The following is a 57189-nucleotide window of genomic DNA, read 5'->3' on the forward strand; positions in this document are numbered from 1 at the left end:
CGGCGTAATCCTGATAGCGCCAATAGGCGAGGTTATGGAGGCTCTGTTCACCTATGCGGGCATGGTTGCTGGTCTCGTATGCGGGCAGCCCTGCAGCATCGGTAAGTGCCTGCGTGATGTCGAACAGTTCGGCAGCTTCGTCATCATCCAACGGCACCAACCGCCCGCGCCGGACATCGCTGGCGAACCGCGTGCCGGGTTCAATCGTCAGCTGGTAGAGCGACAGGTGCCCCGTGCCGAAACCCAGCGCGCGGGTCAGGCGGTCGTGCCACAATTCAGGCGTATGGCCGGGCAAGGCGTAGATCAGATCGAAACTCACGCGCTTGAAGTGGGCTTGCGCAGTTTCGAGGGCATCCAGTGCCTCAGAGGCCCCATGGAGCCGCCCGAGAAACTTGAGCTCGGCATCATCCAGCGACTGCACACCCAGCGACACACGGTTGATCCCGGCTGCGGCCAGCGCGGCAAAATTGGCGGTCTCCACCGAGGAGGGATTAGCTTCGAGCGTGATCTCGATGCCGTCAGCAAAGCCCCACAGCCGCTCGGCTTCCGCCAGCAGCGCGGCGACAAGCGCAGGCGGCATCAGCGAAGGCGTGCCGCCGCCGAAGAAGATCGACGTCAGCGCCTCTCCGCCGGCCAGCTCTGCCTCGGCGCGCATATCGGCCAGCAAAGCCGACTGCCACGCTGCCACATCCACACTTTCGCGGACATGCGAGTTGAAGTCGCAATAGGGGCATTTCTTGGCGCAGAACGGCCAGTGAATATAAAGCGCGCGGGCCACGGGTGGAATTTTCAGCCCCGCTTAATTGTTGGCGGATAGATCGAAGTCATGCGGAGTTCCTGTATCGTGTCCATCATTGCCCGGACCCTTGGTCTTGCGCTGGTTATGACAGCCGCGCCAGTGCAGCCGCAAGCCTTTCGCTATCCTTCGCCCGACGAGCGCGATTTTTTGACCGCACATAACCTAGCCCGCGTGGAAGCTGGCGCTACGCCCTTGGTGTGGAGCGAGCAACTCGAACGTGACGCGCTGGATTGGGCCGAGCATCTTGCCGCCAGTGATCGCTACGACCACGCCCCGCCCGCAAGGCGCAAAGGGCAGGGGGAGAACCTGTGGCGCGGGCCACGCGATCGTTGGTCGCCGTGGGAAATGGTGGGGTTCTTCGTCGAAGAGAAGCGCCATTTCCGCGATGGTGACTTTCCTGACGTTTCACGCACCGGCCAATGGAGCGATGTCGGGCATTACACGCAGGTGATCTGGCCGCAGACCCGCGAGGTGGGCTGTGCCATTGCCCGCACCAGATCGGACGAAGTGCTGGTGTGCCGCTATTGGCCTGCGGGGAATATCTGGGGGGCTCGGGTGGAAACCAGTAAACAGGTGTCGCGGCGTTGACGCTCTATCCGAATTGTTCGGCGACCAGCTTGGCAAAGGCGTCCGCGCGGTGGCTGACCGCGTGCTTTTCCTCCGGCGCGATCTCTGCGAAGGTCTGATCGCTGCCCGCCGGCACGAACACCGGATCGTAGCCAAAGCCGAGCAGCCCCCGCGGCGGCCATGTCAGTGAACCATCGCAGCGCCCTTCGTAGATCGCATATTCGCCATCCGGCCATGCCAGCGCGAGCACACAGTGGAACGCGGCCGAGCGGTCCACGTCGGCGCCCTTTTCCGCCAGCATGCCCTCGACCTTACCCATCGCCATGTACCAATCGCGGCCCGGAGCGCCCTCGAACCATTGCCGTGCGGCCCAGTCGGCGGTGTAGACGCCGGGGCGGCCATCGAGCGCGGAGACGCTGAGACCACTATCGTCGGCCAGCGCCGCCAAACCCGATGCCTCCGCCGCAGCGCGCGCCTTGAGTAGCGCGTTCTGGGCAAAGGTGGTGCCGGTCTCGTCCGGCTCGGGCAGACCGAGCGACCCAGCAGACAGGCACTTGACCCCATAGGGATCGAGCAGCGCCGAAATCTCCTTGAGCTTGCCCGCATTATGCGTGGCAATCACCAGAGATCCGGAGCCTAGGCGGCGTGTCATTTCACCGCGTCCAGTTGCGCCGCGAAGATCCGGTCGCAGCCGATGCGGGCGAGGCGCAGGAGGCGCAGGAGCGCTTCCTCGTCATAGGTCGCACCTTCGGCAGTAGCTTGCACTTCGGCGATCTTGCCGCCCGACAGCAGCACGAAATTGCCGTCAGCCTCGGCGTTTGAATCCTCGTCGTAATCGAGGTCGAGCACCGGGGTGCCCTTGAAGATGCCACAGGAAATCCCGGCGACCTGCGCCGAGATCGGATCGTGCTTGATATCGCCCGATGCCATCAGCCCGTTGATGGCGAGGCGAAGTGCGATCCACGCGCCGGAAATCGCGGCGGTACGGGTGCCGCCATCGGCCTGGATCACGTCGCAATCCAAGGTGATCTGGCGCTCTCCCAGCTTCTGGAGATCGACCACTGCGCGCAAGCTGCGCCCGATCAACCGCTGGATTTCCTGCGTGCGGCCCGATTGCTTGCCCTTGGCCGCTTCACGCGCGCCGCGGGTGTGGGTGGCGCGGGGGAGCATCGAGTACTCGCCCGTCACCCAGCCTTCGCCCTTGCCGCGCAGCCACGGCGGCACGCCGCGCTCGACGCTCGCGGTGCACAGCACCTTGGTATCGCCGAAGCCGATCAGCACCGATCCTTCCGCGTGGCGGGTGTACCCGGTTTCAATCGTGATGGCGCGCATTTCATCGGGCGCGCGTCCTGAAGGGCGCATGGGTGTTCCTTTGCTGTTTCGCGGGCCATTAAGCGGCGCGCACTTGCCGCCGCAAGCGCAAAGACTAAACATTGCGCGTATGACCTCGCTCCCCGTCACCGAACTGACCCACCGCGCCCGCGAAATTTTTCGCCGGGTGGTGGAGGGGTATATCGATAGTGGGCAGCCGGTCGGCTCCAAGACTCTGGCTGCGGATGGCACCTTGAACCTTTCGCCCGCTTCGATCCGCAGCGTGCTGGCCGATCTGGAGACGGCGGGCCTGCTCGCCGCGCCGCATACCAGCGCAGGGCGGATGCCGACCGATGCGGGCCTCAGGATTTTTGTCGACGGGATGATGCGCGTGGCCGAACCCACGGCGCAGGAACAGGCGGCGATCGAGGCGCGCCTCGCCGAAGCCGGGCCGGTCGAGGCTGCGATCAAGCAGGCGAGCGCGATTCTGTCCGACCTGTCGGGTGCGGCAGGAATGGTGCTGGTCGCGCCGCGCGAACAGAAGCTGGCGCAGTTCAGCTTGGTCGATCTGGGGCAGGGCCGCGCGCTCGCGGTGCTCGTGGGGGAGGATGGCGGTGTCGAAAACCGCGTCGTCAACATCGGCGGCGCGCTCAATCCGGGGGCGCTCGACCGGGCGAGCAATTACGTCACCGCCCGGCTCGCGGGCCGGACGCTGGCCGAAGCCGCGCAGGCGATGCGCACCGAAATCAATGCCGGCAAATCGCAGCTCGATGATGCCTCCCGCGATCTGGTCGAGCGCGGGCTGGCCGTCTGGAGCGAGGATGCTGCCGCGCGCCCGGTGTTGATCGTGCGCGGCGCGGCGAACCTGCTTGATGAGAGCGCCTTGGGTGATATCGAACGGGTGCGCAGCCTGCTGGAAGACCTCGAAAACAAGCAATCGGTTGCCGAACTGCTCGATTCCGCACGCGAGGCCGAGGCGACCCGGATTTTCATCGGCTCAGAGAACCGATTGTTCGCACTTTCGGGGTCCTCCGTCATCGCCTCACCCTATCGTGATCGCGAGGGCCGGGTGGTCGGCGTGTTGGGCGTCATTGGCCCCACGCGGTTGAATTACGCGCGGGTAGTCCCCATGGTGGATTTGACCGCCCGTTCGCTGGGCAAGCTCATCGCTTGAATGGAAAGCCGTAGGAAATGACCAACAATGAAAAGCCGCTGGATCAAGCGGTTGAAGACGAATTGAAGGGCGTGCCCGAACATCTTCGCGAAGGCGGGGACGCTGATGACCAGATGGCCGAAGCGCTCGAATCGCTGCGCCGCGATCTGGAAGGTGCCAAGCAGGAAGTGCTCTATGCTCAGGCCGAGACGCAGAACGTGCGCCGCCGGTTGGAACGCGAAAAGGACGAAGCGCGCGCCTATGCCGCGACCGGTTTTGCCCGCGATATCCTGAGTGTTGCCGACAATCTCGCCCGTGCGGTGCAGGCGATCCCGGAATCCTTGCGCGCTGATGACAGCATGAAGGGCCTGGTGATTGGCATCGAAGCAACCCAGCGCGAGCTCGAGAAGGTGTTCGCCAGCCACGGCATCACCCGCATCGCTGCAGTTGGCCTGCCGCTCGACCCGAACCAGCATCAAGCGATGCTCGAAGTGCCGACTACTGATCATGAGCCCGGCACTGTCGTGTCGGAAATGCAGGCCGGGTGGATGATCAAGGACCGCTTGCTGCGCGCCGCGATGGTGGCGGTGGCGAAGGCTCCGGATTAGGCGGCGAAGGGCAGAATGCTCTCGTAAGCGACAAGTGCTGGGGCGCCCGGCACTTGCCCGCCACTGCGCAGCAAGAACGCGTGGCGCACGATTTCGGCCTGCTGCTCGATCCCGTAGCGCCCCAGCGTCCAGCCCGGTCGCAGAGCATAGTCATAGCGGCACCACGGGTGGCGGCGTAGAACGAGATACCAGCGGCCAAGCGTCTGCGCCTGCCACACGTGCACCATTTCGTGGATGAAGTGGGCCTGACGCTCCACCGAAGCGGCGGCGAAATCGTCGCAATAATGCGCCGCGCCGGGGTGAAAGTGTAGGTGCCCCATTGGCGCCATTGTCACGCCTCTGGGATGCAGCGGGAAGAACTTGCGGCGGCGGATGGTCACACGAGCATAATCGATCGCCTCGCCGAACATCGAGCGGGCGAGGGCGACCTCTCCAGTGGTCAGCGAACGTGCGCCGCCGACCGGGCAACCGGCATCTGGATAAAGCGGCGGCGCGTTGGCCACCCCTTTAGCCAGCCTCCCGGTCAGCGCCTTTTTCAGCGCTCTTCCCCGGCCGCGCGTACAGGCGCGTCGACAGTGGCGCTGGTGCCGTCCGACAAGGTCAACGTCACCTTGGCGATGCCGCCTGCTGCTAGCGCGGCCGAAGGCTCCATCGCCATCACATGCAGGCCGCCCGGCGCAAATGTCACCGGCGCATCCGCGGATAGCGGGACCGCATCGGTCATCGTCATCTGCATTTTTCCAGCGCTTTCGGCATAATCATGGATCATCGTCATCCCCGCGCCCTCAACCGCAACGCTGGTGAGAGTTACGGGCGCTGTGCCGCTGTAGGAAAGGTCGAAATAGACCGCCGCCGGATTGCCCGCGACCGGGGCGAGCACCACGCGCGCATTGCTCACTGTGAGGCTGGTGGCGCCTTTGGCCTCACCCGCAGGCGCGTCAGCCGCGCCTGAGCAGGCGGCAAGACCGGCGAGGCTTGCGCCAAGGGCAATTGCCAGTGCGGTGCGTCGGATGGTGTTCACCTTGCATGTCTCCCTTGTGGAATGGCGGCAAAACTAGGGGCGCCGGTCTCTTGTGCCAAGCAAAACCACACCTATATCGCCCTCACAAACGAGCCGCCAAAGCGCTTTGCCCATATCGGGGAAGCCTACCGGCGCGGTGTCCAACAATTGTCCTATGGATGGGGTAAAAATGGCTAAAGTTATCGGTATCGACCTCGGCACCACCAATTCCTGCGTTGCTGTCATGGATGGCGGCAAGCCCAAGGTTATCGAAAATTCCGAAGGCGCGCGCACCACGCCGTCGATCGTCGCTTTCACCAAGGATGGCCAGCGCCTGATCGGGCAGCCGGCCAAGCGTCAGGCGGTCACGAACCCCGACAACACCCTCTTCGCGATCAAGCGCCTGATCGGCCGCCGCTTTGAAGACCCGCTGACCAAGAAGGACATGGGCCTGGTTCCCTATTCCATCGTGAAGGGCAAGAACGGCGATGCCTGGGTCAAGGCCGGTGAAGAAGAATACAGCCCGTCGCAGGTCTCGGCCTTCATTCTCCAGAAGATGAAGGAAACCGCCGAAAGCTATCTCGGCGAGACCGTAACGCAGGCGGTTATCACCGTGCCCGCCTATTTCAACGACGCCCAGCGTCAGGCGACCAAGGACGCCGGCATGATCGCCGGCCTTGAAGTGCTGCGTATCATCAACGAGCCGACCGCGGCTGCCCTCGCCTACGGAATGGACAAGGAAGATGGCAAGACCATCGCCGTCTATGACCTTGGTGGCGGCACCTTTGACGTCTCGATCCTTGAAATCGGGGACGGCGTGTTCGAAGTGAAGTCGACCAACGGGGACACCTTCCTCGGCGGTGAAGACTTCGACAATGCGATCGTGGAATTCCTCGCCGATGCCTTCAAGAAGAAGGAAGGTATGGACCTCAAGACCGACAAGCTCGCGCTTCAGCGGCTGAAGGAAGCTGCCGAAAAGGCCAAGATCGAGCTGTCGAGCGCGGCCTCGACCGAAATCAACCTGCCCTTCATCACCGCGCGCATGGAAGGTGGCACCACCACCCCGCTGCACCTGGTGGAGACGATCACTCGCGCTGACCTCGAAAAGATGGTCGACACGCTGATCCAGCGCACGCTAGATCCGTGCAAGAAGGCGCTGGCAGATGCCGGTGTTACAAAAGACCAGATCGACGAAGTGATCCTCGTCGGCGGCATGACCCGTATGCCTCGCGTGCGCGAAGTGGTGGAGCAGTTCTTCGGCGCCAAGCCCCACACCGGCGTGAACCCGGATGAAGTCGTCGCCATGGGCGCGGCCATTCAGGCAGGCGTGTTGCAGGGCGACGTCAAGGACGTGTTGCTGCTCGACGTGACCCCGCTTTCGCTCGGTATCGAGACGCTGGGCGGCGTGTTCACCCGCATGATCGACCGCAACACCACCATCCCGACCAAGAAGACCCAGACCTACTCGACCGCCGAAGACAATCAGAACGCGGTGACGATCAAGGTCTATCAGGGCGAACGCGAGATGGCGGCGGACAACAAGATCCTCGGCAATTTCGACCTGATCGGCATCCCGCCTGCTCCGCGCGGCGTGCCGCAGATCGAAGTGACCTTCGACATCGACGCCAACGGCATTGTGTCGGTGGCGGCGAAGGATAAGGGCACCGGTAAGGAGCAGACGATCAAGATCCAGGCTTCGGGTGGCTTGTCGGATTCCGACATCGACCAGATGGTCAAGGACGCCGAAAAGTTCGCCGAAGAAGACAAGAAGCGCCGGGCAGCTGCCGAAGCGCGCAACCAGGCCGACAGTCTGGTGCACGCGACGGAAAAGCAGCTCGAAGAGCACGGCGCGAAGATCGACGCTGCGACCAAGACGGAAGTCGAGGAAGCCATCGCGGCGGTGAAGACTGCGCTCGAAGGCGGCGATGCCGATGACATCAACGCCAAGGCACAGGCCTTGACCCAATCGGCGATGAAGATGGGCCAGCAGATCTACGAACAGCAGCAGGCCGCAGGGCCGGACGCCGCTGCCGAGACGGCTGGCGAAACGGCCGCCGACGAAGAAGTCGTCGATGCCGAGTTCTCCGAGGTCGACGAAGACAAGAAGGGCTAAGGCCCCGATGCAACCCAGTGCGCAGCAGATGCAGCCGGTTCCTGATTCCGGCGCATCGGCTGCGGCTGGTCACGGGGAATAGGTCAAAGACATGTCCACCGCCCAGACAGATTACTACGCCACGCTTGAATGTGCCCGCGACGCTGACGGCGCGGCGCTCAAGAGCGCCTATCGCAAGCTCGCCATGAAATTTCACCCGGATCGCAATCCGGGCGATGCCAGCGCGGAAGCCAAGTTCAAGGCGATCAGCGAGGCCTATGATTGCCTCAAGGACCCGCAAAAGCGCGCGGCCTATGACCGCTATGGCCATGAGGCCTTCACGCAAGGCATGAATGGCGGCGGCGGCGGCCCGTTTGGCGGCCGGGGCGGCGGCGACTTCGCCGATATTGGCGACATCTTCGAAACCATCTTCGGCAGCGCCTTTGGCGGCGGCGGCGCGCAGCGCCAGCAGAAGCGGCGCGGCGCAGACCTGCGCTACGACATGCAGGTCACGCTCGAAGAGGCCTTTCACGGCAAATCGACCGAGATCGAGATCGAAGTCAGCCAGGCCTGCGACACCTGCGATGGCAGCGGCGCAACCCCCGGCACCAGCGAACGCCAATGCAATCTGTGCAACGGCATGGGCAGCGTGCGCGCCAAGCAGGGCCTGTTCGTGATCGAGCGTCCATGCCCCACCTGCAACGGCCGCGGCAAGGTGATTGAAAACCCGTGCCGGGTCTGCGGCGGGGAAGGGCGGGTGGACAAGGCCCAGACCCTCAAGATCGATATTCCCGCAGGCGTCGACACCGGCACCCGCATCCGCCTCGGCGGCAAAGGCGAAGCCGGCCAGCGCGGTTCGCCCGCCGGCGATCTTTACATCTTCCTCCACGTCAAGCCGCATCGGGTGTTCGAACGCGACGGCACAACGCTCGCCACTCGCGTGCCTGTGAGCTTCACCACGGCGGCGCTGGGCGGCTGCGTGGAGATTCCCGATCTGGATGGCTCGACCAACCGGCTCGAAATCCCCGCCGGTATCCAGTCGGGCAAGCAATTGCGCATTCGCGGCGCCGGGATGCCGGTGCTGCAAGGGCGCGGGCGTGGCGATCTGGTGGTGGAAATCGCAGTCGAAACGCCGACCAAGCTCAGCCGTCGCCAGAAGGAAATCCTCGAGGAATTCAAGGCGACCGAGACCGGGGACGAATGCCCCGAAAGCCGCGGCTTCTTCGACAAGCTGAAAGACGTGTTCGGGGGCTGAGGCGCTACTAGCGCAGGCGATATCAACCCATCCGCTCGTGCACTTCGAGCCGGATCTGGTCGATCAGCCCACGCTGGCAGCGGCCGGATAGTTCCTCTTCCTCCAGCACCGCCATGAACACCGCGCGCTTGGCTGCGGTGACGGTTTCCGGGGTAACCCCGCCAGTGACCGTTGAGGCGACCAGATCGATCATCCGCTCCGCGCCGTGCAGACGTCCCCACAGGTAGTCATTCTCGCGGTAATCGCGGCTGAAGAACGCGCCGAAATTGTAGAACTCGATCCCGCGCAAGGTCGCCGCCGTCCCGCCGTCGCGGATCGAGCGCGCGTCGTCGGGTGAGATGCGATCGATCTTTACCGGGTTGAACTCATCCAGCCCCTCGCGCCGCGACAGGGGGAGAGTTGCAACGTCGTAGAACGGGAAGCCGAGATAGGTCAGCAGCATCCGCCGCTTGAGGCTTTTCGGCATGTCCTCCAGCGCGTCGATCAGCAATTCCTCGGCGGCGAGATCAGTCGCGGGGAGCAGGCGCTCGGCGCTGAGGTAATCGATCACAGCAGCAGGAGCCTGTAGGGCGTTTGCAGCCAATTCGCGGAAGCGCGGGGCGGGCAGCACATCATCATCCGCGCGGTAATAGAGCGCCAGAATTTCGTAGAGCCGGTCGCGCGCGCGGTCGAGCGCATCTTCGGATATCTCGGGATCGACCTGCCAATCGCGCGCCAGCTTGCGTGACAGCATTTGCAGCCGGCGGATGCGGAAGCCGGTGTCATGCGCGCGGAAAAAGGTAATCGCTCCCAAAGTCGCGCCGCCCTGCGCGCCGGTCAGCTGGTGCAATCCGCGCGCCTCAAGCTCGCAGCGCAAGGCCTCAATCAATGCTCCCGTGTCCGCCATCGGCTGCCCGGCGGCGCGCAGGATCAGCGTGGCTAACTGGCCGAGGATGCCGTCGAACTTGGTGAGCGCATAGGCGCCAAAGGCATAGCCCGCCCGCTCGGCCGCGGCTTGCTGCGCCCTGGAGCGCCAGGCCGCGAGCCGCTTGGGCGTTGGGCGGTCGAGCAGGAAGGTGTAGCCGAACAACTTCTCCACCGCGCGGTCGATATCCGGCTGCAAATCCATCACGATCCGCTTCAGCCGCGCGGCGTCACGCGATTGCTGGTCGATGCGTTCCAGATCATCGCGGATCGGCTGTTCGCGCGGGATAGTAGAGAGCGAGCCGAAGATCGCGCCAAAGAAGCCCACGTCGCGGGTGCGGGTGCCGGGAGCAGGACGAGCACCATCGGGGCGCGGATCAAGATAGACGAAGCGCCGGTCAACCTCGCGCTGCGCCGGGCGGCCGTGGAGCGCGGTGAGGGCGGCTCCGAAGGGCGCGCCCACCAGCACCGCCCCATCGATCAGAGCGACCTCGGCCATGCTTCCACGCGCGACATGGGCAGGCATGATCCGCGCGAGGAAGGCGTCACGGCTGAGCCATTCCTGCCCCTCGGCAGCGGCCAGCGCATCGATCTCGGCGATTGTCAGGGGAGGAAAGGCGCCGGGAAAGCTCGCCGTCGCGCGGGCTGCCAGCACCAGTTCGAGCGGATCGGCCAGCATTCCCGGCATTCCGCCCCGGCTCCCTTCGCCCACCCGCGCGCGGAAGGTGATCGGCAAACGATGCTCGGTCTCCTCGACATGGGGCGGGGAATTGAGCCGCAACCGTTCGGGGTGTCCGCGAAAATCGGTGGCGGTGACGGTCAGGTCGATCGGATAGCTGGCGGGTAGCAAGGGGAGGCCGTCGCCCTCCGCTTCCATCTTCATCAGCGCCTCAAACAGCATCGCCGAAAACCGCGAGCCTGAAAACGGCGGGCTGAACCAGCGCCCGCGCACCAGACGCGAGACTTTGGCGCGCACCTCGGCGCGGGTTTCGGGCGAGACCGTCGCGCTGACCGCATTGCCCGGACGGCTCAGGAACCACTCGGCAATCGGCTGCGCCCACAGCTTGCCATAGCGCCAGAGCGGCTCGGCATCGGGATCGGTCAGCTCGCTTGCATCAGCGTTGGTGAGCCACAGGTCGGTGAGCGGCTCAAGACTGTGCCCGGCATAAAGCGCCTGCGCGAGAAACACCGCATTGATCCCGCCCGCGCTCGCCCCGGTGAGGATATCGGGGAGCACCCGCAGCCTCAGCGCATGATCGCGCTCCACGGTGCGCAGAAAATCGCGATAGGCGGCCGCGACACCGTCCAGCGGAACGGCGGCGGGATGGTGGAACGCACGGCTCGCCCGGGCGAGGTGCCACACCTCCTTGGTGATGCCGTGCATGTAGACCGCCAGGCTGACCCCGCCGTAACATACCAAAGCTAGGCGCAGTTCCTTCTGGCGCATGGCTAGTATGTAGCGACGAAGTCCACAGCAATGCAATTGCGTTCGTCATCTGTTCTCGTTATTGCGCGTATCCATGGCAAAATCGAAACGCCGCTTTGTGTGTCAGGAATGCGGCTCGGTCTCCCCGCGCTGGCAGGGGCAATGCGCCGATTGCGGGCAATGGAACACGCTCGTGGAGGATGTGCCCGCGACAGTGTTCTCGCAGAAGCACGACCTGTCGAGCGGCGGGCGGGCGGTGATGTTCGAGCCGCTGAATGCGCCGACGCAGCTTCCCGTCAGAAAATCGACCGGCATGGCCGAGTTCGACCGGGCGCTGGGCGGGGGGCTGGTGCCGGGGTCCGCGGTGCTGCTCGGCGGCGATCCGGGGATCGGCAAATCGACGCTGCTGTTGCAATGCGCTGCGACCATCGCGCGCGGCGGCAATGATGTCGTCTATGTCAGCGGTGAGGAGGCGGCAGGGCAGGTGCGACTGCGCGCCAGCCGCATGGGAATGATCGATGCGCCGATTCGACTCGCGTCGGAAACCTCGGTCCGCGACATCCTGACGACGCTTAGCAATGGCGAGCCGCCCGCTTTGCTAGTGATCGATTCGATTCAGACGATGCATTCCGACACCATCGAAGGCGCTCCCGGCACCGTCAGCCAGGTGCGCGGCTGCGCGCTCGAACTGATCCGCTACGCCAAGGAAAGCGGTTGCGCGGTGGTGCTGGTCGGCCATGTCACCAAGGACGGCACCATCGCTGGTCCCCGCGTGCTTGAGCACATGGTCGATGTGGTGATGAGCTTTGAGGGCGAGCGCTCGCACCAGTACCGCATCCTGCGCGCATTGAAGAACCGCTTCGGCGCGGTGGATGAGATCGGCGTTTTCGCGATGGCGTCGGAAGGGCTGGAGGAAGTGGCCAACCCCTCACTGCTGTTCCTGTCAGGCCGCGAGACGCCGCTAGCCGGAAGCGCTGTGTTCCCGGCATTGGAGGGTACCCGCCCGGTTCTCGTGGAAATTCAAGCGCTGATCGTACGGTTGCAGTCCGGCGCGACCCCGCGGCGGGCAGTGGTGGGGTGGGATTCCGGAAGGCTCGCGATGCTGCTCGCCGTGCTGGAATCGCGCTGCGGGCTGAATTTCTCGTCAGCCGAAGTCTATCTTAACATCGCCGGCGGATACCGTCTGACCGACCCTGCGGCCGACCTTGCCGTGGCTGCTGCGCTGGTCTCGGCACTGGCGGACCGGCCGTTGCCGGACAAGACGGCGTGGTTCGGTGAGGTCAGTCTGGCGGGTGAGATCCGGCCGGTTGCCCACGCCCCCTTGCGAATGCGCGAGGCGGCCAAACTTGGCTTTGCGCGCTGCTATGGCCCGGCTGGCGGCGCCACTGCCAGCGCGGGCGCGGACTATCGTGGGCTTGGCGCACTGGCGAACGTCGTTGACCAGGTGATGGGCAGCGCATAACCTTTGCCACCTATGGCCGGTCTCGACATCATCATCGCCATTATCGTGGTCATCGCTGCCATTGGCGGTTTCATGCGCGGGTTGGTGCAGGAAGTGCTCTCACTCGCCGCGTGGGTGCTGGCGGCCTTCGCGCTGCATTTCCTCCATCCCGATCTGACCAAGGCACTGCGGATGCTCTATCCGGTCGAGCCGGGGGACGCTCTGCTCGCGTTCGTGCTGCTGCTGCTGATCCCCTATGCCGCAATGAAATTGATCATCGGCAATTCCAGCGGCGCGTCCGATGGGGCGGTGCTGGGGCCGGTTGACCGCGTGCTCGGCTTCGGCTTCGGCGCGGTCAAGGGCGCGCTGATGGCGATCTTCGCCTTTGCCCTTCTCGTCACCGGCTATGACGAAAGCTGGGGTTACACGGGCCGACCGCAGTGGATTACCGAAGCGCGCACCTATGCCGCTGCCGATGCCTTCTCGCGCCAACTGCTCCCCGCCATCGAAGTCCGGCGTGAACGGCTGCGCGGCGAGTTCGAAGCGCGGGAGGCCGCGGCCAAGCGGGCCGCCCGCTGACCGCAATGACCGCCCGCCCAGCGGCCAAGCTTTATTCGCCCGCGCTGCTCGGGCTGGCGACGGAGCTTGCGCAGTTTCCGCTCGAAGACACGCTGCCCCTGCGCGCCGAAGCCCGGTCGCGCAGCTGCGGCAGCGTGATCGCGCTAGGACTGGCGCTGGCAGAGGACGGGCACGTCGGACAAATCGGCATGACGGTAAGCGCCTGCGCCATCGGACAGGCATCGGCTGCGTTACTCGCCCGCAGCGCCATCGGGGCCGAGCCTGCTCGGATCACAGCAACCACGGCCACACTCACCGCTTGGCTGGCGGGTGAGGGCGACTTGCCGAATTGGCCCGGGCTGGACGTGCTCTCGCCCGCGCTTCCCCATCCCGGACGGCATGGCGCGCTGCTATTGCCGTGGAAGGCGGCGTGCGAGGCGCTTTCAAGCGGCGCGGAGCAGGGCTAGGGACACACGCAAGAGGTCGCCCGTCAGGGGCAAAGGGGATGTAGCAGACATGGCAGAAGCCGAAGCGCTCGCCGCACGTGAGCCGAGCGAGCAGGAAATCCGGCTGGTGATCGGCGCATCAAGCGCAGGCACCATCTTCGAATGGTACGATTTCTTCATCTACGGCACGCTCGCCTACATCCTAAAGGGTGCCTTCTACGCCACCGATAACGAGACGCTGGGCTTGCTGCTGGTGTGGTCGACCTTTGCAGTCGGCTTCGCCTTCCGCCCGCTTGGCGCGGTGCTGTTCGGCTTTCTGGGCGACAAGCTGGGGCGCAAATATACCTTCCTCGTGACCGTTACCCTGATGGGCATTGCCACGGCAGGCGTTGGCCTGATCCCGACGGTCGACACCATCGGCATGGCCGCGCCGATCATCGTGATCCTGCTGCGCGTTCTGCAAGGCCTCGCACTGGGGGGTGAATATGGCGGCGCGGCGATCTATGTTGCCGAACACGCTCCGCCCGAAAAGCGCGGGTTTTACACCAGCTTCATCCAGGCGAGCGTGGCGGGCGGCTTCGTGCTGTCGATCATTGTCGTGCTGGCTTGCCGCGCGCTGATCCCGGAAGATGCCTTTGCCGCATGGGGCTGGCGCATGCCGTTCCTGCTTTCGATCGGCCTCCTCGCGATTTCGCTGTGGATGCGGTTGAAGCTATCGGAAAGTCCGGTGTTCCAGGCGATGAAGGCTGCGGGTGAGACTGCGGGCAATCCATTCATTGAAAGCATGACCTATCCCGGCAATCCCAAGCGCCTGTTCGTCGCGCTGTTCGGGATCACCGGCATTCTGACAACGGTGTGGTACACCGGCTTCTTCTCGGCGATGAGCTTCCTGCGCGGGCCGATGCACGTCGATGATTTGACGGTGGAGCTGGTGCTGCTGGTGTCCGGCCTGATCGTGATGAGCTTCTATGTCATCGTCGGCAAATGGTCGGACAGGGTGGGACGCAAGAAGCCGATCATCATCGGTGCGGCGCTGAGCCTCGCGCTGCTCTTCCCCCTGTTCTGGCTGATGGGGAGCTTTGCCAACCCGCAGCTGGCCGCGGCGGCAGAAGCCACCCCGATCGTGGTCAGCGGGCCGGCTTGCGAGACCGATCCCTTTGCCGAGATGTTCCAGCGCGATCAGACCGATTGCGGCAAGATGCTGGAGACGCTCACCGCCTCGGGTGTGCCTTACACCCTGACGCCGAGCGAAACTTTGAGCGTGACAGCGGGCGGCAATCCCATCGCGATTGATCCGGCATGGTTTGCCGATGGCGCAGCGCGGCGCACCGGACTGCACGCAGCGCTCGGGGTATACGGCTTCGATTTCGCCAAGCAGCAGCCGCCGCTTGCCAATGTGATCGGCATCGTGGGCGTCTTGCTCGCCTTGGGTATGCTGTCGGCGCTGACCTATGGTTCGGTCGCGGCCTTGTTGTCCGAGATGTTCCCGCCGCGCATCCGCTATTCCTCGATGTCGATCCCTTACCATATCGGTGCTGGCTATCTCGGCGGCTTCCTGCCGCTGATCGCCGGGGTGATCGTGGCGCGGACCGGGGATATCTATGCCGGGCTGTGGTACACGTGGGCGGTGGTGGCCTTCGGGCTCATCGTGGCATGGTGGGGCATTCCGAACGGTCCGCCGCGAGATTTTGCTGATGACTGACAATGCCTCGGGCGGCGAGCGCGCTGATCGCAGCGTGCCCTTGCCGCCCGCCAGCTTGCGTTTGACCGTGGATAGGGGTGCGCTCGACTCCAATTGGCGCGCGCTTGATGCGCTCTCGGGATCGGCAAAGGCGGGTGCTGCGGTCAAGGCGGATGCCTATGGGCTTGGCGCTGCGACCTGCGTCCCGGTGCTGCGCGATGCTGGGTGCGAGACTTTCTTCGTGGCCCACTGGAGCGAAGTGGCCGGAGTCATCGCTCATGTCCCGCCGCAACAGGTGGCGGTTTTGCACGGCGTTCTGAATGAGGCGGAATGCGCCTATGCCCGCGCTGTTGGGGCGGTGCCGGTCATCAACTCGCTGGAGCAGGCGGAGCGGTGGTCGGCGAGCGGGGGACGGCGCTGTCACCTGATGGTCGACACCGGCATCAACCGGCTCGGCATTGCGGCAAGCGAGGCAAATGACGCAGCAATTGCAGCGCTCGACATCGACATTCTGATGAGCCACCTCGCCAGCGCTGATGAAGCGGATAGCGCCATGAACCCGCGCCAATTGGCGGCGTTTCGAGGCGTCTTGGGCGCAATCCCCCACCGCCGCGCCAGCCTCGCCAACAGTGCGGGGATTGCGTTGGGGGCGGATTATGCCTTCAACCTCACCCGCCCCGGCCTCGCGCTCTACGGCGGTGTGCCGCGGCCTGAACTCGCCGCTGCGATCCGTCCGGTGGCGCAGGTGCAGGCCGCGATCCTCCAGACCCGCGCTCTCGCAGCGGGTGAGAGCGTCGGCTACAACGCAACCTTCACTGCGCCCGCACCGATGCGGGTTGCGACGGTGTCGATGGGCTATGCTGACGGATTCTTGCGCGCGCGCGGTCCGGGCAATGACTTTTCGCACCACGGCCGCCGCCTGCCGATCCTGGGCAAGGTGTCGATGGACATGGTGGTGATCGATCTCACCGCCGCCCACGATCTTGCCGCCGGAGACTGGGTCGACGTGCCCTGGAACATCGGCGATGCTGCGCAGCAAACCGGTCTGTCGCCGTACGAAATGCTGACGGTGATCGGCGGGCGGCTAAGGCGCGGCTAACCTGCCTGACCGGTGCTTGTTGCACCGCAGCTTGTGCAGGTGCTAAGAGACCTCATACGGGTCATCCAACGGGATCAAAAACACAATGGTCGGCAGGGCAAAAGCAGCATCGGGCGAAGTCGGCGATGCGATTATCATCAAGAAGTACGCCAACCGGCGACTCTACAACACGGCCTCGTCAAGTTACATCACGCTGGAAGATCTCGCCCGAATGGTGCGCGAGAATATCGATTTTCAGGTGCTCGATGCAAAGTCCGGTGATGACATCACCCATGCGATCCTGACGCAAATCATCATGGACGAAGAAGCCAATGGCGAGCAGATGCTGCCCGTCAGCTTCCTGCGTCAGCTGATCGGCATGTACGGCAATTCGATGCAGGCGATGATGCCGTCCTATCTCGAAGCCAGCATGGCCAATTTCCGCGACAACCAGTCGAAAATCCGTGAAGCCTTCGAAAAGGGCCTCAGTGCGACGCCGTTTGCCGCGATCCACGAAACCAACATGGCGATGATGCGCGCAGCGGCGGATGTGTTCCTGCCGGGCATGGGCAAGACCAAGGATAAGCCCAAGCCGGCCGCCACCGATGAGCTCGCGGTGCTGCGCGAGCAGATGGCTGCCATGCAAAAGAAGCTGGACGAACTGGGCAAATAACGCGAAGCGGCGCGCCATCGCGGCGAGCCCACCGCACCCGTTCAAACAGGAATCGATCCCGTGTCCCAGATCCGCCACGCGCTCACCGTCAAGCGCGAAGACGACTTTGCAAAGTGGTACCAGGAGGTCATCAGCGCCGCCGACCTCGCCGAGGAATCGGGCGTGCGCGGCTGCATGGTGATCAAGCCCTGGGGCTACGGCATCTGGGAACGCATCCAGCGGTTGATGGACGACCGGATCAAGGCGGCGGGCGTGCAGAACTGCTACTTCCCGCTGTTCATCCCGCTGTCCAATTTCACACGAGAGGCAGAGCACGTTGAAGGCTTTGCCAAGGAAATGGCGGTCGTCACCCACCACCGTCTGATTTCGGATGGGAAGGGCGGGCTGATCCCCGATCCCGCCGCCAAGCTCGAAGAGCCGCTGGTGGTGCGCCCCACCTCCGAAACGATCATCGGCGACGCGATGGCGCGCTGGGTGCAATCGTGGCGCGATCTGCCGCTGCTCACCAACCAGTGGGCCAATGTGGTGCGCTGGGAAATGCGCACGCGGATGTTCCTGCGCACCAGCGAGTTCCTCTGGCAGGAAGGCCACACCGCGCACGAGAACCGCGAGCAGGCGCTGGCCGAAACCCACCGCGCGCTCGAAATGTATCGCGCCTGCGCCGAGGATGATCTCGCGCTCCCCGTGATCGCGGGCGAGAAGCCCGAGAACGAGCGTTTCCCCGGCGCGGTCGAGACTTGGTCGATCGAGGCGATGATGCAGGACGGCAAGGCGCTGCAAGCGGGCACCAGTCATTATCTCGGCACCAATTTCGCCCACGCGGCGGGTATCCAATATCAGGACCGCGAGGGCAGCCAGCAGTTCTCCCACACCACCAGCTGGGGCGTTTCGACGCGGCTGATCGGCGGGGTGATCATGACCCACGGCGACGACGACGGCTTGCGCGTGCCGCCCGCGATTGCACCGCAACAGATCGTCATCATCCCAATGCTGCGCGAGGCGCCGGAAGACGCCGAGTTGATCGCATATTGCGAACAGGTCCGCGCCGCTCTGGCTGGGCAAACTGCGCTCGGCGAACGTATCCGCGTGCTGCTCGACGTGAAGCCCGGCAAGGCTGCGGCCAAGCGTTGGGATTGGGTGCGCAAAGGCGCGCCCGTGATCATCGAAGTCGGCCCGCGCGACATGGCTGACGGCAAGCTCGCCTTCCTCCGCCGCGATCAGCTGTGGAACACGGCCAACGGCAAGCCCGCCTTCACCTATCCCGCCCACGCCGATTTCGTGGCCGAGGCAGGCGCGGTGCTCGAAGCGATCCAGTCGTCGCTCTACGAAGAAGCCCGCGCGCGCCGTGATGCCAATATCACGCGCGGTGTGACCGAGTGGCAAGCCGTCGCCGATCATTTCGACAAGGGCGGGAAGTATCCGGGCTGGGTCGAGGTTGAATGGTCGAAGCCCACCGGCGATGTGCTTGAACAGGTGGTTGAGAAGCTCAAGGCGCTGAAACTCACTATCCGCAACGTCCCGCGTGGCGGCAAGGCGGCGACCGGCACCTGCATCTTCACCGGCGCTCCCGCGACCGAACGCATTCTGGTCGCGCGAGCCTACTGATCCTTTCCGTCGCCCCGTGCTTGACACGGGGCTTGGCTGCCCCTTTCGCAAGAAAATCCAAGCCCCGGCTCGGGGGCCGGGGCGACGAGGGATTGTGTTTTGGGCGGTCAGACGCAACAACGCCCCCCATGCGCAAACTGATCCTCCTCGCCGCCCTCGCGGCCGCACCCCTCACCGCCCAGACCCACCCCGCTGAACAGGTCTCCGCTGAAAGGCTTGAGAAGGACGTCGAGAAGCTGGTCAGCTTCGGTACCCGCCACACGCTCTCATCGCAGACCGATCCCGAGCGCGGGATCGGCGCGGCGGTTGACTGGGGGTTGGCGGAGTTCAAGCGCATTGGCGCCAAGTGCGGCAATTGCCTCGAAGTCCTGCCGGTGGGTGAAACCGTCACCGGCCCGCGCGTCCCCACACCGACCCTCGTTCGCAACGCGGTCGCGATCCAGCGCGGCACCGAACGGCCGAACGAGGTCGTGATCGTGCAGGGCCATATCGACAGCCGTGTCAGCGATGTGATGGACGCGACCTCCGACGCGCCCGGCGCCAATGACGATGGCAGCGGCACCGCGCTGGTGATCGAGGCGGCGCGCGTTCTCAGCGGCACCAAATACCCCACCACCATCATCTACGCGCTGCTCTCGGGCGAGGAGCAGGGGCTCCACGGCGGGCAAATCCTCGCCAACTGGGCCGAGGCGCAGGGCTTTACGGTGAAGGCGGTGCTCAACAACGACATCGTCGGCAATTCCTGCGGTAAGGATGGATACTGCGAGCCGAAGGTGGTGCGCGTCTTCTCCGAAGGCCCGCGCGCTGATCTGACCGAGCGGCTGCGCGCGGCGCAGACGCGGTTTGGGGGCGAGAACGATACCCCCGCGCGCAACCTGTCGCGCTGGGTGGCGGGGCTGGCTGAGAAGCAGCCCGATGGTCTGCAAGTCCGCCAGATTTGGCGCACCGACCGCATGGGACGGGGCGGGGATCAAGTGCCGTTCCTCCAGAAGGGCTATCCCGCGATCCGCTTTTCCGTTGGCGTCGAAGATTACGACCACCAGCACCAGGACCTGCGCACCGAGGATGGCGTGTTTTATGGCGATACCATTGAGGAGATGGATTTCGCCTACCTCGCCGGGGTGACGCAGCTCAACGTGCGCGCATTGGACGCACTCGCCCGCGCGCCAATGCCGCCCAAGGTGAGCGTGGATGCTGCGGTGCGGGTGGATACGGAAATCAAATGGAACGCCGTGCCCGGTGCCTCGCTCTACGAAGTCGTCACCCGCGCCACCGATGCTCCGGCATGGGGCAAAGATTCCGCGCTGGTCACTATCGATGGACCGCAGGCCGCCAATGACGCGGCCGCCGCCGAAGCCCGCGAGTTCAAGACTGTCAAGAAATTGCGCGGCGATGACTGGATGTTCGGCGTGGCGGCCTGTGCGGGCGGATATTGCTCGCCTGTCTCCAGCGCCGTCCCCGGCGGGGCGTTTGCGCCGGTGGGGAAGTGAAGTTGGTTCGCGCCAAGTTGCCAAGGGGCCAAGATGGAGGAGCCTGACGCGAACCTCGATGCTATCGCGCGCCAGATCGTCGATACGGCCTTCCGGCTGCATCGTGATGTCAGTCCCGGCTTGCTGGAATCGGCTTATGAAACATTGCTGTCAGCAAAGCTGACAGCCATTGGCCTCCATGTGGCGCGGCAGGTAACGATCGACGCCGTGGTGGATGATATCCACCTGCCATCGGCATTCAGGATCGACTTGTTGGTCAATCAGTCGATTGTCGTCGAGGTAAAGTCGGTGGAGAAGACCTTGCCGATCCATGCCAAGCAACTCCAAACCTATCTTCGCCTCGGCCAATTCCCTTTGGGTTTCGTAGTCAACTTCGGCACCGCCATGTTCAAGGATGGCATCCGACGCCTGATCAACAGCGATGCCCTCTTGGCCTCTTCGCTCGTTGGCGCGAACCCCCATAATCGCGGCGCGAACCAGAAAGACTGAAATGCCCAAACCCCTCAAACTCCCCCAAGGAATGCCGACACCGCAGCAGGTGATCGATTTCATCCAGTCCTCCGACATTCCCGCGGGCAAGCGCGAGATCGCCAAAGCCTTTGGGCTGAAGGGGCAGGAGAAGATCAAGCTCAAGGCCCTGCTCAAGGACATGGCCGAAGACGGGCTGATCGACGGCAAGAAAAGCGCATTCCACCGCATGGGCGGGGTGCCGAAGGTCACGACGCTGAAGATCGTCGACATCGACGAAGGCGAACTGATCGCCGAGCCCGACAACTGGGACCCCGAAGCCCCCGGCAAACCGCCGCGCCTCACCATCCGCGAACCGCGCCCGAAGCCCGGCGTGAAGCGCCCGCCTGCGCTCAAGCGCGGCGACCGGGTGCTCGCCCGCACCGAGGAGACCGAAACGGGTTGGCGCGCGCATGTGATGAAAAAGCTGCCCTCGCGCACCGAGGGGCTGATGGGCGTGGTTGAGATCGACAAGACCGGCAAGGCTTGGCTCGCGCCGGTGGACAAGCGCGTGCGCCAGTCGGCGCCGATTGCCGATGTGGGCGGGGCCGAGGCGGGCCAGTTGGTGATCGCCGAGCGTGTCGGTCGTTCAGACCGGGCAGGCGTGAAGGTCATCGAAGTCGTGGGCGATCCGCTCGCGCCGCGCTCGTTCAGCCTGATCGCGATTGCCAAGCACGGCATTCCCAACGTCTTCCCCGAAGAGGTGCTGGAAGAAGCCCCGCGCTCCGCCAAGCTCAAGCTATCGGAAAAGACCCGCGAAGACTTGCGGCATTTGCCCATCGTCGCGATCGACCCTGCCGACGCGCGCGACCATGACGACGCAATCTGGGCCGAGCCGGACGGGCAGGGCGGCTTCAACGCGCTCGTGGCCATCGCCGATGTCAGCTTCTACGTCCGCCCCGGCTCCGCGCTCGACCGTGAGGCGAGGAAGCGCGGCAACTCGGTCTATTTCCCCGACCGCGTGGTGCCGATGCTGCCGGAAATCCTCTCCGCCGACGTCTGCTCCCTCAAAGAGGGCGAGGACCGTGCGGCGATGGCCTGCCACCTTCACATCAACGCCGATGGCAAGGTATCAAGCTTCCGCTTCACCCGCGCGCTGGTGCGGATTGCGCACAACATCGCTTATGAGGATGCGCAGAAGGCGGTCGATGCAGGCAACCCGCCCGAATATCTCGCAAACCTGTGGGAAGCATGGCGCGCGCTGTCTGCCGCCCGCGATGCGCGTGATCCGCTGGCGCTGGAATTGCCCGAGCGCCGCGTGGTGCTGAACGAGAAGGGCCAAATCGCCGAAATCGCGATCCGCGAACGCCTCGATGCGCACCGGGTGGTCGAGGATTTCATGATCGCCGCCAATGTCGCTGCCGCCAAGGCGCTGGAGGCGAAGACCGCGCCGGTCGTCTACCGCATCCACGAACCGCCAAGCCGCGAGAAGCTCATTGCCTTGCGCGATTACCTCGCCACGATGGGAAAGAAGTTGGCGCTGGGGCAGGTGGTGACGCCGGGCCTGTTCAACCGGATGCTCAAGGACGTCACCGACGAGGCCGAAAAGGCGCTGGTGATGGAAGCCGTGCTGCGCAGTCAGACACAGGCCTATTACGGCCCGGCCAATGCGGGGCATTTCGGCCTGTCGCTGGGCTCCTACGCCCACTTCACTTCGCCCATCCGCCGCTATTCCGATCTGCTGGTGCACCGTGCGCTGGTCGATGCCTACAAGCTGGAGCAGCCCGCCCCGCCGGGGTCGATCCCCGCCGCCAGCGGCCTGTCCGACCGCGACCGCGCTAGCTTGCAGCAAGTGAGCGACGCGATCAGCCAGACCGAGCGCCGCGCGATGGAGGCCGAGCGTGATACTATCGACCGCTATGTCGCCGCATGGCTCTCAGCCCGCGTGGGCGAAGTGTTCGAAACCCGGATCACCGGCGTGCAGAGCTTCGGCTTCTTTGCCACCATCGTCGGCCTCGGCGGGGATGGGCTGGTGCCGATCTCGACCCTCGGCGGCGAATACTTCCGCCATGACGAGGCTGCCAAGGCGTTGGTCGGCACTGACAGCGGCACCACCTATGCCAGCGGCGACCAGCTGCAGCTGAGACTGGCGGAGGCCAATCCGCTCACCGGCGCGCTCAAATTCGTGCTGCCGGATGCCGATGCGAGCCGGATCGAGACTCGTGGTGCACGTCCGGAGGATCGCAGCAGCCGCTCCGGCGGCGGGCCGCGCAAGGCGGGCAAGTTCATGGTCGGCCAGCGCGGTCGTCCGGGCAACATCCGTCACCAGGGCCGCAAGAAATAGCGCCTAGGCCTGGTGGTCGCTCTTGGTCTCGTCGTAATCGGCGGGGATGATGTAGAGCGGGCAGGGCAGGTTGCCCGCCGCAGCCGAGAAGTGCGTCACCAACGGCCCGGGAGCGGCGCCCTTGGCCGCGCCCAGCACCAGCGCGGCGACCTCATTGTGCTCGGCCAGGAATTCGCTGACGATCTTCTGGCCTTGCCCGATCTTCACCGAAATGGTCGGCATGATCCCGCTTTCGGCCAGCAGATTGCCCGCCACACCGTGCGCCAGCATCTCGGCCCGGTCGCGTGCTTCGGCCTCGATCGTCGCCTGCACCGCACCGAAGGCGCTGAAGTTCTGCTGCGGCACCAGCGCGAGCAAATGCACTGCGCCGCCCACCACCGCCGCGCGCCGCGCAGCGTAGCGCAAGGCCGAGGTCGCCTCCTCGCTCTCGTCGATGATGACCAGAAATGTACGCATATTGCTGAGGCCCCGTTGGGATGCAGGGTATCAATGCATTCGTATGGATTGGCAAGTCCCCTGCGTTTTGCCTCTATTCTGGGCCTTGCCCGCCGCTTGGGAATTGGCCAGAGACGCAGGCAACGGATCGTTTACGGGAGTATCGCGGATCATGGCCTTGGACATCAAGATGCCGGCTTTGTCGCCCACCATGGAAGAGGGCACGCTCGCCAAGTGGCTGGTAAAGGCGGGGGACACCGTCCGCTCCGGCGACGTCATGGCCGAGATCGAGACCGACAAGGCGACGATGGAGTTCGAAGCGGTCGATGAAGGCGTAATCGCCGAGATCATCGTGCCCGAAGGCAGCGAGAACGTGAAGGTCGGCGAGGTGATTGCGCGGCTGACGGTCGAAGGCGAAGAAGCTGCGCCTGCCCCTGCTCCGGCGGCCGCAAAGGAAGCCGCCCCGGCACCTGCGGCAAGTGCGCCCGCAGCCGCCCCTGCCGCTGATGGCCCCGCTGCTACGCCGACCGCGAAGAAGCTCGCCGAACAGAACGGCATCGATCTCGCCAGCCTGACGGGCACCGGCCCCAAGGGCAAGATCACCAAGGAAGATGTCGAGGCGGCTATCGTGGCGGGTGGTGGCTCCATCAGCCCCGCACTTGCGCCGACCGCAGCTCCAACCCCTGCACCGACGCCCGCCCCGACAGCAAGCGGCGAGCGGATCGTTGCGTCGCCGCTCGCCAAGCGGATTGCAGCGGACAAGGGGATCGACCTTGCGCTCGTCAAAGGCACCGGCCCCAATGGCCGGATCGTCAAAGAAGATGTCGAAGGCTTCACTTCCGGCGCTGCGGCGGCATCTGCTCCGGCAGCAACGGCAGCGGCGGCCTCCGCATCTGCACCGACGCCCGCACCGGCACCCGCCATCGAAGGCGGCGCGCCCTTTGCCGAGGAGAAGCTGTCGGGCGTCCGCAAGGTCATCGCTCGCCGCCTCACCGAGAGCAAGCAGACCGTCCCGCACTTCTACCTCACCATCGACATCCGCTTGGATCCGCTGTTGGAACTGCGCGCGCAGCTCAACAAGTCGCTGGAGCCCGACGGCGTGAAGCTGTCGGTCAATGATCTGCTGATCAAGGCGCTCGCCCGCGCGCTGATCCGCGTGCCGCAGTGCAATGTCAGCTTCCATGGCGACACGCTGCGCCGTTACAGCCGCGCCGATATCTCGGTAGCGGTGGCCGCGCCTTCGGGCCTCATCACCCCGGTGATCACCAGCGCCGACACCAAGGGCCTCGCTGCGATCTCAACCGAGATGAAGACGCTCGCGGGCAAGGCGCGTGACGGCAAGCTGATGCCGCATGAATACCAGGGCGGGACGGCGAGCCTGTCGAACCTCGGGATGTTCGGGATCAAGCAGTTCGACGCGGTCATCAACCCGCCGCAGGGCATGATCCTCGCGGTCGGCGCGGGCCAGCAAGCGCCCTATGTGGTGAACGGCGCGATTGAAGTGGCGACGGTGCTTCACGCCAGCGGCAGCTTCGATCACCGCGCCATCGACGGTGCAGACGGCGCGCAGCTGATGGAGGCGATCAAGCAGCTCGTGGAGAACCCGATGGGGTTGGTAGTGTGACCTCTCTGCCTCTCCAACTTCGACTAGCGGGCAAGCCCGCAAGTCTCCGTATCCTCTCCGACAAGCGGAGAGGAAAGCGTGCCTGACCTGACCTCAAACTCCTCTCCCCGCGTGGGAGAGGAAGGGGCCCGCCGCACAGCGGTGGGAAGGAGAGGGGGCAGGCGCAACCTGTTGCCACTCGCAAAGCGTATGCGGCGTGAGCCGACCGAGGCCGAAGCCAAGCTGTGGTCGATGTTGCGCGGCCAGCGCCTCGCTGGAATGAAGTTCAAGCGGCAGGAGCAGGTCGGCGATTACATCGTGGATTTTGTGTGTTTCGGCGCGCGGTTGATTGTTGAAGCTGATGGCAGTCAGCACGCGGAAAATGATAAAGATGCCGTCCGCGATGCTTGGCTGACCGAACAAGGGTTCCGCGTGTTGCGGTTCTGGAACAATGACATTCTTGGCAATCCTGAGGGAGTGGCGTGCGTGATTTTGGACGCAGCGCAGCCCCCTCTCCCCAACCCCTCTCCCGCAAGGGGAGAGGGGCTATGAGCCGCCACGCGATTAAACCTCCTCTCCCTTTGCGGGAGAGGAAGGGGCCCGCCGCGCAGCGGTGGGAAGGAGAGGGGCTATGAGCACTCGCGATCCCCTCATCCGCGTTACCGCCATGCCCTCCGACACCAACCCCTATGGCGGGGTGTTCGGCGGGTGGCTGATGGCGCAGATGGCGCTTGGCGCAGGCTCGCTTGCGAGCCGGGTGGGGCAGGGCAAAGCGGTGGTCGTCTCTGCCACCGACTTCGCCTTTCCCGGCGCGATGGCGGTGGGGGACGAACTCAGCGTCTATTGCGAGGTCCTCGCCACCGGCACCACCTCGCTCACCATCGCCGCCGAGGCCCTCGCGCGCGAGCGCAACGGCGAGGCGACCATCAAGGTCGCTGAGGGCACCTACAAGTTCGTCCTGATCGGCGATGACGGCCGCCCGCGCGCTATCGCCGAGCCGGAAACCCTTCTTCTCGCCAAGGACAATCACAGTGGCCAGTGATCGCACAATGATCGCAGGGCCAGCGGGCGCATTTCCTACAGATCGGCAAATGCCTATGCCGTGGTGCCGTGCCCCAAGCCGTCATGCATAAGGGGAGGGGGGGGCGCCTCCCGGCGAAATGTCAACTTCGGAATATCGACACAATACTCTGGTTTTAAAGGATAATTAGTTGATTTCCCAGCTTGACACGCTGTCAACTTTGTCAACTTCGATCCGGCATAACCTCATTACCTGAAGGCGAGAATGCAGATGACCCAATCCTATGACGTGATCGTGCTCGGCTCCGGCCCCGGCGGCTATGTCGCAGCGATCCGCTGCGCGCAGCTGGGCCTCAAGACCGCGATTGTGGAGCGTGAGAACCTCGGCGGCATCTGTCTCAACTGGGGCTGCATCCCGACCAAGGCGATGCTGCGCTCGGCGGAAATCTTCCACTACATGCAGCACGCGGGCGATTACGGCCTTGTCGCGCAGGGTATCGAGGCGGATCTGGCCGCGATCGTGAAGCGCAGCCGCGGGGTGGCCAAGCAGCTCAATCAGGGCATCGCCCACCTGATGAAGAAGAACAAGATCACGGTGCACATGGGCACTGGCACGCTGACCGGCGCAAACAGCCTCACCGTGAAGGGGGAGAAGGGTAACGAAGCCCTCACCGCCAAGCACATCATCGTCGCCACCGGCGCGCGCGCACGTGACCTGCCCTTCGCGCCTGCTGACGGCAAGCGCGTGTGGACCTATCGCCACGCCATGACCCCGACCGAACTCCCGGCCAAGCTGCTGGTGATCGGATCGGGCGCGATCGGGATTGAATTTGCGAGCTTCTACAACGACCTTGGCAGCGAAGTGACGGTGGTGGAAATGCTCGACCGGATCGTGCCGGTGGAAGATGCAGACGTCTCGACCTTCCTCGAAAAGTCGCTCCGCAAGCAGGGCATCAACATCATGACCGGCGCCGGGGTCGAGGCGATCAAGGTGAGTGATGCAGGCATCACCGCCACCATCAAGGACAAGTCGGGCAACGCCGCCACCAGTGACTTCACTCATGTGATCGTCGCCATCGGCATCGTGCCCAATACCGAGAATATCGGCCTCGATGGCCTTGTCGAGATGGAGCGCGGCTTCATCCAGATCGATCCCTATGGCCGCACCAAGACCAAGGGGTTGTGGGCCATCGGCGACTGCACGCCGGGGCCGTGGCTGGCGCACAAGGCGAGCCATGAGGGCGTAACCTGCGCCGAAGCCATCGCGCAGGAGCTCGGCAACACCGAGGTGCATCCGCACCCGCTCAACCGCAACGCCATTCCTGGTTGCACCTACTGCCACCCGCAGATCGCCAGTGTCGGGCTGACCGAAGCCAAGGCGAAGGAAGCGGGCTATGAACTCAAGGTCGGCAGCTTCCCGTTCATCGGGAATGGCAAGGCCATCGCGCTCGGCGAGGTGGAGGGCTTCGTCAAGACCGTGTTCGATGCGAAGACCGGCGAGCTGCTCGGCGCGCACATGGTGGGCGCGGAAGTGACCGAGCTGATCCAGGGCTACACCGTCGGCAAGGTGCTCGAAACGACCGAAGCCGAACTGATGCAGACGATCTTCCCGCACCCGACCTTGAGCGAGATGATGCACGAAAGCGTGCTCGACGCTTACGGGCGGGCGCTGCACTTCTAGATGCGAAAAGGACCACACGCATGACCCAGACCGGACCGGAAGCATTGAAGGGCGAGGATTGGGCAGGAGAGATGGGCGAACGCTGGCTCGCCAGCCTCGACCGGTTCGAGAGCATGATCGCGCCCATCGGCACAGCACTGCTGGAGCGGGCAGGGTATCAGCCGGGCGAGCGTGTGCTGGATCTCGGCTGCGGCGGCGGGGCGACGACGCTGGCGATTGCCGAGGCCGTGGGGCCGGGAGGCGCAGCGCTCGGTCTCGATGTCGCACCGATGCTGATCGCGCGGGCAAAGGAACGCGCTGCTGCTGCGGGAAGCGCCGCGCGGTTCGTGTGTTCGGATGCGGCCACAGCGCAGTTGGACGAGCCGCCGTTCGACCGCTTGTTCTCGCGCTTCGGCTCGATGTTCTTCGAGGCCCCGGTGCCCGCCTTCACCAATCTGCGGACCCTGCTGAAGCCCGGTGCGCGGATCGACCTCGCGGTCTGGGCGCACCCGCGCGACAATCTGTGGATGATGGAGGTGATGGGGGTCGTCCGCCAGCACGTCGAAATCCCGCCCGCCGTGCCGCGTGCTCCGGGGCCCTTCGCCTTCGAGGACCTCGGCTATCTTGAGGAAGTGCTCACCGGCGCAGGCTTCTCGGGCATGGACGTCGCCACCTATGCAGGACTGCAACCCGTGGGCGGGCCAGGCGCGACGCCTGACGAGGCGACCGACTTTGTCCTCGCCTCGATGGCCGTCGGCCGGGTGTTGGCCGAAGAGGGCGCAGGCGTGCGCGATTCGGCGCGGGCTGATCTTGCCGCAATGTTCACGCGCCATCATCGCGCAGGTGAGGGCGTTATGCTGCCCTGCAAGGTCTGGCTGGTCACTGCACACGCCTAAGCGCACTTATCGGACGTTTCCGCGCAATAACCTGTCGCGCTGAAGCGTGCATCAGCTGAGGCAACTTGCGTTAAATCCTAATCTATATCATTTCGGCGCAATGACCCTCGCCGAGCCCGACCTTGCCCAGCGCCTAGCCGCCGCAGACCGTGCCTTGGCGTCGGGTAGCCTCGTGCAGGCTCGCAACATTCTGGAAGAAGCCGCGCGGTTCGATCCGCCGGTGATGCCGTTCTGGCAGCGCCTCGCCACAGTGCGGAAGATGGCCGGCGCGCCGCTCTTGGCAATCGAGGCGATCGACCGCGCGCTAGCGCTTTCCCCGCTCGATTTCGTTAACCTGCTGATGCGGGCGCACCTGCTCGATTCTGCTGGCCATCCCGATGCGGGCGAAGCCTATGGCCGCGCGCTCGCACAACCTCGTCCCCATCCGCTCCCGCCGATGCTCGTGCAGACTATCATGCGCGCCGAAGCTTTGTGGGCCGAACATCAGCATTCCATGCAACGCCGGCTCGGCGCAGCGGTTGAGGCGAGCGGCGCCGATCTCACCCCAACCGAGCGCCGCCGGGCAGAACGCTTTGCTACCAACATCGCGCGGACCACGCGCACCTATCATTCCGAGGCAACTCATTTCGCTTATCCCGGCCTGCGCGAAGCCGAATTCCACGACCGTGCGGGCTTCTCCTGGGCGGACGAACTCGAGAGCCTCACCGCCACGATCCGCGCCGAGATGGACCGGGTCGCCAATGCGCCGGACGCGAGCCTCGTGCCTTACGTCAAATACCACGACAGTGAGCCGCTGGCGCAGTGGCGCGAATTGAATCACAACCGCGATTGGACCGCGATCCACCTGATCGAGCGCGGGACGAATGTCGCCGCCAACGCCGCCCATTGCCCCGAAACGATGGCGTTTCTGGCGCGAATGGATCAACCCGTTATCCCGGGGTGCGGGGCCAATGCGATGTTCTCGCTGCTCGCCCCGCACACCCACATTCCGCCCCATGTCGGCGTCGCCAATTTCCGTCTTCTGTGCCACCTCCCGCTGATCGTGCCCAAGCGCTGCTGGTTCCGCGTTGGCGCGGAAACCCGCGATTTTGCCGAGGGACAGTCGTGGGTGTTCGACGACACCATCGAGCATGAGGCCAAAAACGAGACCGACCGCCTGCGCGTGATCCTCATCTTCGACCTGTGGCATCCGGACCTTTCGCCTGCGGAGCGTTCAGCGATTCAAGCGGCTGTTTCGGCGGCCGCGTTTCCGGTTGGGGCGTTGTAGTCCAAGGCTTCAAAGCATACGGACGCAAGGGGGTGCCTCCCCGCACCACAAAGTGATAATCATTCGGCCATGCTGGACCTTCAGAGAATCACCGTCCTTTATTCAGAGGAACAGGACCGCATCTCGATCAATGCGGCAGTGCGAGACGGGGAAACCGCGCGAATCTGGCTCACCCAGCGGATGACCAATCGCCTGATCCCGGCTCTGATAAATGTCATCAAGCCCCGTCATGACGATCCTGTTTACGCCGACATCATCGCGGGCGTCTCACATCAGAAGGCGGTTGCCCGACAGGAGCCCTCAGCTCCGGTCACAGCGACCGAACCGGAACATGAATGGCTCGTTAGCAAGATTGATTTGCAAATGCCGCCCTCGGGCACAGTCGTGATTTTCTATAGCCCGACCGGCCAAAGTGCGCGAATCGGCTTCAATGGCGATTTGATGCGCCAGTGGTTGTCGATCCTTCAACGGGTCTATGTTGCCGCCGAATGGCGCGGGACAGATTGGCCGGATTGGATGGCTACGCCCGCGATCAAGCAGGGAAGCGACCGCGTCTTGCACTGATAGGCAGTCGCGGCGTTGTTCAGCCAATAGACCACAGATGCAAAGATTGACGAAATGCAGCGCAACTTGGCGGACAGGGTGGGATTCGAACCCACGGTAGGCTTGCACCTACGGCGGTTTTCAAGACCGCTGCCTTAAACCACTCGGCCACCTGTCCTCTGTGCGAAGCGGCTAGCGCCGAAGAGCGCGATTGTCACCTGCCTTGTGGCCCATTTGTCCCATTAAGCGTGGCAGGTCGTCGCGATTGAAGACTGCTTTGCCGCCCAACGGGGGAGCAACCGCAACTTCGCCAATCAGGTTGTTGGGAATTCATCCAAGGTATGACATCCCTATAGTCATGATTCCCCGGCTTCTCTCCGCCGCGGCGCTGACCCTTGCAGCGTTTGCGATTCTCGGCGCCCCGCCTGCGTCCGCCCCGGCGACCGCGCAGGTCAGTGCGGACGGGATTCCGTTCGATGCCTATCTCGAATTGCTAAAGGCCCGTGCGTTAGGCGAGGGTGTGCGGGAAGATACGGTGGCGCGAATGACGGCGGGGCTCACGCCCAATCCGACTGTCATCCGGCTCGATAACAACCAGCCCGGCAGCGCCACCACTCGCGGCTATCCACCGATGTCGGGCTATGTCGCGACCCATGTTGATTCGGCACGGATCGGAGGCGGCCGTGCGGTTTACCGTCAGCACCGCGATCTGCTTGGCCGGATCGAAGCGCAATATGGCGTGCCTGGGCCGATCATCGTCGCGATCTTCGGGCATGAAACCAGCTATGGTCAGGTCAAAGGCAACTTCGATTTGGCCCGAAGTCTCGCCACGCTGGCATGGGAAGGGCGGCGGCGTGAGCTGTTCGCGGGCGAGTTCATCGCGCTCATGAAGGTCGCCGACAAGGGCTATGACCGCTCGCAACTGGTGGGCTCCTATGCCGGGGCCTTCGGCAACCCGCAGTTCCTCCCCAGCGTCTATCTGCGGCTGGCCACCGATGGCGACGGGGACGGACGCGCGGATATCTTTTCGAACCGCGCCGATACCTTTGCCTCGATCGCCAACTATTTCCGCGACGCCGGATGGCGGCCCGGTCAACCCTGGGGTGTGCGTGCGTCGGTGCCGGCAGGTTTCGATGCCTCAGCTTATCGCACCCGGCTCGTCTCGCCGGTCTGCCCGCGCGTGCATGACCGCCTCAGCCGCTGGATGACGGTGGCCGAATGGCGCGCGCAAGGCGTGGTAGCGCAAGGTGGAATTGGCGATGATGTGATGACCGCATTCTTCCAGCCTGACGGCCCCGGAACGCCCGCATGGCTGCTGACCGGCAATTATCGTGCGATCCTCGAATATAACTGCTCAAGTTATTATGCCCTGAGCGTCGGATTGCTGGCTGACGAAATCGTGAACTGACGCGCCCCGCACCTCGCCAAGCGGTGAGGGGACGGGTATAGGCGAGACGGTGATGCCCCCGAAATCCTCGCGCTTGTCGCTGTCCCTGCTTGCCCTGTTTGCCGTCAGCTTTGCGCCGCCTTTGCGCGCGCTGGTGCCTGATCCCGGCCCTGTCACGCCTGCCGTTCCCACCGCTACCGAGGCGCCGGTGGCGCTGCTGGTCGATCTGGGCAGTGGGCAGGTGCTCCATGCGCGCAATCCCGATGCGCGGTTCATGCCGGCTTCCGTCACCAAGGTCATGACGCTGTATCTCGCATTCGAGCTCATCGCGGCCGGGCGGCTCGATCCGTCGCAAGTGTTCATGATGAGCCCGGTTGTGGCGAGTGAGTGGCGGCGCAAGGGTTCGACCATGTTCCTCGACCGGGGGGAGCGGGTGCGGGTGGATGATCTGCTGCTCGGCATCGCCAATGTCTCGGCCAATGACGGGGCGGCAGTGCTGGCTGAAGGGCAGGCGGGATCGGTGGCGGCGTGGACGACTGAGATGAACCGCATCGCGCTGGGGCTGGGGATGACGGGGAGCTACTTTGCCAGTCCCAACGGCTGGCCGGATGAGGGGCGGACCTTCACCACCGCCAATGATCTGGCCCGGCTAGCACGGGCGCTGATTACGCGGCACCCGGACAAGTTCGGCTATTACATCGGGCGCGCGGGCTTCGATTACAAAGGCATCGCACAGGTCAATCATGACCCCATGATCGGGCGCGTGCCGGGAGCGGACGGGATCAAGACCGGGTTCACCAACGAAGCTGGGTTCTCTTACCTAGGCACCGCGCGGCGCGATGGCCAGCGGCTGGTGCTGGTGCTCGCTGGGGTCGAGAACGGCCGGCTGCGGGCAAAGATTGCACGGTCCTATGTCGAGTGGGGCTTCTCCGCCTTCGAACGGCGCCAGCTGTTTGCGCCGGGCACCGTGGTCGGCACGGCGCGGGTGCAGGATGGCGATGCGCGCGGGGTCGGGCTGAAAGCTGCGGGGCCGGTGGCGGTCAACCTGCCGCGCGGGAGTGACGGCAAGCTTACCGCCACGATCCGCTACGAAGGCCCGCTGCGCGCGCCAGTCGCAGCCAATCAGGAAGTCGCCGTGATGGAGATCTCCGCGCCCGGCGTCGCACCGGCCCGCATCCCGCTTTACACTGCCGAGGCGGTGGGAACGGCTGGCCCGATCGACCGCGTGATCAACGCGATTGCAGCGGTGTTCTCATGAGCCCTCCGCGCGGCCGGTTCATCGCTTTTGAGGGCGGGGAGGGGGCCGGGAAATCCACCCAAGCCCGCCTGCTGGCCGAAGCGTTGCGGGCGCGAGGCCTCACGGTCGTCGTCACCCGCGAACCGGGCGGGACACCGGGGGCCGAAGCGATCCGCAACCTGCTGCTGGCACCGCCGAGGGAAGGCTGGCCCGCTCAGGCGGAAGCCTTGTTGTTTGCCGCCGCCCGCGCGGATCATGTGGCGCACTTGATCCGCCCAGCGCTTATGCGGGGAGAGTGGGTCATCTGTGACCGCTTCGTCGATTCGAGCCGCGCTTATCAGGGCGGGGCGGGGGGCATAGGAGATGCGGCCATCACCGCGCTCCACGCCTTCGGCAGTGACGGCTTGCGGCCTGACCGGGTCATCCTGCTCGAAGGTGATGAAGGCGCGTTGGCAGGCCGTATCGCTTCACGAGGAGAAGCCTCGGACGCGATTGAGGGCCGCTCGGCCGAATACCACCGCGCCGTCGCCGCAGCCTTCGGTGCGCTGGCCGAGGCGGACCCACACGGGTTTGTACGGATCGACGCAATCGGGGCGCCGCAAGACATCCACGCCCACATCCTTGCAGCAGTCGGCGACCTGCTCGAATGACCGACTGGCCCAATCATGCAGAGGCCTGGCGCCAGTGGCGCGACGCGCTCACGGGTGAGCGGATGCATCACGGCTGGCTGCTCGCGGGCAAAGCGGGCCTCGGCAAACGCGACTTCGCTATGGCCGCCGCACGCGAGTTGGTCGCGGAGACGGGCGTGCCGCAGCCACAGGGCGAGCATCCCGACATCATCGCGCTCACCTACGGCCCCAAGGACGACAAGGGCGAGAAAGCCCAGGCCGAAGGGAAGCCCTTCGACCTCGCGCGCTCGATCCGCATCAAGCAGATCCGCGGGATGCAGCGCCGCCTGATCACGCGCCCGACGCTGGGAAGCCGCCGCGCGATCATCATTGATCCGGCCGACGACATGGAGAAATCCGCCGCCAACGCGCTGCTGAAAAGCCTTGAGGAACCGCCCGTCGGCACTTTCTTCCTGCTCGTCACCCACCGCCCAGCGCGCCTGCTTCCAACGATCCGTTCCCGTTGCCGCACGTTGCGCTTCCCGGCGCTCACCGACAGCCAGCTGGCCACGTTGCTGGCAGACGGGGGCCTGCCGCCCGACCCGCAAGCCATTGCTGCCGCCGAAGGCTCCTTTGGCGCAGCTCTTCGCTTTGCCGAACAGAACCTCGCTCCGGTCGCCAAGGTCATCACCGCGCTGCTGGCGCAGGGCGATAACGGCATCACCGGGCGCGGCGAACTGGCCCGCCTTATTGGGCCGCGCGCTGATCGCGAGCGGGTGCAGGCTGTGCTGGATCTGGCGCAGTCGCTGGTCGCCCGCGCCGCCCGCGCCTCGGACAACCCGCAGGCCCGCGCACGCTTGATCAACGCCCACACCGCCTTGGTCAGCCTTGCCGCCGAAGCGCCAACCGCCAATTTCGATTCGGGGATGCTGCCGTTCGAGATCGGCAGCTTGCTTGTGGCGGCTGCCCCCGCTAGCGAACCGGCCCATGGCTGAGACCCCGTTCTACATCACCACCGCGATCAGCTACCCCAACGGGCGGCCCCATATCGGCCACGCCTATGAGGCGATCGCCGCCGACGTGATCGCGCGTTTCCAGCGGCTCATGGGCCGCCGCGTCCGGTTCCAGACCGGCACGGACGAACATGGCCTAAAGATGGCTCGCAAGGCTGAGGAGCAAGGCCGCACCCCGGCTGATCTCGCTGACGAAATGTCGGGCTATTTCCGCAGCATGTGCGACGCTTTGAATGTGTCCTATGACCGTTTCATCCGCACGTCCGAGCCCGATCACCACCGCGCCAGTCAAGCGATCTGGCAGGCGATGGAAGCATCGGGCGATCTCTACCTCGATCGTTACGAAGGCTGGTACTCGGTCCGCGACGAGGCCTATTACGACGCCAGCGAACTGGTCGCAGGCGAGGGCGTGGAGAAGTTGTCCCCGCAAGGCACGCCCGTCGAGTGGACGGTCGAGGAAAGCTGGTTCTTCCGGCTTTCGAAGTATCAGGACCAACTGCTTGAATTGCTGAAGACCCCCGGCTTCCTGGAACCCGCGAGCCGCCGCAACGAGATGATCGCGTTTGTCGAGCAGGGCCTGCGCGATCTTTCGGTCAGCCGCACCTCGTTCGATTGGGGTGTGAAGGTGCCCGGCAGCGATGGCCATGTGATGTATGTGTGGGTCGACGCGCTAACCAACTACCTGACCGGTCTCGGCTATCCCGATGACATGGGCGACATGTGGCCGGCCAGCCTGCACCTGATCGGCAAGGACATCGTGCGCTTCCACACGATCTACTGGCCGGCCTTCCTGATGAGCGCCAATCTGCCGGTGCCGCAAAAGGTGTTCGGTCACGGCTTCCTTCTCAATCGCGGCCAGAAGGAATCGAAGTCGCTTGGTAATGTGACCGATCCGGTGGAACTGGCCGAGACCTTCGGTGTGGACGCCTTGCGCTACTTCCTGATGCGCGAAGTCGCCTTCGGGCAGGATGGCAGCTATTCGCCCGAAGCCATTGTTCAGCGTGCCAATGGCGAGCTGGGGAACGCCTTTGGCAACCTGGCACAGCGGACCTTGGGCTTCATCGCCAAGAACCTTGACGGCTACCTGCCCGCTATCCGGGGGCACACGGACGCGGACAACGCTCTGTTCGCCGCAGTGGACCGCGCGATCACTGTCGACATTCCGGAGGCTTTCGAGAGCCTTGCGCTCCAGCAAGCCGCCGAAGCATGGCTGCAAGCCGTGTTCGCCTGCAACGCCTATATCGACAGCGAGGCCCCCTGGACCCTGCGCAAGACCGATCCCGAGCGAATGGAGACGGTGCTCGCCACGCTCTACATCTGCATTGCGCAGTTGGCGGTCGCGATCAGCCCGGTCATCCCGGCGAGCAGCGCCAAACTGTTGGATACGCTGGGCATTCCCGAAGACCTGCGCACAATCCAAGGCATCCGCAGCCACTGGTATTCGCCGCTGGCCGAAAATGATCACAGGATCATCGCGCCAGCCCCGCTGTTCCCGCGGCTCGAACTGCCCCTCGACGAGGCCGAGACTGCCTGATGCTGGTCGATAGCCACTGCCACCTCGAATACAAAGGTTTGGTGGAGGAACAGACCGAGGTGCTGGCGCGCGCCCGGGCCGCAGGGGTCGGAGCCTTTCTCAACATCTCCACCCGCCAATCCGAATGGGATCAGGTGGTTGCCACAGCCGCGCGCGAGCCGGACGTGTTCGCCAGCGTCGGCATCCACCCGCACGAGGCTGACGCGCATCAGGATTTGGGCCGCGCCGCGCTGCTGGAGGCGACCCGCCATCCCAAAGTCATCGCCATCGGTGAAACGGGCCTCGACTACTATTACGACAAATCGGACAGAGACGCGCAGAAGTCCCTGTTCCGAATGCATATTGATGTCGCCCGCGAAACGCAGTTGCCGATCATCATCCACACCCGTGATGCCGAGGAAGATACCCATGCCATCCTCGCCGAGGAGATGGGGAAGGGGGCCTTCCCCGCCCTGATCCACTGCTTCACAGCGTCGGCCGATTTTGCGGAAAAGGTCTTGGCGCTTGGGTTGACGATCTCGCTCTCGGGAATCGTAACATTCAAGAATGCCAAGGACTTGCAGGCGGTCGCTGCGATCATTCCTGATGGCCGCCTGCTGGTCGAAACCGACAGCCCATTCCTCGCGCCGGTGCCGCATCGGGGCAGGGTGTGCGAACCGGCCTATGTCGCCGATACGGCGGCCTTCGTCGCAGGCCTTCGCGGAACGGATGTGGAACATCTGACAGCGCAGACCACCGCCAATTTCTTCAACCTTTTCAGCAAGGCGCGGCCGTGAAGCTGGTCATGCTCGGCTCTGGCACCTCGACCGGGGTGCCGCGGCTGGGCGGGCCGGATGGCACGGGCGATTGGGGTGACTGCGACCCCGATGAGCCGCGCAACCGCCGCACGCGGGTCTCGATCATGGTCGAAAGCGATGACGGCAAGCGGCTGCTGGTCGATACATCGTCGGATTGCCGCGCGCAGCTACTGGCCAACCGGGTTGGCCACATTGATGCGGTGTTCTGGACTCACGACCACGCCGATCATTGTCACGGCATCGATGACCTGCGGGTGTTGCGATACGGACGCGGCGGGCCGATTCCGGGGTTTGCGGAGACGGAGACCGTTCGGCGGCTCCGCCAACGGTTCGGTTATGTGTTTGCCGGACAGGAAGGCTATCCGACAATCTGCACGCTCGACACGCTGGACCGGCTACGGATGATTGCTGGCTTTGGCGTGGACTGGTGCCAGATGGCACATGGCCCCGGTGAAACCACGGCGTACCGCTTTGAAGCCGATGGCAAGAGTATCGGCTACGCTACTGATTTCAGTGCCATTTCCGATGAAATGATCGATCTATTCTACAAGGTCGACATTCTGGTGAGCGACTGCCTGCGACGCGACCCGCATCCAACCCATGCGCATCTGGCGATGTCGATCGAGCTTGGTGAACAATGCCGTGCGGGCCGCGTGGTGCTCAGCCATCTCGACAAGAGCATGGATTACCGGACGCTGTGCGACGAAGTGCCGGACTTCGTGACGGTCGGCTATGACGGATTGGAGATGGTCGCGTGAACCCGGATCTGATCATGCCAATCGTCACAAGCCTTGGATGGCTGGTCCTTTGCTGCGTGTCATTGGCGTCGCGCCGTTTGGAATGGAGCCAGATGATCAAGATGGCGTTGGCTTGGGTGGTGATCTTCGGCTTCCTGTATCTAATCGTGGAGTGGTTCATGGTGATCCGCGGAACCGCCAGCGCAGCGTTCTAGATTTTACATAATATATATTATCAAACTTGAGGACCGGCATGACCGAGACCCCGAACCAGTCCCCTATTGAACGCCTTCTCGCCATCATGGCCCGGTTGCGTGATCCGGAGCGCGGCTGCGAATGGGACCTCGCGCAGGACTTCGCCAGCATCGCGCCTTACACGATTGAGGAAGCCTACGAGGTCGCAGACGCTATCGCGCGCGGTGACATGGCAGACCTGCGTGACGAACTTGGCGACCTGCTCCTTCAGGTCGTGTTCCACGCCCGCATGGCCGAAGAAGCTGGCCTCTTCGCCTTCACCGATGTTGCCAACGCTATCAACACCAAGATGGAAGCACGCCACCCACACATCTTCGCCAGCACCGGCGGCACGATGGACGAAGCCCGCTGGGAGGACCTCAAGGCCAAGGAGCGCGAAGCCAAGGGCGTTGTGAGCGCTTTGGACGGCGTCGCGCTGGCACTCCCAGCCTTGATGCGCGCCGAGAAGCTCCAGAAACGCGCCGCTCGCACCGGGTTTGACTGGCCCGATCCGTCGGGTTCGGAAGCCAAGATTGCCGAGGAAATCGAAGAACTGAAGACCGCATCCTCAGACGAACAGAAGGTCGAAGAAGCAGGCGATTTGCTGTTCGCGGCGGTGAATTTCGTACGCGCCCACGGCATCAGCGCCGAAGACGCCCTGCGCTCGGCCAACGCCAAGTTCGAACGTCGCTTCAGGGGCATGGAAGCACTGGCTGGGTCTGACTTCCCATCGCTGTCACTCGAAGCCCAGGAGGATCTCTGGCAGCGGGTCAAGCAAGGCGAGTAAGCGCTTAGGAAAGGGCAGCAAACTGCCCCAGTTCCTTGGGATTGAGCCGTACGGTGAGCCTGCGCATGGGGCCCTCATCGCTGTCTTCGACCTCATCTTCGGTCAACACGTCGCCATGAGCATGCAGCCACGCAATCCGCCGCCCATCGGTGGCAGGCAGGATGAAGCTGACCTCACGCGCGGTGCCCGTCAGCATCCGGGTCAATTCGGCCTCGAGCAGATCCACGCCCTGCCCCGTCACCGCGGAGAGGATCACTGCCCCCTGCCCTTCAGCGGCCTCGCGCAATTCCGTAAGACTTTCAGCGTCTAACAGGTCAGCCTTGTTCCAGATTTCCAGGATCGGAATTGTGCTGGTGCCCGTCTCGGCATCGACGACATCGAGGTCGGCCAGCACATCCAGAACCTGCTTTTTCTGCGCCGCGTGGCTGGGGTTCGCCATGTCGCGCACGTGACAGATCACATCGGCGGCGGTGACCTCTTCCAATGTGGCGCGAAACGCCGCGACAAGCTGGGTCGGAAGGTCCGAAATGAAGCCCACCGTGTCCGACAGGATCGCCTTTTCCACACCCGGCAAGCTGATCGCCCGCATCGTCGGATCGAGCGTCGCGAACAGCAAATCCTCGGCCATCACCTCAGCGCCGGTCAAGCGGTTGAATAACGTCGATTTCCCGGCGTTTGTATAGCCCACGAGCGCTACCACCGGCCAGGGCGCCCTTCCCCGGCGGTCACGATGGAGCGTGCGGGTCTTCCTTACCTGATCGAGCTCGCGCCGGAGCCGCGCCATCCGCGCGCGGATCATCCGCCGGTCCGCTTCGATCTGGGTTTCGCCCGGACCGCCGAGGAAGCCGAAGCCGCCGCGCTGGCGTTCAAGGTGGGTCCAGCTGCGTACAAGTCGGCTCTGCTGGTAATCGAGATGCGCCAGTTCGACCTGCAAACGACCTTCGGCGGTTGCCGCGCGCTCGCCGAAGATTTCGAGGATCAGGCCGGTCCGGTCGATCACCTTGCGCTTCAGCTTGTCTTCCAGGTTGCGCTGCTGGATCGGGGTCAGCGCGCCATCGACGATCACCAGCTCGGCCTCGTGCTGCTCGCACCAGACGCCGATATTCTCGACCTGACCCGACCCGAACAGCGTGTTGGGCTGCATCTGGCGCACGGGCAGGATCGCAGAATGTGCGATCACCACTCCGATCGCCAGCGCCAGCCCCTCGGCTTCAGCCAAGCGCTCCGCAGAATCGAGATCATAGCGCAGCGCCCGGATATCCGGGCACAGCACCAGCGCCCGCGCACCGCGGGTTACCTCGTCTTGGAGATCGCTATCGAAGCTCAGTCGTCTGCCCCGAAATCGTCGCCATCCTCGTCATCGACACTCAGGTCGACGGGGCTGGCGGGCTGGATGGTCGAGACCGCGTGCTTGTAAGCCAACTGCACCGCGCCGTCGCGTTCGAGCAGCATGCAGAACAGGTCATAGGCCGCGATCCGACCTTGCAGCATCACGCCGTTCACGAGGAACATGGTGACCTGCACGTTAGCCTCGGCAACGCGGCTCAGGAACACGTCCTGAAGCAACTTCTGTTTGCGGCTGCCCGACTGGCTCCCGAACTGCGCCGGATCAAGCAACTGGCCCGGCATGATCGTGCTGATCGCGTGCTTATAAACCAGTTGCGACTGGCCATCACGGCGGAGCAGGATCGAGAAATTGTCAAACCACGTGACGATCCCTTGCAGCTTCACGCCCTTCACCAAAAACATGGTGACGGGAATCTTGTTCTTGCGCAGCAGGTTAAGGAAAGCGTCCTGAAGATTGCCACTCTGACGTTGAGGGGGGCTGCCGGCGTCGCTGGTACGCGGTTCGCTGGATGTGGCAGCACGTGCAACCGGACGGGGGGAGAGCGTTCGCCCGTTGGACATTGTCGTGGCTCCTTTGTTCTTGGCGGCCGATTTTCGGTCCGCAGGTAGCAGGTCACCGCAAAAAACGAGGCGCGGCGCCTTACGCTATCCATAATGGCGACTGGACCGCCGCTGGACAAGGACTGATTTCCACCAAAATTACGGCCGGATCATCCAACCCTAATCGTCGTCATCGCGCCGGTCGGCCATGCCCAAGAGCTTCAGCTTGCGGTGCAGGGCCGAGCGTTCCATGCCGATGAAGCTCGCCGTCTTGGAAATATTGCCGGAGAAACGCCGGATCTGGATCGCGAGATATTCCCGCTCGAAACTGACCCGTGCCTCGCGCAGCGGCACGCCCATGATCGCCGACAGGCTGTCGCTCGCCAGCCCGATCTGACCGCCGATGATTTCCGGGGGCAGCATGTCAGGTTCAACCGTGCCGAGCTTCTCGCGGGGAGTCATGATGATGGTGCGCTCGACCACATTGCGCAGCTGGCGCACATTTCCCGGCCAGTCATAGGCCTGTAGCGCCGCCATTGCCTCGGAGGAAATGTCGGGCGGAACGAGGCCCTGATCGTTGGAATAGCGGGTGAAAAAATGCTCGGCGAGCGCGGGAATATCCTCGCGCCGCTGGGACAGGGGCGGCAGTACCACCGGCACCACGTTGAGCCGGTAGAACAGGTCCTCGCGGAAGCGCTTTTCTGCCATTTCGACGGTCAGATCACGCGTGGTGGACGAGACAACGCGGACATCCACCCCGATCTGGCGCGTGCCGCCAACGCGCACGAAGCTCTGATCCGTCAGCACACGCAGGATCCGCGCCTGGGTGGACAACGGCATATCGGCAATCTCGTCGAGATACAGCGTACCGCCATCAGCCAGTTCGAGCAGTCCGGGGCGGACTTGCTTGCCATTGGCTTCCTCACCGAACAGCTCCTGTTCGAAGCGTTCGGGTGTGATGCGGGCCGAGTTGACCAGCACGAAAGCGCCGTTGGCCCGCGCGCTCCACGCATGAAGCAGGCGTGCGGCGACTTCCTTGCCTGCACCCGCGGGGCCTGAAATCAATACCCGGCTGCCTGTGCTCGCCACGCGCTTGAGGGTTGCGCGCACGGCATTGATGGAGGGCGAATTGCCGGTGAACTCAGCGCTGCCCCAGCTGCCTTCGCGCAGCCGCGAGTTTTCGCGCCGCAACCGTTCGGTCTCAGTCGCGCGCTCGACCAGCAGCAGCAGGCGCTCCGCCTCGAACGGCTTTTCAATGAAATCCATCGCCCCGCGCCCGACCGCGGCGACCGCCGTGTCGATGTTACCGTGGCCCGAGAAGATGATCACCGGCAGATTGGGCTCTCGTGCCTTGATCGCATCGAGCAGTTCCAGCCCGTCCATCTGGCTGCCGTGGAGCCACACGTCGAGCAGCACAAGTGAAGGCCGGCGCTCGTCAATCGCGGCGAGCGCTTCGGTGCTGTCTGCTGCGGTGCGGCAGGCATAGCCTTCGTCGCCAAGCACGCCGGCCACCAACTCGCGGATGTCGCGTTCATCGTCGACGATCAGGATTTCTAGCGCCATGGGAAGGGTCCTTTGGCTGTGAGGTCATGGTGAAGCGAAGACAGGATCACAGGGGGCCGCCTTCAATTGGGTTGGGATTGCGCGCAAAGCGCAAGGAAACGCGGGTGCCGCCGCTAGGCGCACTGGCAAAGCTCATATCCCCGCCATGTTCGTCCACGATCTTGTTGACGATGGCGAGCCCGAGGCCGGTGCCCTTCTCGCGCGTGGTCACATAGGGTTCGGTGATGCGCTCGCGGTCAGCCGGAAGGCCGATGCCGTTGTCCTCAATGGTGACGACAATCGCCTCACCTGCATCGCGCATTGTGACGGCAATTTCGCCAGCATAGGCGCCCTTGGCCTCAATTGCGCGCGCCTCAATCGCTTCGACCGCGTTCTTGAGCACGTTGGTCATGGCCTGCCCAAACTGGTGCCGGTCGCAGCGCACTTCGCGGTCGATCAGCTCCGAAGAGGCGACGCTGAAGGCGATGCCGGAATGGGCGACTTCGTGCAGGAAGACTGCCTGCCGGACAAGATCAAGCGCATCCTCATCGCGGAACACCGGCTTGGGCAGTCGCGCGAAGGAGGAGAATTCGTCGACCATTTTCCTGAGGCCGCCCACCTGCCGGACAATCGTGCTGGTCAGCTCGTCGAACAGATCGCGATCCTCGTCACTCACCTGCGTGCGGTAGCGACGCTTCAAGCGCTCGGTCGCTAGCTGGATCGGGGTCAGCGGGTTCTTGATCTCATGCGCGATCCGGCGCGCGACATCGGACCACGCCGCCTGTCGCTGATCGAGCAGTTGGCGCGTGATATCCTCGAAGGTGATCACATGGCCGCTCGTCCCCGGCGCGACCTTGACCGCAAGGGTCAGCAGCTCGGTGCCCTTGGCGTGGGTGATGATAGCACGCTCCTTGCCATCGGCAATCACGCGGCAAAGCTCAGGCGACAGCACTTCGAGCGACTGGCCGATCATGCTGACGCCGTCATTGCCGTCACCCTGAGGCGCCAGCAGGTTCTGCGCGGAGGAATTCATGAGCGTCACCCGCGATTCCGCATCGACCGACACAACGCCAGCGGTCACGGATTCGAGCACGGCTTCGGTAAAGGCGCGCCGGTCGTCGATCTGGCGGTTGGCGCTAACCAGCGCCTGCGTCTGCTTTTCCAGCTGCCCTGTCATGCGGTTAAAGGCGCGGTTGAGCAGTCCGATCTCGTCCGGCCCGGTGCGCCCGTCGAGCCGGAGCGCAAAGTTGCCTTGCCCAACCTTGCGCGCTGCGCCCACCAGCGCGGTCAGCGGCTCGACCTGCCGGTCGGCGAACCGCAGCGCGAACCAGATGGCAAGCCCCACCAGCAACAGGCTGACCACGACCAGCGCGACATTGAATTGCAGCTGGAGCATCCGCGCGCTGCCGGTCAGGCGGTCATAGGCGGTGACGATCGACTGCGCCTTGGACCACGAGTTGAACATCGTCTCCTCGGTGGTGCGGGCGTTGTAGAGGTAGACGCCGGACTGTGCATCGATCGGCACCAGCGCCTCAATCCGCTCCGGGGTGCCGATCACGACCGCGATGTCGCCGCTGTCCAATTGGGGCAAAGCCGAACGACTGAATTCCAGCGGACTGTTGTTCTGCGTCAGGTTGAGCGCTGCGGCTGTCCGGAATGAGCCATCAGCCATCCGTTGCAGGATCGCGCTCTCGGAAATCTCGCGGGCCTGCGCCTGATAGGCGTAGAAGTCGGGGAAGTCCGGGTCAGTGATCGGCACACGCGCCAGCGTATCGCGCATGTCGGAGGCCATGATGACGGTGTTCTGTTCAACGTCGCGTTGGTTCGCGTCGTAGTAGTTCTGCGCCAAGGCATTGGCGTTCTCCATCAGCCCGCGGGATTCGTCGGAGAACCAGAAGTCCACTCCTGTCTGGAACAGGAAGGCCGCAAAGCCGGCGACCAGCAGCGTCGGCAGCGCGGCGACCATCGAGAAGAAGAACACGAGCCGCACATGCAAACGCGCCGTGCTGCCCGCCGCGCGGCGGAGGGCCACCCGGCGACCAATCAGCACCAGCAGCGCCATCGCTGGCACCAGTGTGGCCATCAACAGCACCGAGACCTTCATAGTAGGCAACAGGTCATCACCCGCGCCCGACCGGCTATAGGCCGACCACGTCGCCACAACCGCCGCCAGAAACGCCGCTACTGCGATGCCTTCGAGCCACAGAAAGATATTGGCCCGCCGCGCGGCAATCATGAAACGCCGCCACCACCGCGGCGGTTGCCGGGGGATGAGGTTCAATGCGCGGGTTTGGGAAGGCTCCATCGTTGCCGCTTTACAACAATGGTGTGGCAGAAATGCAAGGCCAATCCGACAATCCGCCCCGCGCCAGCGCCGTTATGATGTGGTGAAGCGCTCTGGCTCCAGTCCAAGCTCACCGATCCGCTTGCGCAGCGTGTTGCGGTTGATGCCGAGCAACTGCGCCGCGCGAAGCTGGTTACCGCCGGTCCGGCCGAGCGCATATTCGATCAGCGGCTTCTCAAAAGCCGCCAGAGCGCGGTGGTACAGAGCGCCAGGCGGAGGGCTTTCCGCCGTAAGCCAGCCCGCGAGCGCCGCGCCGAAGCCGCCCTGCCCATCAGTGTGCGGCAGGATCGTGGGGGTGTTCTCCGGCCCGATGATGTCATTCACGCTGTCGGCGTCGATCCGTTCCTCGCGCGCCATCAGCGCAAGGCGATAGACCACGTTGCGCAGTTCACGGACATTGCCGCGCCAGGTGCGCTGTTCAAGGCGCTCGATCGCATCGGGCGTCAGAATGCGGCGCGGCAGGCCGTCTTCGGCAGCCAGCACCAGGAAGTGTTGCACCAACGCAGCAATATCCTCGCGCCGTTCACGCAAGGGTGGCAGTACGATCGGCACCACGTTGAGGCGGTAGAACAGATCCTCGCGGAAGGTGCCGGTGGCGATCATTGGCGTGAGGTCGCGATTGGTCGCGGCGATGATGCGGACATTGACCGCGATCTCCTGCCGCCCGCCAACGCGCCGGATGCGGCCCGATTGCAGCGCGCGCAGCAGACGAGTCTGGGCTTCGGCGGGCATATCGCCAATCTCGTCGAGGAACAGCGTGCCGCCATTGGCCTGTTCAAACTTGCCGATCGCCTGCGCAATTGCGCCGGTGAAAGCGCCCTTTTCGTGGCCGAACAGCTCGCTTTCGACGAGGTCGGCGGGGATCGCTGCGGTGTTGACCGCCACGAACGGCCCGGTCCGGCGATTGCCGAGTTCGTGAATTGCCTCCGCGACCAGCTCCTTGCCGGTCCCGCTTTCGCCGGTGACCAGCACCGTCAGATCATTCCGCAGCACGCGCGTAATCATCCGGTAGACGCCCTGCATCGCCGGACTGCGCCCGACCAGCGGCATCTTTTCGCCTTCGCCGCCCGCCAGAGCATTGCCGGGCTCATCAGCCGCTGGCGCGCGGGCGCCAGCGGCCTGACGCACAGCATGGACCAGCTCGTCGAGGTCGAAGGGCTTGGGGAAATATTCGAAGGCATCGCTCTCACTCGCGCGCACGGCGGTATCGAGCGTGTTCTGGGCCGAGAGCACGATGACTGGCATGTCTGGCGCGCGGTCACGCACAGCCGAAAGGCTCGCCAACCCGTCCCCGTCTTCCAGAATCACATCGGTCAGCATCACCGCGAACCGCCGCCCGGCCAGCTGCTTGTCACGCGCAGCGATGCTGCTGCAATGGGCGATCGCGAAGCCCTCGTCCTCCAGCGCGGCAATGATCACCGTGGCAATCGCGGCATCATCTTCGACCAGCAGGATCGGATCGGATAGAGTTGCAGGCATAAGCCGGGCGTGTCCTAGGCCTGCGGCAGATGCAGGCGGAAATGGGTGAGCCCGGCGCGCGGGTCGCGGTCATGGCTGACATTGCCGTTCATATCGCGCACCAGCTTGCGTACGAGCGAAAGGCCAAGACCCTGACCGGAAGGCTTGGAGGAGACAAACGGCTCGAACACATGGCCCTGCAAGGTCGGGTCGATGCCGGGGCCATTGTCGCTGATGGTGATTTCGATCGGCAGCGGCACCGCGCGCCCGTTGCGGATCGCGCTGAAGGCGAGCCCGCTGACAAAGCGCGTCTGGACGATCACCACGCTCGCAGCGCCTGCCCCGCGCGGCCCGAGCGCCGCATCGCGCGCGTTGGAGATGAGGTTGATCAGCACCTGCTCCAGCGCATCGCGATTGGCGAGCACCGGGGGGAGCGAGGGGTCGAACTCCTCGCGGATTTCAATTTCACCTAAGGTCGATCCCGCCGCGCGCATAGTGGCGATAGCGGCGCGGATTGCTTCGTGTGGGTTGCAAGCATCGACCGGCCCTGTGCGCGTGCTGCCAAGCTGCTGCATCCGGTCGATCAGTCGCGCGATCCGATCCACCTCATCGGTGATCATGCGGGCGAGCTTCTTGTCGGCGTGCGGCAGCTTGCGCGCCGCCAGCTGCGCCGCCCCGCGGATTGCGGCGAGCGGGTTCTTGATTTCGTGTGCCAGCACGGCGGGAGCACCCAGAAGCGCTTCGCCGCCCACGGTGCCCGCAGCCTCGTCATGGCCGATCTGCGACAGGGTCACCACCCGCCAGCCCGCAAATCCCCCTAGCGGCGAGGCGGTGAGGTTGATGCGGATTTGCACCTCACCGACCGCAATCGCCAGGTCGCGCGCCACCAGCGCTTCGTCACTGGCGATCAGCCGCGCTTCGACCCGGGGATCGAGCGGTCCGATCCGGTCGGTCAACAGCGTGCCAACCAAGCGGCTGGCACTGGTGCCGAGCAGATCTTCAGCGGCATGGTTGACCTCGGCGATGCGACCCTCGCCATCGATCAGGATTACCGCAAAGATCAGGCCGGATAGCTGCGCGCGGGCATCTGGACGGCCACCGCCCTGCGGCTCAATCGGACTGGCCGCCATTATCAGGCGGCCTGCTGCATCAGGAAGGGCGCGTAGAAACGCTCGATCTCGCCGAGCACCTGATCGGCGTCATCGATGAAATTAGCCATGTTGCGGAACTCGGCCGAGCCGTGGAGCCCCTTAGTATACCAGCCCAGATGCTTGCGGGCCATCTTGACCCCGGTGTCGCGGCCATAGTGATCGAGCATCCGATTATAGTGCTCAACGACCAGCGCATATTGCTCGTCAATGCCGGGGGTCGCCCGCGCCTCTCCCGTTCGCCACCAATGCATCACCTGCCCGAGCAGCCACGGCTTGCCATAGGCACCGCGTCCGATCATCAGCCCGTCCGCGCCTGACTGTTCGAGCGCTTTGGCAGCGTCCTCGATCGAGCAGATGTCGCCGTTGACGATCACGGGGACCTTCACCGCATCTTTGACTTGGCGGATGAACGCCCAGTCGGCACTGCCCTTGTACATCTGATTGCGGGTGCGGCCGTGGACGGTAATCATCTGCACGCCGATGTCCTCGGCCATGCGGGCAAGCTCCGGCGCGTTGAGGCTGTTGTGGTCCCATCCCATTCGCATCTTGACGGTCACGGGCACCTTCACCGCCTTGACTGTCGCTTCCATCAGCCGGACAGCGAGCGGCACTTCGCGCATAAGCGCGGAACCTGCGAGCTGGCCGACGACCTTGCGCACGGGGCAGCCGAAATTTATGTCGATAATCGCCGCGCCGTTGCCTTCCTGAATCTTCGCCGCCTCGGCCATGCTGCCCGGATCGCAGCCGACCAATTGCATCGAAACCGGCTCTTCGATCCGGTCCCACGCGGTCTTCTGCGTGCTCACGCGGGTCTCGCGGATTGCCGCCTCGCTCGCCACCATCTCCGTGACGTTGAGGCCCGAGCCATAGCGCCGCACCAGTGTGCGGAACGGCATGTCGGTGACGCCCGTCATCGGCGCCAGCACAACCGGCTCGGCAACCGTAACCGGGCCGATGGCAATCGGCTTCAGGGCCGGCGGAGGGGGAAGCGTGGTCATGTGCGGGAGCGTTGCCTAAATAATGGGCAGGCGCATAGTGGATTGCCGAAAGCGCGTCCAGACCCTAAGCGAACCCCCCGATGGTCAGCGCCGCTCCCCTCCCCCCATTTGCCGCGATTGTGGTGGCCGCAGGTAAGGGTTTGCGCGTGGGCGGTGATACGCCGAAACAGTTCCGCAACTGGCGCGGCAAGGCGCTGATCCGCCATTCTGTCGAGGCGCTGAATGCCGCTGGGGCTGATCCGTTGGTGGCTGTGATTGCGGCAGATGCGCAGGACCATGCTAAGGCAGCGCTGGCAGGAATTTCAGGGGTTATCTTTATCACCGGCGGCGCTACCCGGCAGGATTCGGTCCGCTGCGGGTTGGAAGCGCTTGCTGACGCCAAGCCCCAGAGCGTACTGATCCACGATGCCGCCCGCCCCGATCTGCCGCACACTGTGATTGAGCGGCTGCTGACAGCTTTGAGCGAGCATCCCGGCGCAATTCCCGTGCTGCCTGTGGTCGATAGCCTCGCGGTCGACAATGGCGGTGTGATGAGCGGCAAGGCTGAGCGGGAAACCCTGCGCCGCGTGCAGACCCCGCAGGCGTTCCGCTTCGACGCAATCCTGGCCGCTCACCGCGCGTGGCAAGGCGTCACCGATGCGGGCGACGACGCGCAGGTTCTGATGGCCAGCAATGGTTCAGTTGCACTCGCCCAAGGCGATGAACGCCTCAAGAAAATCACCTTTGCCGAGGACTTTGCCGCCCCCATGACCGCCCCCGCATTCCGTATCGGCCAAGGCTTTGACGTCCACCGTCTCGAGCCGGGCGAGGAACTGTGGCTGGGCGGCGTGCAGATTCCGCATGACAAGGGCCTCGCCGGACACTCCGATGCAGATGTCGCGCTCCACGCGATCACCGACGCGGTGCTTGGCGCGGTGGGCGAAGGCGATATCGGCACGCATTTCCCGCCGAGCGACCCGCAATGGCGCGGCGCGCGATCGGGACAATTTCTCCAGCACGCCATCGGCCTCGCCCGCGCGGCAGGTTATGCCATCGCCAATATCGACCTCACGCTGATCTGCGAAGAGCCCAAGATCGGCCCGCACCGCCCCGCCATGCGCGCCGAAGTGGCGCGGCTGATGGGGCTCAGTGAAAACGCGGTCAGCATCAAGGCCACCACCACCGAAAAACTTGGCTTCACCGGCCGCGGCGAGGGGATCGCTGCGCAGGCCATCGTTTGTGTCATGCTAGCATCGGAAGGACCCACGTCATGAAGCATCGTCTGCCCACCCGCTTGATCGCACCTGCCCTCGCCTTGACCGCGCTTGCCACTTCCCAAGCCGCGCTTGCCCAGCAGCAGGCCTGTGTTGCCCCGGCCGATCTGTCGGATGCCGTGGTTTATGTCATGCCGATCGCCTTTGACGCGGCGCAGTCCGCATGCGCCAACCGCCTGTCGCGCGATGGCTTCATGGCAACCGGGGGCGAGACCTATATCAGCCAGTTCCGCAGCGGTCAGGACAAGGCTTGGCCCGGTGCCTTCCGCTTCCTCAAGACCTTCATGGACAAGGAGAGCGGCGGCGAAGGTGGCTCGCAGGATCAGATGGGCGCAATGCTCGGTTCCATGCCTGAAGAAGCGCTGCGTCCCTTCGTCGATGCCCTCGTCGGGCAGATGATCGCAGCCGAGATCAAGGGCGATACCTGCGGCCAGATCGAGCGTGGGCTTGAGCTCTTCAGCCCGATGCCGGTCGAGAATGTCGGTGGAATCGTGGCCTTCATCGCCGAACTGACCGACCTCAAGAACCCGCCGGTCTGCGGGGCAGCTTCGGCCACCGCCGGCACGGCGCGCAAGTAAGCCTGCCATGCCCCTCTCCCTGCTACCTGACGATATTGCCGCCCTTGCCGCCCGCGTTGTGGCCGAAAACGCCGCGATCGGGCGCAAGGTCGTGACCGCAGAAAGCTGCACCGGTGGATTGGTCGCTGCGGCGATAACCGAGATCGCCGGGTCTTCGGCAGTGCTTGATCGAAGCTACGTGACCTATTCGAACGAAGCCAAGATGGAGATGCTGGGCGTCGCCCGCGACATTATCGAAACCTTCGGCGCAGTCTCGATTGCCTGCGCTTGGGCGATGGCAAAAGGTGCTCTTGACCGCTCAAAGGCCGATGTGGCGGTGGCAATCAGCGGGGTGGCGGGGCCTGGCGGCGGGACGCCGCAAAAGCCGGTCGGCACGGTCGTCTTTGCCCGGCTCGTGCGCAACGCGACCGGAGAGCCCGAAGGTGAGCTAAAGTTCTTCGACGGCGGTGAAGGCCCGGATGGCCGCGCCGAAATCCGCCGTCAGGCGACGCTCTGCGCGCTCGAATTGCTGCTGCCGTAAAGCTGCGCAGCGCGCGCTTCGAAGGCCTCGACCATCTTGCGGAAGGCCTTGTCGAAATACTGCCCAGCAATCTTTTCGAACAGGCGGTTTTTGAAGGTGAAGTCGACGAGGAAGTCGATCTCGCAACTATGGTCGTCTATGGCGCGAAAGGTCCAGACATTGTCGAGATCGCTCAGCGGGCCATCCAGATAATGCACGTCGATCTCCAACGGCCGCACTTTCTTGACGCGTGAGGTGAAGCTTTCGCGGATCGCCTTGAAGCCCACCACCATGTCAGCGACCATCTCGGTTTCGGTGTTGGAACGCACGCGGGTGGCGATCACCCAAGGCAGGAATTCACCATAGCGGCCGACATCGGCGACCAGATCGAACATCTGCTCGGCGCTATAGGGCAGGCGGCGGGTTTCGCGGATGCCGGGCATCAGGCCTTGGCCTTGGCTCCAGCGCGGGCAAGCTTTTCTTCGCGTGCGGCGCGCATCTTCGCGAAATCATCACCGGCGTGATAGCTTGAACGGGTCAGCGGGGTGGCCGCGACCTGCAAGAAGCCCTTGGCCCGCGCGATCGCACCATAGGCCGAAAACGCCTTGGGCGTGACGAATTCCTCGACCGCCGCGTGCTTGGGAGTGGGCTGAAGATATTGTCCCATAGTGATGAAATCGACCTCAGCCGAGCGCATGTCATCCATCACCTGATGGACTTCGAGCCGCTGCTCACCCAGCCCGAGCATGATGCCGGACTTGGTGAAGATCAGCGGATTATGCGCCTTCACCTCTTCCAATAGCCGCAGCGAGGCATAGTAGCGCGCGCCAGGGCGGATCGTGGGGTAAAGGCGCGGGACCGTTTCAAGATTGTGGTTGTACACATCCGGCCCCGCTTCGCAGATCATCTCGACCGCACGGCGCATCTTGCCGCGGAAATCGGGGGTGAGGATCTCGATCGTGGTGTTGGGCGTGTTGCGGCGCAACGCCTCGATCACCTTGACGAATTGCGAGGCGCCACCATCGGGAAGGTCATCGCGGTCGACGCTGGTGATGACGATGTGCTCGAGGCCCATCTTGGCCGCGGCAATCGCGGTGTTCTCTGGCTCGAACGGGTCGACCGCCTTGGGCATCCCGGTCTTGACGTTGCAGAAGGCGCAGGCGCGCGTGCAGACATCGCCGAGGATCATCACCGTGGCGTGCTTCTTGGTCCAGCATTCACCAATGTTCGGGCAGGCGGCTTCCTCGCACACGGTGTGGAGGTTCAGTTCGCGCATCAGCTTGCGGGTTTCGTTGTAGCCCTCGCTGACGGGCGCGCGCACCCGGATCCAGTCGGGCTTGCGCTGGCGGGCGGGCCGCTCGGCGGGTGTGGCAGGCTGCGGCGTGCTGGCGAGGTCGTTCATGGCACGCCATTTAGGCGCGCAAACCCGCTCCCGCAAGCACGGCGCTCGTTGCATTTTGCAGCATAGCCCCTGCCAAAAAAGAACGCCGGACGGTCAGACCGCCCGGCGCAACTTTTAAATCCGGCTATCGCGCGGTGCGATCAGCTACCAACGGCGGCCACGGCTGGCGCGGCCGGAGCAGCCGACTGTGAGGCATAGGCGCTCCACAACTTCGCAATCGGCGAGCGCGGACCATCGACCTTCGACAGCGTCTCGCGCGCCCCATCGATATTGCCAGCGCCGATCTGGGCGATGCCGAGCCTTGTCAGCGCGAGATTGCGATCAACCTCGGGCATGGTCAGGCTGCGCTCGTAGAAGCTAGCCGCCTTGGCGTACTGTCCGTAGCTGAGGAAGGTGTCACCCGCCGCCAGCACGGTGCGCAGCTTGGCAGCCGAAGCGTTGGCATCACGTTCGAGCGCAGGAAGAGCGGCCCGATCCTCGGCAATCAGGCTGTTGGCTGTGGCGAGCTGCTCATCCACCCACGGATCGCTCCCCTTCGGGATAGCACCCGTAGCATTGGCTTCATCGATTACCGACTTCACTTCCATCGGCAGGCGGCGCGTATCGGCAGCCTCGATGTAGAAGACGTAGTCGTTCTTCTCCTTGAGCGTCCCCACCCGCTTGCCGAGACGCAGCAAGTCGAGCAGCACCGGGCCGTCATAATCGTTCAGGTTGCGCGTCAGGTTCACCGCATCGCGCCAGTTTTCCGGGGTCGGAACGTCGATCACCCAGCCCTGCACGAAGTCATAGATCTGCGGCACGAGTTCGTTGTTATAGGCGATCTGCACCCCGCGGCGATACCAGTTGGGATTGACCGGCTGGCCTTCGGCCTTGCGGGCCGCGATCAGCTGGCTGATGTAGGCCACGCCTTCGGCAAAACGCTCTTGCGAGAAGTAGAGCTCGGCCATGTTCATCCGCACATCATAAGTGCTGAGGTTCGGCCCGCTGTAGTTGAGGTCGATCGCCTTCTGCAGATAGGTCTCGGCCTTGGCGAACTGGTTTTGCGCCGTGGCAAGCTGCGACGCGACAAAGGCGAAGCGGCCGGTATCTTCGGGTTTAACCTTGCCGCTTCCCAGCATCAGCTCGGCACCGCGCAGCTGGAGCGTCATGTCCTTGCCGGTGATCCCGGCGTTGAACAGCATACCGCCAGCGGCAAGCTGCTCGTCCGGCGACGCCGCCATATTCGCGATGGCTTCGATCTGTGGCTTCAGGGCAGCCACATTGACGGCCGGATCCTTCAGTGCAGTTTCGACCGGCGTATAAGCGGCCACGAATTCCTTAGCATAAACCGGCGCGGCTGCCTGGGCCTGCTCGTCCTTCTTTTTCTTCTTTTGGGCGTGAGCCGCATCAGTGAAGCCCGGAACGGCGAGCACAGCGGTGCCGCTGGCGAGCGCCACGGCCAGAGCAAGCTGGCGCGCAAAGCTAGCGGGGCGACGGGGCGAAGACAAATTGGTCACTGCATCCTCCACAAGTAGTGCAGCGGCGTGCCAGATGCGGCCCGGACGCTGCCCGAATTCCGGGAGAGCCTTTGAACGGCTCGCACGGGATTTGCAATTCCCGCTAGGCATGCCGTGCTGAACGGGCTTTGAATGCCCGCGAAGCCCCCGGTCGGCTAATCAGCCCCGCAAATGTGGAAAAATGCGGCAGGTTCTTGGTGTGTTCCCTGCCCAAGGTGGCGAAAGCCCCGGCATGCGCCTAGATAGAGCAGGATCATCGGCCCTGATAGGGCTCGAACTGCCGCAGCGGCAGCAGAACACAATTAGAAACGGCCCAGACCTTGAGCGACGACAGCGACATTATCGATTCTCCCGCGCCAGCACCGATGGGCGGCTTTGAACGCATCGACATCGTTGATGAGATGAAGTCGAGCTATCTCGATTACGCGATGAGCGTGATCGTGGCCCGCGCGCTGCCCGATGTGCGTGACGGGTTGAAGCCGGTGCACCGCCGCATTCTGTTCGCCAGTCAGGAAGGCGGCTTTGTCGCGGGTAAGCCGTACCGCAAGAGCGCCAAGATCGTCGGTGACGTGATGGGTAACTACCACCCGCACGGCGACAGCGCGATTTACGATGCCTTGGCACGCATGACGCAGCCTTGGTCCATGCGCGTTCCGCTAATTGATGGTCAGGGCAACTTCGGCTCGATGGACCCCGATCCGCCAGCCTCGATGCGTTACACCGAAGCGCGTCTGGCGCGGGTGGCGAACTCGCTGCTCGACGACCTCGACAAGGACACGGTCGACTTCACCGACAACTATGATGGCAGCCGCAAGGAACCGACGGTGCTGCCGGCGCGCTTCCCCAACCTCCTGGTCAACGGCGCGGGCGGGATCGCGGTCGGGATGGCGACCAATGTACCGCCGCATAACCTTGGCGAAGTGATCGATGCGTGCTTTGCCTATATGGACAACCCGGCGATCACTTCCGAAGAGCTGATCGAATACATCCCCGGTCCCGACTTCCCGACTGCACCGCTTATCCTCGGCACGCACGGCGCGCGGCAGGCTTACACCACCGGGCGCGGGTCGATCCTGATGCGCTGCCGACACGAGATCGAAAGCACGCGCGGTGCCAAGAGCGAAGGCCGCGAAAGCATCGTCTTCACCTCGATCCCCTATCAGGTCGGCAAGAACGCGCTGGTCGAGAAGATCGCCGATGCCGCCAAGGAAAAGCGGATCGAAGGCATCTCCGACATCCGCGACGAAAGCTCGCGTGAAGGCGTGCGCGTGGTAATCGATCTGAAGCGTGATGCCACGCCCGATGTCGTGCTCAATCAGATCTGGCGCCACACACCGGCGCAATCCTCGTTCCCAGCGAACATGTTGGCGATCCGTGGTGGACGCCCGGAAACACTGCGCCTGCGCGATTTCATCGCCGCCTTCATCACTTTCCGTGAGGAAGTGATCACGCGGCGCACCAAATTCGAACTCGCCAAGGCGCGGGAGCGGGCGCACATCTTGCTCGGCCTGGTGGTGGCGGTCTCCAACCTCGACGAGGTGGTGGCGATGATCCGCAGCGCCCCCAACCCGGCCGAAGCACGGCGGCGGTTGATCGCCAAGGAATGGCCGATCGGCGACATAGCGCAGTATATTCAGCTGGTCGAAGCGATCGAGCCTTCCGCAGATCAGGAAGGCGGAACCTATCGCTTGTCCGAACGGCAGGTAAAGGCGATCCTCGAACTGCGCCTCCACCGCTTGACCGCGCTGGGCCGCGACGAAATCGGCGGCGAGTTGCAAGGGCTATCGGTTGCGATCGAGGAATACCTCTCGATCCTCGCTGACCGGGTGAAGCTCTATGCCCTGATGCGCGAGGAACTGGTTGAAATCCGCGCGACCTACGCCACCCCGCGCCTGTCCGAAATCGCCCCCGCCTGGGATGGCCTTGAAGACGAAGACCTGATCGAGCGCGAAGACATGGTCGTCACTGTCACCCACGGCGGCTATATCAAGCGGACACCGCTCGACACCTTCCGGGCGCAGGCGCGCGGCGGCAAGGGCCGCTCCGGCATGGCGACCAAGGACGAGGACGCGGTGGTCGAACTCTTCGTCACCTCGACCCACAACCCGGTGCTGTTCTTCACCAACACCGGGCGCGTTTATCGCATGAAGGTGTGGAAGCTGCCCGAAGGCGGGCCGCAGACCAAGGGCCGCCCGATGGTCAACCTCCTGCCCTTGGGCGACGAGGAGCGCGTCACCAACGTGCTGCCGCTGCCCGAGGACGAGGCCTCGTGGGATAACCTCAACATCGTCTTCGCGACCGAGCAGGGCATGGTCCGCCGCAACTCGATGGACGCCTTCGCCAATATCCCCACCGCGGGCAAATATGCGATGGGCTTCGTCGAAGGCTCGGGCGACCGGCTGATCGGGGTGCAATTGCTGACGGAAGACCAGCAAATCTTCCTCGCCAGCGATACCGGCAAGGCGATCCGCTTCTCGGCCACCGATGCGCGCGAGACGAAGAGCCGTACCGGCATCGGCGTGCGCGGGATGAGCCTCAAGAAGGGCGGCAAGGTCGTCAGCATGGCAGTGCTCGATCCGCTCACCGCCGACATGGAAACCCGCGAGGCGTATCTGCGCGCCGCCGCGTGGAAAAACAACGACGCCGTCTCCACTCTGCCCGCCGAACAAGTGGCTGCCATGGCGGAAGGCGAAGAGTTCATTCTCACCATCACCGCCAATGGCTATGGCAAGATTTCCTCGGCTTACGAATACCGCACCACCTCGCGTGGGGGTCAGGGCATCACCAATATCGGCACTCCTGAAAGCAACCCGGACCGCAACGGCCCGGTCGTCGCCAGCTTCCCGGTCAAGCATGGATCGCAGCTCATGCTGGTGACGGATCAGGCCAAGCTGATCCGCCTCGGCATCGATCTGCGGCACATGATCGAAGGCGGGTTCGAAAGCCTGAAGGGCTTCTCGATTTCCGGGCGCGGGTCTTCGGGCATCCGCATCTTCGACGTTGCCAAGGACGAACACATCGTTGGTGCCGCGCTGATCGACGAGACAACCGAGCCGGAAAACCCGGCCGAGGAAGCAATTGCCGCCGAAATGAATGCGGCGCCTGATGCGGGCGAGCCGCCCGTCACCTGACGGGTTGTTCGCCCCGCAAGCACTGCACGATGCCGGTCGCAATCATCACTTGCCCGGCATAGTAAAGCGGCCAGATCAACAGATCGGGCAGCGGCGCCAGATCGAACGTGCCCATGCGCGAGAAGATCAGCCAGTCGCTGAGCACGAATAGCAGCGCCCCGGTGCCAACGCGGTAGCGCGGGTAGTGGCTCATCCACGCCGCCGAAGCCATTGCGCCGAGGAAGCTGGCATAAATCGCGATCTGCGCATCGCCGCTCAGCAAATAGCTCACAAGCGGGGTGCCTATCAGCAGCCCTGCGCCGGTCAGCTTCTGCGTTGGCGAAGGGCGCTTGTGCAGGTTGCGGAGGTAGAGCCCCGCCGACACGCAATGCGCCGCCGCAAAGAACGCGCCGCCGATAAAAAAATCCAGCTCAATCGCCACATCGCCCGCCGCCGCCAGCACCAGCATTGCGACCACAAGCGCACCGTCCAGTCCCCGACGACCATGCGGCAGACGCAAGAGCACATAGAGCGCCAATAGCCCCACCGAAGCACCCTTGGCGAGCAGGCCCCAAGTGCCCTCGAACACCGGATTGTCGCTCAGAAAATAGAACGCGGTCGCCGCCGTGATGCTCGCCAGCAGCCACGGCCTTTGTTCGATCAGCGCCTGCTTTGCCATGTCCGCCCTTCCCTTGCCGGATGTGCCGCGCCCCTTGGGGCTTGCCGCGGAGCTATCACGCAATTACCTGCCCTGCCATGACCGGAAACCCGACAAATCACGATGTGCACATCATTGGCGGCGGCCTCGCCGGGAGTGAGGCTGCCTGGCAGCTCGC

Annotated in this window: 54 protein-coding genes and 1 tRNA gene (2 of these 55 running past the window's edge); 36 read left to right on the top strand and 19 right to left on the bottom strand. The window is 64.2% G+C overall.

Annotated elements, in window-relative coordinates; all coding sequences use genetic code 11:
- Positions 1–778: the 5' portion of a radical SAM family heme chaperone HemW gene (gene hemW, locus GRI59_RS09590; RefSeq protein WP_183363614.1), read on the bottom strand. 374 nt of this gene lie to the left of the window's left edge; only the first 778 of its 1152 coding nucleotides appear in the window; its start codon is at positions 776–778; the stop codon falls past the left edge of the window.
- Between the two features lie 105 nt (positions 779–883).
- Between hemW and GRI59_RS09595 the strand changes: the two genes are divergently transcribed.
- Positions 884–1387, top strand: coding sequence for a CAP domain-containing protein (locus GRI59_RS09595; RefSeq protein ID WP_237440764.1), 504 nt, complete (start codon positions 884–886; stop codon positions 1385–1387).
- Between the two features lie 4 nt (positions 1388–1391).
- On the opposite strand, the gene rdgB is transcribed toward GRI59_RS09595, so the two are convergent.
- Both rdgB and rph read right to left on the bottom strand, forming a co-directional pair.
- Positions 1392–2018 carry an RdgB/HAM1 family non-canonical purine NTP pyrophosphatase gene (gene rdgB, locus GRI59_RS09600; RefSeq protein ID WP_160760959.1) on the bottom strand — a complete coding sequence of 209 codons (627 nt, stop codon included), beginning with the start codon at positions 2016–2018 and terminating at the stop codon, positions 1392–1394.
- Complete coding sequence (gene rph, locus GRI59_RS09605) at positions 2015–2728, bottom strand: ribonuclease PH (RefSeq protein ID WP_160760960.1); 714 nt, start codon at positions 2726–2728, stop codon at positions 2015–2017. Before rph ends, rdgB begins: the two co-directional genes overlap by 4 nt.
- A 79-nt stretch (positions 2729–2807) precedes the next feature.
- Here rph and hrcA point away from each other — a divergent pair, with 79 nt between their 5' ends.
- Together hrcA and GRI59_RS09615 are read left to right on the top strand one after the other, a co-directional pair.
- On the top strand, positions 2808–3851 hold the full coding sequence (gene hrcA / locus GRI59_RS09610) for a heat-inducible transcriptional repressor HrcA (RefSeq protein ID WP_160760961.1): 1044 nt from the start codon (positions 2808–2810) through the stop codon (positions 3849–3851).
- A 17-nt stretch (positions 3852–3868) separates the two neighbouring features.
- Positions 3869–4438, top strand: a complete 570-nt coding sequence (locus GRI59_RS09615; protein ID WP_160760962.1) for a nucleotide exchange factor GrpE — start codon at positions 3869–3871, stop codon at positions 4436–4438.
- Here GRI59_RS09615 and GRI59_RS09620 read toward each other — a convergent pair.
- Complete coding sequence (locus GRI59_RS09620) at positions 4435–4848, bottom strand: vgr related protein (protein WP_160761609.1); 414 nt, start codon at positions 4846–4848, stop codon at positions 4435–4437. The genes GRI59_RS09615 and GRI59_RS09620 overlap by 4 nt on opposite strands.
- A 125-nt stretch (positions 4849–4973) precedes the next feature.
- Positions 4974–5459, bottom strand: a complete 486-nt coding sequence (locus GRI59_RS09625; protein WP_160760963.1) for a copper chaperone PCu(A)C domain-containing protein — start codon at positions 5457–5459, stop codon at positions 4974–4976.
- Positions 5460–5628: 169 nt separating this feature from the next.
- On the opposite strand from GRI59_RS09625, the gene dnaK reads away from it, so the two are divergent.
- Together dnaK and dnaJ are read left to right on the top strand one after the other, a co-directional pair.
- On the top strand, positions 5629–7551 hold the full coding sequence (dnaK, locus tag GRI59_RS09630) for a molecular chaperone DnaK (RefSeq protein ID WP_160760964.1): 1923 nt from the start codon (positions 5629–5631) through the stop codon (positions 7549–7551).
- Positions 7552–7642: 91 nt separating this feature from the next.
- The gene (gene dnaJ, locus GRI59_RS09635) at positions 7643–8785 is read left to right on the top strand and encodes a molecular chaperone DnaJ (RefSeq protein WP_160760965.1); all 1143 of its coding nucleotides are present in this window, start codon (positions 7643–7645) and stop codon (positions 8783–8785) included.
- 22 nt (positions 8786–8807) lie between these two features.
- On the opposite strand, the gene GRI59_RS09640 is transcribed toward dnaJ, so the two are convergent.
- Positions 8808–11135: a patatin-like protein gene (locus GRI59_RS09640; RefSeq protein WP_160760966.1), complete on the bottom strand. Its 2328-nt coding sequence runs from the start codon at positions 11133–11135 to the stop codon at positions 8808–8810.
- Between the two features lie 73 nt (positions 11136–11208).
- On the opposite strand from GRI59_RS09640, the gene radA reads away from it, so the two are divergent.
- The 10 genes from radA (at position 11209) to rnr (ending at position 22877) form a co-directional block, all read left to right on the top strand.
- Positions 11209–12576 carry a DNA repair protein RadA gene (gene radA / locus GRI59_RS09645; protein ID WP_160760967.1) on the top strand — a complete coding sequence of 456 codons (1368 nt, stop codon included), beginning with the start codon at positions 11209–11211 and terminating at the stop codon, positions 12574–12576.
- A 12-nt stretch (positions 12577–12588) separates the two neighbouring features.
- Complete coding sequence (locus tag GRI59_RS09650; RefSeq protein ID WP_160760968.1) at positions 12589–13134, top strand: CvpA family protein; 546 nt, start codon at positions 12589–12591, stop codon at positions 13132–13134.
- A gap of 5 nt (positions 13135–13139) precedes the next feature.
- A complete protein-coding gene (locus GRI59_RS09655) occupies positions 13140–13580 on the top strand; it encodes an iron-sulfur cluster assembly scaffold protein (protein WP_183363613.1) in 441 nt (146 codons plus the stop codon).
- A 49-nt stretch (positions 13581–13629) separates the two neighbouring features.
- Positions 13630–15261 carry an MFS transporter gene (locus GRI59_RS09660; protein ID WP_160760969.1) on the top strand — a complete coding sequence of 544 codons (1632 nt, stop codon included), beginning with the start codon at positions 13630–13632 and terminating at the stop codon, positions 15259–15261.
- Positions 15254–16339: an alanine racemase gene (gene alr, locus GRI59_RS09665; protein ID WP_160760970.1), complete on the top strand. Its 1086-nt coding sequence runs from the start codon at positions 15254–15256 to the stop codon at positions 16337–16339. The genes GRI59_RS09660 and alr overlap by 8 nt, the downstream gene beginning before the upstream one ends.
- A gap of 85 nt (positions 16340–16424) precedes the next feature.
- Positions 16425–16991: a polyhydroxyalkanoate synthesis repressor PhaR gene (phaR, locus tag GRI59_RS09670; protein WP_160760971.1), complete on the top strand. Its 567-nt coding sequence runs from the start codon at positions 16425–16427 to the stop codon at positions 16989–16991.
- Between the two features lie 60 nt (positions 16992–17051).
- Positions 17052–18596 (top strand): aminoacyl--tRNA ligase-related protein, encoded by a 1545-nt coding sequence (locus GRI59_RS09675; RefSeq protein ID WP_183363612.1) that lies wholly within the window; start codon positions 17052–17054, stop codon positions 18594–18596.
- 128 nt (positions 18597–18724) lie between these two features.
- The gene (locus GRI59_RS09680; protein WP_160760972.1) at positions 18725–20086 is read left to right on the top strand and encodes a M28 family peptidase; all 1362 of its coding nucleotides are present in this window, start codon (positions 18725–18727) and stop codon (positions 20084–20086) included.
- 33 nt (positions 20087–20119) lie between these two features.
- Positions 20120–20575 carry a GxxExxY protein gene (locus GRI59_RS09685; protein WP_160760973.1) on the top strand — a complete coding sequence of 152 codons (456 nt, stop codon included), beginning with the start codon at positions 20120–20122 and terminating at the stop codon, positions 20573–20575.
- 31 nt (positions 20576–20606) lie between these two features.
- Complete coding sequence (rnr, locus tag GRI59_RS09690; RefSeq protein ID WP_160760974.1) at positions 20607–22877, top strand: ribonuclease R; 2271 nt, start codon at positions 20607–20609, stop codon at positions 22875–22877.
- A gap of 3 nt (positions 22878–22880) precedes the next feature.
- On the opposite strand, the gene GRI59_RS09695 is transcribed toward rnr, so the two are convergent.
- The gene (locus tag GRI59_RS09695) at positions 22881–23333 is read right to left on the bottom strand and encodes a universal stress protein (RefSeq protein WP_160760975.1); all 453 of its coding nucleotides are present in this window, start codon (positions 23331–23333) and stop codon (positions 22881–22883) included.
- Positions 23334–23484: 151 nt separating this feature from the next.
- Here GRI59_RS09695 and GRI59_RS09700 point away from each other — a divergent pair, with 151 nt between their 5' ends.
- From GRI59_RS09700 to GRI59_RS09730, 7 genes are all read left to right on the top strand, one after another.
- A complete protein-coding gene (locus GRI59_RS09700; RefSeq protein ID WP_160760976.1) occupies positions 23485–24936 on the top strand; it encodes a 2-oxo acid dehydrogenase subunit E2 in 1452 nt (483 codons plus the stop codon).
- Positions 24937–25014: 78 nt separating this feature from the next.
- The gene (locus tag GRI59_RS09705; protein ID WP_337190254.1) at positions 25015–25467 is read left to right on the top strand and encodes an endonuclease domain-containing protein; all 453 of its coding nucleotides are present in this window, start codon (positions 25015–25017) and stop codon (positions 25465–25467) included.
- 79 nt (positions 25468–25546) lie between these two features.
- The gene (locus GRI59_RS09710; RefSeq protein ID WP_160760977.1) at positions 25547–25957 is read left to right on the top strand and encodes an acyl-CoA thioesterase; all 411 of its coding nucleotides are present in this window, start codon (positions 25547–25549) and stop codon (positions 25955–25957) included.
- 249 nt (positions 25958–26206) lie between these two features.
- Entirely contained in the window at positions 26207–27616 is a 1410-nt protein-coding gene (gene lpdA, locus GRI59_RS09715) for a dihydrolipoyl dehydrogenase (protein ID WP_160760978.1), read from the top strand.
- 20 nt (positions 27617–27636) lie between these two features.
- A complete protein-coding gene (locus GRI59_RS09720) occupies positions 27637–28491 on the top strand; it encodes a class I SAM-dependent methyltransferase (protein WP_160760979.1) in 855 nt (284 codons plus the stop codon).
- Between the two features lie 100 nt (positions 28492–28591).
- Positions 28592–29758, top strand: coding sequence for an aspartyl/asparaginyl beta-hydroxylase domain-containing protein (locus GRI59_RS09725; RefSeq protein ID WP_160760980.1), 1167 nt, complete (start codon positions 28592–28594; stop codon positions 29756–29758).
- A 69-nt stretch (positions 29759–29827) separates the two neighbouring features.
- Positions 29828–30322, top strand: a complete 495-nt coding sequence (locus GRI59_RS09730; RefSeq protein ID WP_160760981.1) for a hypothetical protein — start codon at positions 29828–29830, stop codon at positions 30320–30322.
- Between the two features lie 67 nt (positions 30323–30389).
- On the opposite strand, the gene GRI59_RS09735 is transcribed toward GRI59_RS09730, so the two are convergent.
- A tRNA-Ser gene (locus tag GRI59_RS09735) sits at positions 30390–30479 on the bottom strand.
- A gap of 180 nt (positions 30480–30659) precedes the next feature.
- On the opposite strand from GRI59_RS09735, the gene GRI59_RS09740 reads away from it, so the two are divergent.
- The 9 genes from GRI59_RS09740 to mazG are packed head-to-tail and all read left to right on the top strand — an operon-like array spanning position 30660 to position 38635.
- A complete protein-coding gene (locus tag GRI59_RS09740; RefSeq protein WP_160760982.1) occupies positions 30660–31709 on the top strand; it encodes a lytic murein transglycosylase in 1050 nt (349 codons plus the stop codon).
- Between the two features lie 52 nt (positions 31710–31761).
- On the top strand, positions 31762–32946 hold the full coding sequence (locus tag GRI59_RS09745; protein ID WP_160760983.1) for a D-alanyl-D-alanine carboxypeptidase family protein: 1185 nt from the start codon (positions 31762–31764) through the stop codon (positions 32944–32946).
- A complete protein-coding gene (gene tmk / locus GRI59_RS09750; protein ID WP_160760984.1) occupies positions 32943–33575 on the top strand; it encodes a dTMP kinase in 633 nt (210 codons plus the stop codon). The genes GRI59_RS09745 and tmk overlap by 4 nt, the downstream gene beginning before the upstream one ends.
- On the top strand, positions 33572–34528 hold the full coding sequence (locus GRI59_RS09755) for a DNA polymerase III subunit delta' (protein ID WP_160760985.1): 957 nt from the start codon (positions 33572–33574) through the stop codon (positions 34526–34528). Before tmk ends, GRI59_RS09755 begins: the two co-directional genes overlap by 4 nt.
- Positions 34521–36080 carry a methionine--tRNA ligase gene (metG, locus tag GRI59_RS09760; protein WP_160760986.1) on the top strand — a complete coding sequence of 520 codons (1560 nt, stop codon included), beginning with the start codon at positions 34521–34523 and terminating at the stop codon, positions 36078–36080. Before GRI59_RS09755 ends, metG begins: the two co-directional genes overlap by 8 nt.
- Positions 36080–36856 (top strand): TatD family hydrolase, encoded by a 777-nt coding sequence (locus GRI59_RS09765; RefSeq protein WP_160760987.1) that lies wholly within the window; start codon positions 36080–36082, stop codon positions 36854–36856. Before metG ends, GRI59_RS09765 begins: the two co-directional genes overlap by 1 nt.
- Positions 36853–37635: an MBL fold metallo-hydrolase gene (locus GRI59_RS09770; protein WP_160760988.1), complete on the top strand. Its 783-nt coding sequence runs from the start codon at positions 36853–36855 to the stop codon at positions 37633–37635. Before GRI59_RS09765 ends, GRI59_RS09770 begins: the two co-directional genes overlap by 4 nt.
- A 14-nt stretch (positions 37636–37649) precedes the next feature.
- Complete coding sequence (locus GRI59_RS09775) at positions 37650–37829, top strand: hypothetical protein (protein WP_160761613.1); 180 nt, start codon at positions 37650–37652, stop codon at positions 37827–37829.
- A 38-nt stretch (positions 37830–37867) separates the two neighbouring features.
- The gene (gene mazG / locus GRI59_RS09780; RefSeq protein WP_160760989.1) at positions 37868–38635 is read left to right on the top strand and encodes a nucleoside triphosphate pyrophosphohydrolase; all 768 of its coding nucleotides are present in this window, start codon (positions 37868–37870) and stop codon (positions 38633–38635) included.
- A gap of 4 nt (positions 38636–38639) precedes the next feature.
- Here mazG and hflX read toward each other — a convergent pair whose 3' ends face one another.
- From hflX to dusB, 7 genes are all read right to left on the bottom strand, one after another.
- Positions 38640–39908: a GTPase HflX gene (gene hflX, locus GRI59_RS09785; protein WP_337190255.1), complete on the bottom strand. Its 1269-nt coding sequence runs from the start codon at positions 39906–39908 to the stop codon at positions 38640–38642.
- A gap of 50 nt (positions 39909–39958) precedes the next feature.
- Entirely contained in the window at positions 39959–40543 is a 585-nt protein-coding gene (gene hfq, locus GRI59_RS09790; protein WP_160760990.1) for an RNA chaperone Hfq, read from the bottom strand.
- A gap of 159 nt (positions 40544–40702) precedes the next feature.
- Positions 40703–42085 carry a nitrogen assimilation response regulator NtrX gene (gene ntrX / locus GRI59_RS09795; RefSeq protein WP_160760991.1) on the bottom strand — a complete coding sequence of 461 codons (1383 nt, stop codon included), beginning with the start codon at positions 42083–42085 and terminating at the stop codon, positions 40703–40705.
- 46 nt (positions 42086–42131) lie between these two features.
- The gene (locus tag GRI59_RS09800; RefSeq protein ID WP_160760992.1) at positions 42132–44369 is read right to left on the bottom strand and encodes a sensor histidine kinase; all 2238 of its coding nucleotides are present in this window, start codon (positions 44367–44369) and stop codon (positions 42132–42134) included.
- A 72-nt stretch (positions 44370–44441) separates the two neighbouring features.
- Positions 44442–45887: a sigma 54-interacting transcriptional regulator gene (locus GRI59_RS09805; RefSeq protein WP_160760993.1), complete on the bottom strand. Its 1446-nt coding sequence runs from the start codon at positions 45885–45887 to the stop codon at positions 44442–44444.
- A gap of 14 nt (positions 45888–45901) precedes the next feature.
- Entirely contained in the window at positions 45902–46996 is a 1095-nt protein-coding gene (locus GRI59_RS09810; protein WP_160760994.1) for a two-component system sensor histidine kinase NtrB, read from the bottom strand.
- A 2-nt stretch (positions 46997–46998) separates the two neighbouring features.
- Positions 46999–48015 (bottom strand): tRNA dihydrouridine synthase DusB, encoded by a 1017-nt coding sequence (gene dusB / locus GRI59_RS09815; RefSeq protein ID WP_160760995.1) that lies wholly within the window; start codon positions 48013–48015, stop codon positions 46999–47001.
- 80 nt (positions 48016–48095) lie between these two features.
- Here dusB and GRI59_RS09820 point away from each other — a divergent pair, with 80 nt between their 5' ends.
- From GRI59_RS09820 to GRI59_RS09830, 3 genes are read left to right on the top strand one after another with little or no spacing between them, the layout of a single operon-like run.
- Entirely contained in the window at positions 48096–49268 is a 1173-nt protein-coding gene (locus GRI59_RS09820; RefSeq protein ID WP_160760996.1) for a bifunctional 2-C-methyl-D-erythritol 4-phosphate cytidylyltransferase/2-C-methyl-D-erythritol 2,4-cyclodiphosphate synthase, read from the top strand.
- On the top strand, positions 49265–49846 hold the full coding sequence (locus GRI59_RS09825; protein ID WP_160760997.1) for a hypothetical protein: 582 nt from the start codon (positions 49265–49267) through the stop codon (positions 49844–49846). Before GRI59_RS09820 ends, GRI59_RS09825 begins: the two co-directional genes overlap by 4 nt.
- Positions 49847–49853: 7 nt before the next feature.
- A complete protein-coding gene (locus GRI59_RS09830; protein WP_160760998.1) occupies positions 49854–50366 on the top strand; it encodes a CinA family protein in 513 nt (170 codons plus the stop codon).
- On the opposite strand, the gene GRI59_RS09835 is transcribed toward GRI59_RS09830, so the two are convergent.
- From GRI59_RS09835 to GRI59_RS09845, 3 genes are all read right to left on the bottom strand, one after another.
- Complete coding sequence (locus GRI59_RS09835) at positions 50327–50788, bottom strand: type II toxin-antitoxin system RatA family toxin (protein WP_160760999.1); 462 nt, start codon at positions 50786–50788, stop codon at positions 50327–50329. The genes GRI59_RS09830 and GRI59_RS09835 overlap by 40 nt on opposite strands.
- On the bottom strand, positions 50788–51747 hold the full coding sequence (gene lipA, locus GRI59_RS09840) for a lipoyl synthase (RefSeq protein WP_160761000.1): 960 nt from the start codon (positions 51745–51747) through the stop codon (positions 50788–50790). The genes GRI59_RS09835 and lipA overlap by 1 nt, the downstream gene beginning before the upstream one ends.
- A gap of 140 nt (positions 51748–51887) precedes the next feature.
- Complete coding sequence (locus GRI59_RS09845) at positions 51888–53243, bottom strand: hypothetical protein (protein WP_160761001.1); 1356 nt, start codon at positions 53241–53243, stop codon at positions 51888–51890.
- A gap of 320 nt (positions 53244–53563) precedes the next feature.
- Here GRI59_RS09845 and gyrA point away from each other — a divergent pair, with 320 nt between their 5' ends.
- Complete coding sequence (gene gyrA, locus GRI59_RS09850) at positions 53564–56374, top strand: DNA gyrase subunit A (RefSeq protein WP_160761002.1); 2811 nt, start codon at positions 53564–53566, stop codon at positions 56372–56374.
- Here gyrA and GRI59_RS09855 read toward each other — a convergent pair.
- Positions 56367–57032, bottom strand: coding sequence for a lysoplasmalogenase family protein (locus GRI59_RS09855; RefSeq protein WP_160761003.1), 666 nt, complete (start codon positions 57030–57032; stop codon positions 56367–56369). The genes gyrA and GRI59_RS09855 overlap by 8 nt on opposite strands.
- Before the next feature lie 77 nt (positions 57033–57109).
- Here GRI59_RS09855 and trmFO point away from each other — a divergent pair, with 77 nt between their 5' ends.
- Positions 57110–57189 carry the 5' end (the start) of a methylenetetrahydrofolate--tRNA-(uracil(54)-C(5))-methyltransferase (FADH(2)-oxidizing) TrmFO gene (gene trmFO / locus GRI59_RS09860; protein WP_160761004.1) on the top strand. It continues 1306 nt past the right edge of the window, so the window shows 80 of its 1386 coding nt (coding positions 1–80); it begins with the start codon at positions 57110–57112; its stop codon lies beyond the right edge, outside the window.

The organism is Erythrobacter ramosus (genome assembly GCF_009828055.1).
GTDB lineage: Bacteria > Pseudomonadota > Alphaproteobacteria > Sphingomonadales > Sphingomonadaceae > Erythrobacter > Erythrobacter ramosus.

Bases quoted from the DNA above. Each gene is read 5' to 3' on its own strand.
- dusB (WP_160760995.1), bottom strand. From the start codon at position 48,015: ATGACCACGCTTCCCCCTCCGCCGGCCCTGAAGCCGATTGCCATCGGC.
- GRI59_RS09650 (WP_160760968.1), top strand. From the start codon at position 12,589: ATGGCCGGTCTCGACATCATCATCGCCATTATCGTGGTCATCGCTGCC.
- mazG (WP_160760989.1), top strand. From the start codon at position 37,868: ATGACCGAGACCCCGAACCAGTCCCCTATTGAACGCCTTCTCGCCATC.
- tmk (WP_160760984.1), top strand. From the start codon at position 32,943: ATGAGCCCTCCGCGCGGCCGGTTCATCGCTTTTGAGGGCGGGGAGGGG.
- GRI59_RS09820 (WP_160760996.1), top strand. From the start codon at position 48,096: ATGGTCAGCGCCGCTCCCCTCCCCCCATTTGCCGCGATTGTGGTGGCC.
- GRI59_RS09855 (WP_160761003.1), bottom strand. From the start codon at position 57,032: ATGGCAAAGCAGGCGCTGATCGAACAAAGGCCGTGGCTGCTGGCGAGC.
- GRI59_RS09765 (WP_160760987.1), top strand. From the start codon at position 36,080: ATGCTGGTCGATAGCCACTGCCACCTCGAATACAAAGGTTTGGTGGAG.
- dnaK (WP_160760964.1), top strand. From the start codon at position 5,629: ATGGCTAAAGTTATCGGTATCGACCTCGGCACCACCAATTCCTGCGTT.
- GRI59_RS09835 (WP_160760999.1), bottom strand. From the start codon at position 50,788: ATGCCCGGCATCCGCGAAACCCGCCGCCTGCCCTATAGCGCCGAGCAG.
- GRI59_RS09830 (WP_160760998.1), top strand. From the start codon at position 49,854: ATGCCCCTCTCCCTGCTACCTGACGATATTGCCGCCCTTGCCGCCCGC.
- GRI59_RS09775 (WP_160761613.1), top strand. From the start codon at position 37,650: ATGCCAATCGTCACAAGCCTTGGATGGCTGGTCCTTTGCTGCGTGTCA.
- rnr (WP_160760974.1), top strand. From the start codon at position 20,607: ATGCCGACACCGCAGCAGGTGATCGATTTCATCCAGTCCTCCGACATT.
- ntrX (WP_160760991.1), bottom strand. From the start codon at position 42,085: ATGGCGCTAGAAATCCTGATCGTCGACGATGAACGCGACATCCGCGAG.
- GRI59_RS09615 (WP_160760962.1), top strand. From the start codon at position 3,869: ATGACCAACAATGAAAAGCCGCTGGATCAAGCGGTTGAAGACGAATTG.
- GRI59_RS09800 (WP_160760992.1), bottom strand. From the start codon at position 44,369: ATGGAGCCTTCCCAAACCCGCGCATTGAACCTCATCCCCCGGCAACCG.
- GRI59_RS09710 (WP_160760977.1), top strand. From the start codon at position 25,547: ATGAGCACTCGCGATCCCCTCATCCGCGTTACCGCCATGCCCTCCGAC.
- GRI59_RS09740 (WP_160760982.1), top strand. From the start codon at position 30,660: ATGATTCCCCGGCTTCTCTCCGCCGCGGCGCTGACCCTTGCAGCGTTT.
- GRI59_RS09695 (WP_160760975.1), bottom strand. From the start codon at position 23,333: ATGCGTACATTTCTGGTCATCATCGACGAGAGCGAGGAGGCGACCTCG.
- rph (WP_160760960.1), bottom strand. From the start codon at position 2,728: ATGCGCCCTTCAGGACGCGCGCCCGATGAAATGCGCGCCATCACGATT.
- GRI59_RS09680 (WP_160760972.1), top strand. From the start codon at position 18,725: ATGCGCAAACTGATCCTCCTCGCCGCCCTCGCGGCCGCACCCCTCACC.
- hfq (WP_160760990.1), bottom strand. From the start codon at position 40,543: ATGTCCAACGGGCGAACGCTCTCCCCCCGTCCGGTTGCACGTGCTGCC.
- GRI59_RS09655 (WP_183363613.1), top strand. From the start codon at position 13,140: ATGACCGCCCGCCCAGCGGCCAAGCTTTATTCGCCCGCGCTGCTCGGG.
- GRI59_RS09825 (WP_160760997.1), top strand. From the start codon at position 49,265: ATGAAGCATCGTCTGCCCACCCGCTTGATCGCACCTGCCCTCGCCTTG.
- phaR (WP_160760971.1), top strand. From the start codon at position 16,425: ATGGTCGGCAGGGCAAAAGCAGCATCGGGCGAAGTCGGCGATGCGATT.
- GRI59_RS09745 (WP_160760983.1), top strand. From the start codon at position 31,762: ATGCCCCCGAAATCCTCGCGCTTGTCGCTGTCCCTGCTTGCCCTGTTT.
- lipA (WP_160761000.1), bottom strand. From the start codon at position 51,747: ATGAACGACCTCGCCAGCACGCCGCAGCCTGCCACACCCGCCGAGCGG.
- GRI59_RS09685 (WP_160760973.1), top strand. From the start codon at position 20,120: ATGGAGGAGCCTGACGCGAACCTCGATGCTATCGCGCGCCAGATCGTC.
- GRI59_RS09730 (WP_160760981.1), top strand. From the start codon at position 29,828: ATGCTGGACCTTCAGAGAATCACCGTCCTTTATTCAGAGGAACAGGAC.
- GRI59_RS09640 (WP_160760966.1), bottom strand. From the start codon at position 11,135: ATGCGCCAGAAGGAACTGCGCCTAGCTTTGGTATGTTACGGCGGGGTC.
- hrcA (WP_160760961.1), top strand. From the start codon at position 2,808: ATGACCTCGCTCCCCGTCACCGAACTGACCCACCGCGCCCGCGAAATT.
- GRI59_RS09810 (WP_160760994.1), bottom strand. From the start codon at position 46,996: ATGGCGGCCAGTCCGATTGAGCCGCAGGGCGGTGGCCGTCCAGATGCC.
- GRI59_RS09595 (WP_237440764.1), top strand. From the start codon at position 884: ATGACAGCCGCGCCAGTGCAGCCGCAAGCCTTTCGCTATCCTTCGCCC.
- GRI59_RS09620 (WP_160761609.1), bottom strand. From the start codon at position 4,848: ATGTTCGGCGAGGCGATCGATTATGCTCGTGTGACCATCCGCCGCCGC.
- GRI59_RS09660 (WP_160760969.1), top strand. From the start codon at position 13,630: ATGGCAGAAGCCGAAGCGCTCGCCGCACGTGAGCCGAGCGAGCAGGAA.
- GRI59_RS09700 (WP_160760976.1), top strand. From the start codon at position 23,485: ATGGCCTTGGACATCAAGATGCCGGCTTTGTCGCCCACCATGGAAGAG.
- lpdA (WP_160760978.1), top strand. From the start codon at position 26,207: ATGACCCAATCCTATGACGTGATCGTGCTCGGCTCCGGCCCCGGCGGC.
- dnaJ (WP_160760965.1), top strand. From the start codon at position 7,643: ATGTCCACCGCCCAGACAGATTACTACGCCACGCTTGAATGTGCCCGC.
- radA (WP_160760967.1), top strand. From the start codon at position 11,209: ATGGCAAAATCGAAACGCCGCTTTGTGTGTCAGGAATGCGGCTCGGTC.
- GRI59_RS09755 (WP_160760985.1), top strand. From the start codon at position 33,572: ATGACCGACTGGCCCAATCATGCAGAGGCCTGGCGCCAGTGGCGCGAC.
- rdgB (WP_160760959.1), bottom strand. From the start codon at position 2,018: ATGACACGCCGCCTAGGCTCCGGATCTCTGGTGATTGCCACGCATAAT.
- GRI59_RS09805 (WP_160760993.1), bottom strand. From the start codon at position 45,887: ATGCCTGCAACTCTATCCGATCCGATCCTGCTGGTCGAAGATGATGCC.
- GRI59_RS09720 (WP_160760979.1), top strand. From the start codon at position 27,637: ATGACCCAGACCGGACCGGAAGCATTGAAGGGCGAGGATTGGGCAGGA.
- alr (WP_160760970.1), top strand. From the start codon at position 15,254: ATGACTGACAATGCCTCGGGCGGCGAGCGCGCTGATCGCAGCGTGCCC.
- GRI59_RS09725 (WP_160760980.1), top strand. From the start codon at position 28,592: ATGACCCTCGCCGAGCCCGACCTTGCCCAGCGCCTAGCCGCCGCAGAC.
- metG (WP_160760986.1), top strand. From the start codon at position 34,521: ATGGCTGAGACCCCGTTCTACATCACCACCGCGATCAGCTACCCCAAC.